Here is a 57,671-nt window from a genome sequence, read left to right as displayed (position 1 = left end):
TGTACTGGCATTGCTGCTGCCACGCGATGGCAAAGTTCGCCAACGCCGTTGCTCGTCCATGTTGCTGCTAGCCAATTGTATTCCGAGGCGATCTCGGTAACTTCTGCCAGTGGTTTAAATCAATCACGTTTTTACATTCCTTCCTGCGCAATATTGATGGTGTCGCATTCCCCACAGCTAAACATAAAACCTTTCCGAGCCGCTTTGCCAGCCTGCATGAGATCCGCTTGGGGTGCCGGTGGGGTGTTGAACGCCCATCGTTCGAAGGAAGTTCTACCAACCAGGAATCATCCTAACTAAGCATACGTTTCTCAACACAAGCCTAAGCTAATGTCCGATTATGAAAACGTGTTCCCCCACGAAATATTCTTTTTCATTTATCATTGCCATCACTGGACTTTACAATTCATTGCATAGGGCAAGTATGTCGGCAGCGACAGCTATGACCGTTTTTGCAGTGTGGACTGCATCCGTGACTGCCCAAGGGGATCCAGCTCCCCGAGTCTATTCGATTGAAATATCAAGTGAACCAAACGCTCTTCCCGTCTTCACTGATCTGCTGCAGTCATACGCACAGGCAAAAGACGTAAAATCAAAAGGGAATGCGGCTGCATTCATTGCGGCTACCATAGACCTAAACGGTGCAATTGAACTAAGCAATCAGACTGAGCACCCAGCGCTTGCCTTGGTGTTTCACTGGCGGATGATGGTGCAACAGAATGTCATTACGTTCGACCGGGATAAACACTCGTTCACAATAAATCCTGATGCGATCGAGGCAATTGCCGAGCCATTTCTTGTCAACGTCGAAAAACGTACGCACTCGGATATCCCTCGCCTCTGGAGAGATTTACTCAGCCATTCACAAATTATTTCCAATAGTAGCGTCACTGCTGAGCGGTGGTACTTTAAGTCAATCGGAGGCGAGCTCGAAGATTCGGACTTCTATATTGATAAAACCCAGAAAACGATCGCATCAAACAAGGGAATGGAAGTGCACAGGTTCGGCTTTAATAACGATCGAACCATAGAAGTCCGCGATGACCGTATTTCTGCGTTAATTGATTCTGCTCCTTATTTGCTAAGATTGGTCGAAACAGAGGGTAACACGATTCTAGCAGTACCTTCAAACAAATCTGATGATTGTCACGCAACGATTATTCGGCTGTCTAGTGACGGTCAGCTAGACTGGCAAACGGATCTATTACTGTGGGATCCAGATTCGGGTCATGGGGTTCTAAACTACTGCGATGTTGTCCTCAGCCACGACAAACAGGATGTATTGGTATACTGGGCAGTATCTAAAGGATTGGGTGTTGATTGCATTGATCTTGTCTCTGGCCGCTTGAAGTGGACTTTTCAGACGGCGCTCCCGCCGATTACGCGTCCAACTCCGGGCGAAGGCTGATTCCACCTCTGGGACAACTAGAGAGTTACGAGAGCAGGAAAGTAGGACAGGCAATGCGAACTGACGGCGATTTGATTTCTGGTAGCTTTGACGACTGTTCAGGTTGTTGCGGCTTGTTCTGGAGAGATGATCGATGACGATTGCGCGGTCGAAGTTGGTGGATGTATCGCTTTCGCTTTGGTATCACTGTATTTCTCGCTGTGTGCGAAGAGCGTTTCTGCTAGACGAAAGCGATGCCTCATGCGGGTTTGATCTTAAAGCTTGGATCGAGCTTCGACTCAACGTCCGACGTCCCGATCAAGAACTCCTGTTACCACAGTTTTAACTGGTCATTATTTTGCTCAATCAACAAATCAAAGATCTACGGGCGCTCAAAGAAAAAAAGCACCGACTCCTGCAACGCAGATACATTGCCGAAGGAGAAAAGATCGTCGCAGAGATCGTTGACCTAATGCCGAGGGAATTGCAACAAGTCATCTGCTCGGTGACTCAATTTCAAAACTTGCCCGACCATTACATCGAAACGCTTGGCAGCAAACTAGTTCAGTGCGAGCAGCGGACGCTCGATGCAATCAGCGCTCTCAAGACGCCTTCGCCGATCCTGGCCGTGTTGGAAATGCCCGCCGAACCGCCACAACCAGTTATTCAGGCTGGTCTTAATCTTTTCCTTGACGGTATTCGCGACCCTGGCAACTTGGGAACAATCTTGAGAATCGCGGATTGGTTTGGCGTCAGCTCGGTATTTCTCTCCGATGATTGTGTTGATGTTTTCAACCCAAAGACGATTCAGGCAAGCATGGGCGCTTTCTTACGTGTTCAGTGGCAACGAGCAGAACTGAAGGACTTGGCTCGAACCGCTCCGAACGTCGCGTGTGTTGGGACCCGTGTCGAAGGTAGTGACGATGCACTCGATTTTGTATGGCCTGAAACTTCGCTGCTGGTCATCGGCAGCGAAAGCCACGGAATTCGACCGTCGACCGCAGCCCAAATCGATCAATGGGTAACGATTCCAAACGGTAAAGAAAACTGTGGAACGGAATCGCTGAACGCGGCTGTGGCGACTGGAATTCTGTGCGCGGCGTACCTGCGTTCCAAGCGATCCTAGCTTTTACGCCAGAATGCAAAAAGCGATCGTGCTTCGTGAGAAACGCAATCGCTCTTCTGAGTTCAAATCGCTTGCGACTTGCAATTAGTCGTGCGAATAGGTCGCTTCCAGTTGGATCGACGGCATCGATTCCAAGTCAGTCTTGACTAGGATCTTGCCATCAACGCGAGCATCCGGTTTCTTCGGAGTTAGCGTTAGTGGCAGCGTATGTAGCTCTTTCGATTCGTCCGATGGGCTAGACTCAATCTCGAATTCATCGCTCTCGACGTTCATGATCTTGAAAGGCTGTTTGCCTTTGAGCACGAAAACTTGCTGGAACGATTCTTGGTCCGGCGTGCGAACCATAGCAATCGACTTGGGCGAAACCGAAATACCCGCTTCGATATTTCCACCGATCAGCAGATTGACCGTCTTGAGATTGCGGTCGTTGGTCTGAATGATCAGCTCGGACATCATTGGCCCGACCGGTGCATTAGCAAGCAGTTCGATTTGCAGCGTATAGGCCACGCGTCCACCAGCTCGCTTGGTTTCTTCAGCTTTTGCTTTTATGTAGCTGTCGGTGGTTTGCAAGCCAACAATCGCCCAGTCACTTCGACCTGCGTAGTCAACGGCAACGGTGATCGTCTTATTCTCGCCCTCGGACAAGTTGCCAAAGTTCGCTTCGCCTGGACTCAACACAACGTCGCTGCGGATATAGCCTTTGACGTGCAGTTGAACTTCGGTATAAGCTGGCTTGTCAAACGAAACTGTCAACGTGGCCGACTTCGCTCCCTTGAACGATCCTGTATTGAATCGAGCAAGGATTGAACCGGTCTGGCCCGGCAAAATAGTTTCGGTTTCCACGATTGGTGTCGTGCATCCACAGCTAGCTCGGACGCCGCGGATATGGATTGGTTGGTCAAACGGGTTCGTCAGCTCAAACCGAAATTCAGTTTTTGCTGCCGCCGCCACGGTACCGAAATCGTGGCTGGTGGTTTTGAAAATTGCCGCACTTGGAACTGCCGCCGAGCAAACCGAAGCGGAAGCGACAATCGCTACAATTGCTGCTGCGTGATGAAATAATCTCATTGTTGTTACCTACGGACGTCGACTGGAAGTCACGACCCTGGATGAATGACGAATTGAATCGTACTGCCGAGCAGAACGATTCGCGTTTGGTGAGTCGGCTGTTGGCAAAACAACAACTCGATTACCGCTGATTTCGCCTGAGGACCGTGACGCGTGCATTAGACACACGCTGTCCGAAGTATCAATCCTCAATTACCAGGCGTGATAAAATACTGCGCGATTTTTTCGCACATTTAAACCTGGTGCAAAACCATTTGGAAAAACTAGTCTGTCTTAGCCAATAGCTACATTTTACGCGACCAGACCAAAGGTCGGCAAATCACTTTTGCTGCCATTACAAACTACCCTTCAGGAGCAAAGTGTACTCCGACGCAACTTGGTAGATGCTCGCAACCAGTTGCCGCAGGTCAATGACAAAGAGGGGGGAGTTTCAAAATCGCGTCAGCTCCGGAACAGCTCTTTCCAGTCATCATGCAAAACCGCTTGCACTTCTGGACGCGGGAAGCCCAACTCCTTGTCGACCAGATTCAGCAACGGCTCGCCATCCAAGTAAGCTCGCAGATTCCGACAAGCCAACCGCGTCGAATCGTCCACCCGACTTGCTGCCTGAGCGCCGACGTGAGGGGTGATGATGACGTTTGGCAGCGTCCACAGGGGCGACGCTTCCGGTAAAGGCTCGATGGCGGTGACGTCGACGCCCGCCCCCGCCAAGTGCCCGTCCTGGAGTGAAGCGATCAAGTGTTCTTCGTTTACGACGCCGCCACGCGCGACGTTTATCAGGTAACTTCCTGCAGGCATCGCAGCGAAAACATCACGATCGATCAGCTTTGCCGTGCCAGAGTTCAGCGGCAAAGTAAGGATTAGGATGTCAGATTGCTCGGCTAAATCGATCAAACGCTCTGGCCCCCACAATGCTTCGACCCCCTCAGGTTTCGAGGTCGGGTAAAAATCTACGGCCTTGATGCTAACGTCAAAAGGCTGCAAAATCGGAATCATGCAGCGACCATTGCCGCCCAAGCCGACTATTCCGATCCGCTTGCCATGCAGATCGTCGGTCGGCCGTCGGATGAATTCTCGAGTCTGCGTCTGCCGAAAAAAGATCGGCAAACCGCGAAGCAACCCCAGCAGCAACGCCATCATTTGCTCGGCGACCTGGCGGGCGAATAGTCCCGATGCGCTGCAGACGGTAATGTCCGATGCGACGACCGACGGCACCAAACAGTGGTCAAGCCCCGCGGCGGATGACTGAATGAATCGCAACCGACCAGCAGCGACGGCTCCGTCCCAATCAACTGGTACTTTGGCGTGTCCTACGAAAATATCAGCGTCGAAAAATCGCTCGCCAATGCCTTCTTGGCCCGCATTAATTATTTCCGCTTCTGGGACACTTGTGCGAATCCATTCCAAGTGGCGATCTAGAACAGGATAACAGAGGACGATTTGTGGCTTCATGTGAGTCGGACAGCAACGGGATTAAGAATCAAGTTAACTTGATAGTTTGCCGTCGGAACCCGTTTGAAGCTAGCGGGTGACGGTGAATGTCGAGAAGGACTTTAGAATTGCATACTCGTCTGGGAACGTATGGAACGCCTGAACGGTAAGCTGCTTGGCGCGTTGATCGACGTGAATAAAGCTGATCGCTCCCATCGCCACGCGACCGCTAGCATTGAAAACTTGAAGCAGTTCATGCTCGGCACTGCTTTGTCCAAACTGCTGCTGAATTTGCCAGAAGAGCTCCCGCGAGGCATGCTCTACCGAGGATTCGGTCTCATAACGAATGAGGTTCTTGCCATCTGTTTGGAAATGATTGCTTTCGCGAATCCGCTGGCTGGTAATCCGACGCTTTACCGGCATATCTTGATTCTGCGACGCGATGACCTCGCACATTGTCATCTGACCGCTGGCAAAGGTCACGATGTGGCCGTCGCTGGTTATATCGATCCGAACGCGATACGCATTCCGCTTGATATGTTGTGTCCTATAGATCTGAAATAATTCGGGATGAACCGAACGTGAGAGAACGACAAGAGAATGTTCTGCCACATTTGGACGAATCGACAGCACTATTGCAGATCCTTACGTAAATCACGACCACGTCAGGCGATGTTTTTGCAAAGCAATAACCGCGTAACGTGGGATGAATGAGTTGATTCGATAAGCAAATTTTACAGTCTGCACCGCTTCGTGGCCGACGTGGCAACCAAGTGAGTTGAGGACCGGGACGCGATTATAACCATGCTTTGTCGGTCTAACCAATATCAACCGCGTAACTAGTCCCATGATTTATCTATTTTGAAAAAATTGGCAATCGCCCCAGCAAACTATATTGACATTCGCCGAGCGGTTTTATCCAAGCTTGCAACGCAATCGCGAAACCGACCTGACACACGGATGCCCCGGAGCGATGATCGATCGCAGTTGTTTGTAGTGTTTCCTTCGTAGCTGGCTTCGCCTAGAAGCCGGTGGCGTTTCAGAAAGCTCACCTAACTTCATCCGCGTTCTAGGCGAACGCAGCTACGAAAGATTAGCCGCAACGCGACAGCGTGCGGGCGCGGTACATCGCCAGTTGGAATCCCAACGTCTGAACCAACCGAGAAGAGCCCGCAGGCTGCGCCAAGCGGCTGTTTGAAATCAACATGTTGGAAAGCTTTGCCGTTACGCCACGAGCACTGCTGGACAAAGCCAGCAGTGGCACCCGTTTTCAGAAAGTCAGCATCGTCCAAGCGCATCGTAGCTGGCTTCGCCTAGAAGCCGGGGGCGTATTAGAAATCGCACCCAGATGCAACCGCGTTAGGCGAACGCAGCTACGAAAGATTAGCCGCAACGCGATAGCGTGCGGGCGCGGTACATCGCCAGTTGGAATCCCAACGTCTGAACCAACCGAGATGGATCCCGCAGGCTGCGCCAAGCGGCTGATTGAAATCAACATGTTGGAAAGCTGTATCGTTACGCCACGAGCACTGCTGGACAAAGCCAGCAGTGGCACCCGTTTTCAGAAAGTCAGCATCGTCCAAGCGCATCGTAGCTGGCTTCGCCTAGAAGCCGGTTGCGTTTCAGAAAGCTCACCCAACTTCAACCGCGTTCTAGGCGAACGCAGCTACGGAAGAATGGCTACGGAAGAATGGCTACGGTAGTTGGCTTCAAAATGACGCCATCAAAACGCATTACATCCGGCACAAACCTTATATCAGTAAGGGGCTACGGGACGCGTTCAAGCATTTACTTTGCGTCGTGTAAGGTTTACGCAAAGATTATCGATGCCTGCTGTCGAAAGCTCTAAAAGCGATCCTTGGACCTTGATTCATCGCAAGGCGCTACTTTAAGACCTTCGCCCCGTTTCTCTCGCCGAAATAGCGACGGCCGTCTGGCAGTTGCTTGTTTTCAGTAGCTCGCCAACTAGCATTCAGCCTAAGTGCAACGCAAAATAGTCAGGACAAACTGACTCGCATCGTCGTAGGGTATTCATGGATAAATTCAATATTGCAATGGTCAGCAGCGAAATCGCGCCACTTGCAAAGACTGGTGGCTTGGCAGATGTGCTAGCCGCGTTACCGATGCAACTGGTTGAGCGGGGACATCAATGTGCCGTTTTCCTGCCAGCATACAAAGCTGCTTTGGCGACGGCCGATAAGGTCGAAGACCTGCAAATCGGATTTCCCGTCAACTTGGGCGACCATCAAATCGCGGCCCGCGTTTTAAAGACAACTCTCAACGACGGTAAGCTTCCTGTCTATTTAATTGACCAGCCACACTTCTTTGCGCGAGACCACTTATATGGCGATCGCAACGGTGACTACCAGGACAACTGCGCGCGGTTTACGTTCTTCAACCGTGCGGTTTTGGAAGCAATTCGTCGACTGCGACTGCCGATTGACGTTCTTCATTGCCACGATTGGCAGGCTGGCCTGATCCCAGCTTACCTAAAAACAAATGTCGAGCGACTTGAGAGCAGCCCGTTGCTAGTGTCGATTATGACGATCCATAACCTGGCTTATCAAGGCCGGTATTGGTCGGCGGACTTTTCGATGACTGGTTTGCCTTGGGAGATCTTCAACGCCAATGGCATCGAGTTTTACAACGACCTTTGTTTTTTGAAATCAGGCCTGGTTTTTGCTGATGAAATTACAACTGTCAGCAAACATTACGCAAAAGAAATTCAGAGTCCCGAGTTTGGTTGCGGCTTGGAGGGAGTGCTACAACAGAGGACAGATCGGCTGCACGGAATCGTGAACGGCGTAGACTATGCGATGTGGAATCCATCAACCGATCAACACATCGCAATGAACTTTGATTTAAGCAACTGGAAAGAGGGCAAGGCTGTTTGCAAAGCGGCCCTGCAGCGAGAATTCCATTTACCGGAATCTCCGTCACAACCACTTGTTGGACTCGTCGGACGACTAGCGACTCAGAAGGGTTGGGATATCACCATTCCAGTGATTGAACGGTGGTTAAACACGAGCAACACTCAGTGGGTGATCCTTGGCAGCGGAGATGTTCGATTTCAAGAACGGCTTGCAGACCTTCAAATTCGATACCCGCAAAAGCTTGCGATTCGAATGGAGTTCTCCGAGGCGCTTGCACACCGCATCGAGGCCGGTAGCGACATGTTCCTCATGCCAAGCCAGTACGAACCGTGCGGTTTGAATCAGTTATATTCATTGCGTTACGGAACCGTGCCGGTTGTGCATGCAGTAGGGGGTTTGGTAGATACGGTTCGCCCGTTCCAATGGGAAAGTTGGCCAGATGCGGCTACTGGTTTCGCTTTCCAAGCGTACAATGCAGATGCTTTAGACGGTTGCTTGAACTTTGCGGTGCGAGTGTACCAAGAATCGCCTGAAGTCTGGGCTCAACTTGTTGAAAACGGAATGGCACAGGACTGGTCCTGGGACAAAAGTGCAGAGGATTATGAGAGAGTGTATCAATCGGCTTTGAATCGTCGGCGGTTTCAAGCATAACATGTGATAGAAAGTAAAAACCAATGAGCGAGACGCGCTACGATTGGTTAGCGGACCGATGGGTAATATTCGCCCCGCGACGCAATAAGCGTCCCGACGAATATGCTGGCTCGTTCGCTGTTGAACCGACCAATTCTGACAACTGTCCATTCTGCGCGGGCAGGGAATCGCTTACACCAGCACCAGTTCTATCACTTCCACCTCGTGGTCGCAGTAAAAAATCGTGGCTAGTCCGCGTTGTCCCGAATAAATACCCCGCGTTGCAGCGTCTTCGCAATGTCCAAGGTTTACCGCTCGCACTAAATGCGATCACTGTTGACGACGAATCCCAGCCCGATCCGTCGGGCACCGACGGCAGCGCTGAGGACTGTATCTTGTTCTGCCGCAAGCAGATCAGCGGTGCTCACGAAGTGATCATTGAAACGCCCGAACATAAAGAGTCCCTCGCGCAGCTCAACGATTCGCACACAAATCTGGTCTTCGACGCGTTTCGGCAGCGTTTGAATTACTGGCGAGCGCACAATGCTCTCCATTACGCGGTGATCTTCAAGAACGTAGGGTACGACGCCGGAGCATCGCTGGTACACACGCACAGCCAGTTGATTGCCGCTAACTTCGTTCCACCAGATGTCCTTCGAAGCTGCCAACGTATGCAGCAGTATCGCGAGACTTACAATCGAGGCTACTTCCGTGACATGATCGATCATGAAATGGAAGCCGGTGATCGCGTTATTACAACGACCAAGAATTTTATTGTACTGTCACCGTTTGCTTCCCATCTCCCTTACACCATTCTGATCCTTCCTCGAGTGGCAGCGGCTCGCTTTGAAGAGATCAACGACAAGATGCTTAGCGAGTTCGGCCTGCTAACGCGGCAAGTATTGCGATCGCTGGAAACGATACTGCCGGGAGCTGCTTACAATTTTGTATTGCATACCAGCCCGTTTCATGACTACTGGGACAATGTATTCCACTGGCGGATGGAACTGTTCCCTCGCCTGACGCGGGTCGCAGGCTTTGAATGGGGATCAGACTGCTTTATCAACCCGATCTTGCCAGAGGACGCGGCAAAGCGTCTGCGACAAGAAATCGAACGACATTCGGTCGCCGTCTAAGCAGCCGTAGGCTTTGCGAATCTATCGATTGGCACCGCGCCCGTCGACTCGTTTTGCTGTTCTCGCCTTCTGCCTTGCAAGTTATCTGGTTCTTCTTTCAGTCAGGGCCGTGACGTAACAAGTAGCACGACCAGAATATTCGGTAAAGCTTCTGAATATGTTAAGTCCTACGCAACAGGTTTGTTTTGCGGACGGGCTTTCTTCGAGTTATATGCCCAAGGCGTAGTTTTTCCTGGCCTGCTTCCTGTGCCGACCGATTGGAATCACGCGTGCGTTCAATTCGCAAGAGATGTATGTAGAACCATGATCGTAATTGTTGGACTATTAGTTGTTACTGGCTCCGTGCTCGGTGGATTCATCTGGGCGGGCGGTCACGTCGGTGCGCTGATCCATCCGTCTGAAGTTTTGACGATCGGCGGTGCATCGCTTGGGGCACTGATCATCATGAGTCCCGTTCCAACCATGATCAACTTGGTTAAGGGCTTGATCCAAACAATTAAAGGCTCGCCCTATAACCGCGTCGCCTATGAGCAGACGTTCCAGGCGCTGTATGAGCTGTTCCGCATTGCGCGCCGCGAAGGCATGCTGGCGCTTGAGTCGCATATATCCAATCCGCACGAGAGCGAAGTTTTCAAGAAGTATCCTAAACTCGCGGCGGACCATCACGCGACCGATTTTATCCAAGGTGCCTTTGGCCCGCTGATCGACGGTTCGGTCAAGCCGGAAGAACTCGGAGGACTGCTGGAGCTGGAGTTGCATGCGATGGAAGAAGAACATCATGCGCCAATCGCCGCCCTCAGTTCGACCGCCGATGCTTTGCCTGGCTTCGGGATCGTCGCGGCAGTTTTGGGGATCGTTATCACGATGGAACACATCGATGGTCCTGTGACCGAAATTGGTCACAAAGTAGGTGCGGCGTTGGTTGGTACGTTCCTTGGAATTCTTGCATCGTACGGATTCCTTGGACCGCTTGCCGCCAAAATGAACACGCTGGGTGCTTCCGAGAGCGTGTACTTTCACACGCTGTCGTCGATCATGCAGGGTTACTTTAACGGCATGCAACCCAAGATGGCTGTCGAGACGGGCCGCCGCGGACTTCCACGCGACTTGCGACCGACCAGCGAAGAAATGGAAGCGCTCTTCAAAGCAGTAGATGCTAGCGGCGCTTAATCTGAGCTCAGCCGCGTTGCAGACGAGCGGCGTTTAACAATGCAATAGATAATCATAAGATCAGAAAGCAAAAATCATGGCTAAAGGTGGAGGTGGTGCGTGGAAGGTTGCCTACGCTGACTTCGTGACGGCGATGATGGCTTTCTTTATGGTTATGTGGTTGGTCGGACAAAAGCCTGAAGTGAAGGCCGCAATCGCAGAACACTTTCGCAATCCAAGTGGTCGCCGGATGACCGGCACCCCTAACAGTTCGATTCTCCGGCCAAAGGAAAGCGGCAGCGGTGGCCGTAAAAATCGACTGCGTTCCGACGACAGCGAGTCGACTCAGACAAAAATGACCGACGACGGCAATCGCAGTAACGTTGGTACAGTGATCGACTTCCAAGCCAACAAAACGGTTCTGGACGATAAAGCGCGTGAACAACTCGATGCTCTTCTTCCAGAACTGCTCGGCAAGCCGCATCGCGTCGAAGTTCGAGGGCATGCGATCGAAGACGCAATCGGTGGCATGCAAGCGCACTTGGATGCGTGGCAGATTTCGTACCAGAGATCACTCGAAGCCATGCGCTATTTGGTCGAGCACGGTGTTGCTCCCGAGCGAATCCGTTTGTCGCAATCGGGCGGTTCGGAGCCTGTCTTCGTTGGTTCGAAGCCTGATTCGAAAAAAGATGCGCGTGTGGAAGTCTTTTTGTTGAACGAGGTATTTGAAGATACGAAGACGAAGGCACAGCGACTTGTTTCGCTGCAAGAAGCGACGACGGCCGAGCCTCCGCCGCCAACCGCCGAAGAACTTGCCGCAGCCGAAGCCGCCAAAGCACACGGCGGCGGCCACTAAGCTTTCACTCATCTGAAATCCAGCTGACGCATTTTATTGGCAAAAGAATGAAGGCAAGAGAATATTGCGAATCGCTCGCGGGATAGGCGATCCGCTCAACAAATTTCTCAATCAACGTTCTTTCTAGGTTGTGGCTCTAGTACTGCGTCAGAGTTTAATCGTAGGGTCGGCCCGCGAACGTCTCGCTCGCAGAGCTCCGAACATGCGGGCGGGATGCCGTTCTATACCCCACAAGTCATCAAGTATTGCTCCCCTGCCAGCTCGTCTGGCAGGTAGCCGAGTTTGGCAAGCTAGATACAATCCGCGATTTGCGCAACCATCTGAGTTTAACGTTGGCGCACCACTAGTACTGCGTGGTCGAGGCTTCGGGTAAGATAAGGCCCCGTCCCGGCTTGAGCATACGTAAAGAATTCAGCGACATGACGAAGCATACAGTTAAGCAAGAATTGCAGATTATCCTCGGCTTCATCGCGGTGCTATGGGCAATCTACTTCGTGGATATCCTACCTGTAGTCGAACTAAAGGCTTTTGGTCTTGTACCGCGAACGCTGACAGGTTTGGTTGGGATCGTCACAATGCCATTCCTGCACCTTACGTTCCCACATTTGCTAAGCAACACGGTTCCTCTCTTCGTACTTCTTGCACTGCTAGCCGGTTCACGTGCGAACTCGCTGGCGGTCATCATCGCCATTGTGGTGCTCAACGGACTACTGCTCTGGCTCTTTGGAAGAAACGCGATGCATGTCGGCGCTAGTGGGCTAATCTACGGCCTCATTACGTTCTTGATGTTCGCCGGCTATTTCGAACGCCGGCCCGTAGCGATTGGTGTCGCCCTCATCGTCTTCTTTTTATACGGCACAACACTGATCTTCGGTGTCCTTCCAACAGTCGGAAGCAGCGTCTCCTGGGACGGCCACCTAACTGGAGCCATCGCCGGAGCCATCATCGCATTTACACAATCGTCTCCCCTCACCGCCTCTGGCGCCTTGCAAACCAATCAGGAGTAGTTTCTTGAAATGTATGCCCAAAGCAACACACTAGGCTGATACGCTCTCCGACAGGCGGACCAAAAAACTTTCTGCATGGTCAAGCCTATACTACGTTTCTCCCGTTTCTATGGTTTTTTTGAGCGGCTGCACTCGATAAGCATGAACCCAGATTTAAAACGCAGAGGCGCAGAGGGCGCGGAGAGTTTAGACCTGCAAGTCCACTGCGCCTCTGCATTTCAATCCTTAACGTACAGCAATTCTTGGTAGCAATCCTCTTAAGCAGCTTTTCGGATCCGATATCACTCTCCCCTGAACTTGACTTGCCGAACCTTTTCGCCAAATCAATTGCAGCTTTAGTTAGGATGAAGGCAAAAGAATAGATTAAGAATTCATTCTTCTGCATACCGATCTCGGATAGCCGTTGCCGGAAAAAGCACGCCGCTCTTGCTCATCGATTTGCACATCCGGTCTAAAGGTATTTTGCAATGGGACCGCCGCGAGTTGCTAGGGCGTCTACCTTGGCAGTAACCTCTGGCGATTCAATTAGTGGTGGAGCGTGATGCGGTTTCGTCCGAGCGTCGATTACTAGCGGGCCGCGACACCCCCAATGCTTGTCATGCGTCCAAGCGTCGATGCCGTATATGTCACTAGCCGGATTCGAACGCGTGAAAGTTGTCCACAAGAAATTATTCCACGTCCGCGCACTAAATTCGGCGTCGTCAACCACCACCATCAACGCGATCTGATCCCAGCTTTCGCGATCCTCCGCTGTACAGTTACGATAAAAGGATGTCGTCGCATCAATGAAAACTTCAATGGCTGACGCACCACTGGCAGAATCGAAATCGACCGTACCGCTATGCGGTAGCTCAAGCACTAGAACTCCAGGCGCTGCCATCCGGTAGTTGGGTGTAAATCCTGGCAAGCGAACAGGCGCGGGCAAATCGGCCGCTAATTTTCGACGGATCTCGCCTCGCGCTGCAATGATCACTTTTGAACCTTCGTTTAACCCAGACCCGCTATAGTCAAGCGTGTCAATAGTTGTGTTTGTAATAAAATGCAGGTCACGCTTCCAATCGACTCGAGCTAGAACATCCTCAAAGTACCGACGAGTATCATGGATATCCAAGCCATCGACGTCGAATCCATTCAAAACAAAGAGGTACTTCGCAAGCGACAATTGTCCTTGTCCGAGAATTCCGCAGGCTTGTGTTAGCAGCTCAGCCGGTCGGTCGCTTCGTCGATAAGGCAAATACCGTTCGCTGCCAATTGCAAGCAACAACGGATGAACGCCTGCTGCATCGACGGCATGAATTTGTTGAACTCCTGCAATAACCGTCGGAAGCACCGGACCAGTTAGCTCATGAATCAGTTCGCCAAAGGACGTATCTTCTTGCGGCGGTCGTCCAACAACAGTAAAAGGCCAGATTGCGTTTTTGCGATGGTAGACTTTATCGACGCTCATCACGGGGAAATCGTGTTGTTTAGCATAGTACCCCAAATGGTCGCCGAACGGACCTTCCGGTAAAGTTCGCTCTGGGTTTATCTTGCCAACGATCGCAAAATCAGCATCCCCGTATATGGGAGCATGATTGCGACTAACAAGCATCGGGATACGATGACCGCTCAGTGCTCCCGCAAACGTAAGTTCGCTAAGCCCTTCGGGAAGCGGCATGACCGCGGCCAGTGTCATCGCGGGAGAACCACCGACGGTTATCGTTACCGGCAAATCGGTCTTTTGTGCCGCTGCTGCTTGATGATGAACTCCGATGCCACGATGCAATTGGTAGTGCAACCCAACTTCGCGATTCGGCGCATATTGGTTACCATCCAACTGGATGCGATACATGCCCAAGTTCACTCCAGCTAAACCGCTTGCACCTGGCGACTGACTAAGGACTTGCGGGAGCGTAATAAACGCACCGCCATCATCTGGCCACGAACGGAGCATCGGCAGCACGGATACAGTTGACTCGTGAGCTGTAACCGATGCGCGGCTGACCTGCTTGGGACGCATTCGCAGTGCAACCAATGGAGCCGAACGATACTTCCATGGATTTTTTGCCATAGCCGCAGGATTGATCTTCAGCTCGATCGCGCGCTTCACTTGTTCGATGGTGTCTCGAAAAATAAACCGAGCTTGTTCAAGGGATCCGAACAAGTTCGACACCATTGGGAAAGACGTGCCGGTCGGACTGCTAAAGAGTATGGCTGGTCCACCAGACTGATAAACGCGTCTTTGGATTTCTGCCATTTCGAAATTCGGGGAAATCGGATCGTCTATGACGATGCATTTTCCGTGTCGAATCAGATCCTCAACGACTTCTCTGGTGCTGCGAAAACCCATATGGTCTAACTCATGGTGATAATGTCGGGGTTACAAAACGCATCAGCTTGGTATCCTATGAGCTCCGCAGCGTTTAGGAAATAACAATCGACAGACTCGAACGATTCTTCCTTTTGGTTGTATAAACTATCGAGATATGGACCGGCAATACTGCGGTTTTGCAACTGTAGTGTTGGTAGATTTGTGACGAAGCGACTATGAAACTTGATATTGGACTGAGTGTTTCTAACGAAAATCCTTTTGATACGGCTTTCGATGTGCTGGTAGTTGGACTGCCGTGCGATATTGGTAGTTCGAGCGTCGCGTCGGAGCTAAACAATCGCCTGGGAGGTCAGCTTGCCAAGCTTATTGAGCTGGGCGAAGTTTCCACGGACCTTTACAAAACAACAACGCTTTATGCGACTGACCGAATTAAAACTACGGTCATTGTCACTGTAGGCTTGGGCGACAAGGAAGATCAGACGGCTTGCAGCCTTTACCGCGCTTCCGCCGCGGCGGTGAAAAGAGTTTCGGCCAAGCAACATAACCGAGTTGCTGTTGCAGGGTTTCCGTTTGGCGATGCGTCAAAAAACAACGACGCCATGATCGTAGGTTGGCTGGTCGGATCGATCGGGCAAGACTTATATCGTGAAAAGAAAGCTCTGAATCCACCCAAGCAGATTGTATTCTTGACCGATGTCAAATTGGACCTGAAACGCGCCGACGCAATCGCTACCGGAATTGCGATGACTCGCAGCCTAGTAAACCAGCCGCCCAATCATATTTACCCGGCCTCGTTCGTCGATCAGACGCTTGAGATGCTCGCCGGAATGAATCTGCAGTCGGAAGTTTGGGATGAAACACGCCTTAAAACAGAACGTTGCGAATCGCTATTGGCCGTTGGCCGAGCATCTGACAAGCCTGCGCGTTTGCTGATGTTACGATACACCGGTACAGATGCTGGCAAGCATTTGCCACCGATCGCTTTAGTCGGTAAGGGTGTAACATTTGATTCAGGTGGGCTTTCTATCAAGCCGACCGACGGCATGTTGACGATGAAGTGCGATATGGCTGGCGGAGCGACCGTTGTTGGTATTATGTTCGCGCTCGCTAAAATGCAAGTAGCGCGTCCCGTCATCGGGCTGATCGGCTTGGTCGAGAACATGATTGCCGGCAACGCCTTCAAGCTTGGCGATGTGCTGCAAAGCCGAGCGGGTAAGTCAATCGAAATTCATAACACCGATGCGGAAGGGAGACTTGTACTCGCCGACGTTTTGGATGTTGCATGCGATCAGTCACCAAGCCACATTATTGACTTCGCAACCCTAACAGGAGCATGCGTCGTCGCGTTGGGAAATGACATCGGTGGGGTGATGAGCAACGATGACTGGCTTCAAGACCAGATTCGTAAGACTGCCGAACAGACAGGCGAGTATGTATGGCCGCTTCCGATGTATTCGTTTTTTGATGAACAAGTACAAAGCAAAGTCGCTGATTTGAAAAACGTCGGAGATGGCCGGTGGGGCGGAGCGATCACCGCAGCCAAATTCCTGGAACAGTTTGTACGCGATGTCCCATGGGCGCACATCGATCTAGCTGGACCAGCTTTTGCCGACAAACCGAAAGCTTGGTGCGATGCTGGAGCCACCGGGTACTTCGTGCAAACGATTACGCAAATGCTGGAAGATTTGGGTAGCGAAAAGATCTGATTTCGCTGAAGAATTCAACAATCCCGTATGCCATCTTCGTGGTTCCATAATCGGTCACTTGACGCGCTTGACCAAAGAAGAGCGACTGGATTGCTACGTTCGCCGCGTATCTTTGTGGCTACCGAGCCGACAATCGTTATTCTTGAAGGGCGACGACTTATCAATTTCGGGGCCAACGATTACTTGGGACTCGCCTGGCATCCCGAAGTCCAGAAAGCTGCGAGCTTAACGCAGCGTTGGGGAAGTGGAGCGAGTCCGCTGGTGACGGGCCGCAGCGAGATTCATGCAGAATTGGAAGCGACCCTTGCAGTTTGGAAAGGAATGGACGCTGCACTCACGTTCTCAAGCGGTTACGCTACCAACGTCTCTGTAATTCCGGCGCTTGCTATCAAAGGCGATACGATTTTTAGCGACCAGATGAATCACGCAAGCTTGATTGATGGCTGCAAGCTTGCCAAAGCTAACACGATTATCTGCCCGCACGTTGATCTAGCCGAACTAGAACGAATGTTACATAAGGCATCGCTTGATCGTGTCCCAGGTCAGGGCTTTTGGCTCGTGCTCGACAGCGTGTTTAGCATGGAGGGTGACGTCTCTCCGATTGCTGCAATTGCGGACTTGGCACGACGCTACGACGCTGGAGTTATCATCGATGAAGCCCACGCCGTCGGTGTTTACGGCGAGAAAGGTGTCGGGCTTGCCGTCCCCTCGGACTTCGCAGGTTGCGAACTCGTAACGATCGGCACTTGCAGCAAAGCACTAGGTTCTATTGGTGGTTATGTTGCAGCATCGCAAACAACCATCGAATACCTTCGCCAATTCTCTCGAGGCTACATTTATTCGACAGCCATGCCCGCAGCGGCGGCGGCGGCGACAGCGAAGGCGATTGAGTTATGCCAGAGCATGGAAGAGGAACGAGTAAAACTGCGAGCGATGTCGACACGTTTGCGCAAATGTTTGATCGAGTCAGGATTTGAGACTAGCGGCGTCGATAGCCCAATCGTACCGGTTTACACACAAGAACCTAACTTAGCAATCAACCTGAGTGCCAAACTGGCGGCGGCCGGATTTTTTGTCCCTGCCATTCGTCCTCCAACTGTCCCTGCGGGGCGAAGTTTGCTGCGAGTCAGCTTGTCAGCCTTGCACACTGATGAACAACTAGACGGATTGATCAACGCGTTGCGTCAAGGTCTTTAGAGTCGAGTCCGCTTTCGCTAAAGGGGTCACTTTCGTTAAAGGGGTCAGGAGTCAATTGTGCAAAGCACCCGAAGGGCAGTTCCGGCAATTGACTCCTGACCCCTTTAACGAACCATATTTAGTGGTGGGCTTGTCGGAGTTCGCCGGGCAAACAAAACTATGGCGGAAAAGTTCCGGGCGCGGTAATTGATGGTGGGAATCAGCTAAAATGACTGGTTCGATCGCAGATTTTCTAAGTATTACGAGTTTTGCATGAGTTTTTTGGCGGGATTTGAACATATTGTTCGCGAAAACGAGCCTTTGGCGCCTTACACGACACTTGGCATCGGCGGCCCGGCTCGGTACTGGATTGAACCGTCCAGCGAAAAAGAGCTGATTGGTGTGGTCACCGCGTGCTCCAAAGCAGGTGTTCCCATGCGAATCATCGGCGGCGGCTCGAATCTTCTGGTCCGTGAAAGCGGCTATGAGGGGGCGGTCCTGTCGTTGGCATCGCCGGTTTTCACGTCGATGAGCACCGATGGCGAGACGGTCCGCTGCGGCGGCGGAGCCAGATTAAGCCATCTAATTAGTTTCTGCATCGGCGCAAAACTTGGCGGCATCGAACATCTGGTGGGCATTCCCGGCTCGATCGGCGGAGCGCTCCACAATAATGCTGGCACATTGAACGGCGACATTGGTTCGCTGGTCCAAAGTGCACGGCTACTTGCCAGCGACGGATCAGTCGTCCACGTCGATCGCAGTCACATGCACTTCGGAACCCGCCAAAGCTCGCTTGATGAACTTGTGATTTTAGATGTCGAGCTCAAACTGAAGTTTGGCGACCCAGCGGCGCTTACAAAACGCATGCAAACGCTGTGGATAGTCAAACGAGCGAATCAACCGAACCAGCAGACTCGAACGGCGCTCGCATTCATCGACCCAGATCCGTATACCGCAGCGAACTTAATCCAAGAGTGTTCGCTAGCCGGATATCGCCGCGGAAACGCTCAACTTTGCCCCGCACATCCAAATTACGTCATCGTCGACGGAAATGCTAGCAGTGCGGACATCATCGGCCTGCTAGATTCCGTACGAGAAACGATCGAAGAGAAGACCGGAGTGCAATTGCAGTTACATCTGCGAATTTGGTAGCATCCTTGGCTGTCAATGCTTTCGCAAGAAGGCAGCATAATTAAACATGGAAGTAAAGTTTAGGACCGGAGTGACAAAGGAATGTCCCGAGCGGAAGCAGAATCGCCTGAAAACCGCTCCTTCGTTTCGCGTAGCTTCGAAACCTGGACTCGTGTTGCGACGAACATCCCGCGAGCAGCCGCGCTCAGCATGGTCGGTCCCGCGCTTCTGATCATTCTCGGATATGTTTTCTGGATCAAGTTCGGTGCTAATGTCCTTGATCAAAGCTACTTTGGCCTCAAAGCTGAAAACATCACACTAACGCCCGTTCCCGCTCACATAAAAACAGACATCAACCGCGAAGTCTACGAGGGCAGCCATTTGCAACGCATTTCGTTGCGAGACCGCGAAGCTTGCTCGTCGATTGCCGAAGCGTACACGAATCATCCTTGGATTGAGCGCGTATTGCGGGTGCAAAAGATGGCAGGCTCTCAAGTTAAAGTCGATGTTGAGTTTCGCCGACCTTTGGCCTTCATCTATCGCGACGAAATTGTGCGCACCGATCCCAACCCAAACTCGACGTCAGGATCGGCTCAAGTCAACGGGCTTTATTATCCTGTGGATGTACACGGAGTAAATCTGCCGCACAAGGATTTTACCGCCGATGATATTTTGCGATATTTCCAAATTTTCTGCCCCGATGTAGATGCACCGACGGGTCCAGTGGGGTCAACCTACAACGATCCTCGCATCCTCAAGGCACTTGAAGTCTGTGCAGCCCTCGAAGCCGCCCGAGTAGAACTGGGCATTGAAGGAGTCAACGTCCGCCCGGAATCTACGTCCCAGTACGCAAACTGGACATTCGAACTGCAGTTGAAAGATGGGCGTCGCGTCGAATGGGGGCATGCACCTGGTGAGGAAGTGCCCGGCGAAGGTGCTCCGGCGCAAAAGCTTGCTAACCTACGTAAGCAACTCCTAACACAATTGGTCAGCGAACCGGTCGGTGAAAGTCAGCCTACGGACTAGCGCCGGTGAATCTCCCGACCAAGAACTCAAGCCCGAAGGGCTGACACATCCTGTGCCGTGCTCGAAGGCCCCGGTTCCAAGCCAATAAATTTGTAGCTGGCTTCGCCTAGAAGCCGGGGGCACAATGGATAGCGCACCGAACTTCATCCGCGTTCTAGGCGAACGCAGCTACGAGAAAACAATGCAAGCGCATCGTAGCTGGCTTCGCCTAGAAGCCGGTCGAGCATTGGGTAGCTTTGCTGTTACGCCACAAGCACTGCTGGACAAGCCAGCAGTGGCACCCAACAAATTGTAGCTGGCTTCGCCTAGAAGCCGGGGGCACAATGGAAAGCGTACCGAACTTCAACCGCGTTCTAGGCGAACGCAGCTACGGGAAGACAGTGCAAGCGCATCGTAGCTGGCTTCGCCTAGAAGCCGGTCGAGCATTGGGTAGCTTTGCTGTTACACCACAAGCACTGCTGGACAAGCCAGCAGTCGCACCCAACAAATTGTAGCTGGCTTCGCCTAGAAGCCGGTTGCGTCTCAGAAACCGCATCGAACTTCAACCGCGTTCTTGGCGAACGCAGCTACGGGAAGACAGTGCAAGCGCATCGTAGCTGGCTTCGCCTAGAAGCCGGGGGCACAATGGAAACCGCACCGAACTTCATCCGCGTTCTTGGCGAACGCAGCTACGGGGAAGGGGCAAGGGCATCGGTTTAAGCTCAATATGCTGACACATCAATCGCAGTTGGGAAGTATCGGCCTTTCCAATTGACCGCGCATCGCTCGCTAGACATTTAGTGGTAGCAACGGCAGCCCGTGTTAAACTGCGAGGGTTGATTGGTTTAGCATAATTGTGTGACCTCGAGTTGGCAGTCTAGGCAAACTTAGCGGCGAGAGTTTATCGGCCCGTCGCTGATTTCTTCGTTCATCATCACTTGAACGCTAAAATGACACTGGCACGGGAAGATGTCCAATGTCGGCAATCCACTTGTTCGGATCGCCACTTCCTATATCCATGACGGATTCACGGCACAGCTAGATTCCAGGCTCGCACTTACTTTGTTTTGCTTGTTGCAATGCTTAAGTGCGATTTACGGAGATAGCCAACGCCTTGCTGCAGGGAATTCCACACAGCAACCAGTGGCATGACATTCGCTAAACCATCTTGTAACAGGGATGACGGCGAAAGCTCGAGCGACTCGCTCGGGAGCACATGCTGCTCATGGAGGGGGATAGTCATGGAATTCATCACAACGTTTGGCCTTGCGCTTTTAACAGCTACGACTTCAGTTTCATTCGACGTACCAGCACTTGCACCGGCACATAGCGCCGCCCACGGCCACTTGTCACCACAGTTGCCCAACAGTCGGTTTGTGGATGTCGCACTCGACATCTCAACGATCGTCTCGCCCGAATTCCGCGGCAGTTTGAACGAAACGTTGATAGAAGTCCGCGCCCAGCATGAAGACGTTCAAGTCGCTGATTTCACGCCGCGTACTTCGATGTACAGCAATGTTTCGGGCGACGTTCGAGTGACTCAGTCTTACAATGTCGACCGAGAAGCATCGTTGAATGCCAAAGGTTTCTACCCCGTCTTTGCTAGTGCCGACGGCCATGCGTCGTACCGAGACAACGAAGCGAGGACGGTGGCGATGGAGCAGATCGCTCCGATGCACATGCTAACTTCAGCGGGCACCTTAGATCGCCGCACCGGAGTTTACTTCAAAATGCGCCGGGGCCCCCAATCAGTACTCGAAGGAGCCAAACGCTTTCATATTACCCTGGAAGTCCCCTACAGTTGGAGGGGGGACCTGTTAGAAGTTCGCGTTTCCGCGTTTGGTGCTACATCTGACCCACGATTCGGCAAGTCAGATCAACAACTCTCAGCGGCTCGATATTTTGTAGCGATCTACCAAAATGAGGACGCAGTCGCTTCTCAAACTGCGATGCATTTTGCAAAACAACATATTCGCCTGCAAACCGAAGCTGCGAACCATGCCAAGGAAATCAGTCGGCGAGCCGTACCGACTCCGGTGCATATGCTTGGAAAGGCATTGGACCTTTACGAGCCAAGCATTCCGAGCAATTGGTTGGAGGAGTGGGTCTTCGGAACAAAGTATCAGAAACCCGCCGCTGGAATGCCCGTCAACTTGAAAATCGTGATGCTCGACTTTCAAGACGCGCGAAGCAACATTCTGCAACTTGCTCACGACGCGCCTGTGACGGCAAGCTATTCCAAGTACGCTTCCCAATCGAACCGGCGCGTAAATTGATCTGATTCGCGTGATTTTGCTGGCGTCAAGGCTTCTAAATTAAAGCGGCACGGCGCAAGCCGTCCGGTGGCTTCTAATTAACCACATCGACGGTCGCAGACGCTTGAACACCCTGTGTGTCCAAATTGCTCGTCAGCAGTGCTTGGATTGTCGCGGTTCCTGGAATCGGGTGCACTAGATCAACTGTGTATTTGAGCGTTTCATTGGGACCAACGAAGCTAACGCGTTCGAACGAAATCTCCGTTCCATCAGCAGATACGTTGAAAGACACTTGCCGACCATCCGGGGTCGAGATCGCTTGCAGACGCGTCCCTACCGGAATTCGAATCCGTAATGCAGCGCCTTGATCTGGCGACGTCCGGTTGTTTCGAAATGCTACGGAGTAACGTGCAACGGCGCCTGTGCGAACTTGGCTGCGAACAGGTTCAATGATCAATTGCCACGGCGCCAAGTTAGCACCATTCCCGGGCAACACTTGTTGCGGCGGCAAAACGCTGCCTTGAGACGAACCAGGAGGCAGGACTTGGGTTGGCGGTTGAACATCAGAAGGCGGCATTACTTCGCTACCACCACCGGCTGCATTCCGTAAGTTCAACACGGCCGAGGCGCGAACTTGGGGTGATGTCTGAGCCGATGCGGTTACGAGCGGCGTCGCTTCCGATCCGTTGTAGTCGAATTGCGTTACGAGCCCCAACGTTTGGCCAATATCTAACGAAGGTATCGTCCAAACCAATCGACGCTGCTGAGCAAGATCTTGAGCACCTTCGGAGGCCATCTTGGGCAACAGCGATGCGGAGTAAGTTACCTCGACTTGCACATTCTGCAGCAGGACTTGGCCTGAATTTGTAACGACAGCGCGCGTACTGAATACTTGACCGACCGTAACAAGGTCGGTTGCGTCAGACTTTTGCAAATCGAGCGAAATCCGCGGCTCGCGACGCGTCGCTTCAACGACTTGCACCGCTGTTGTCTGCCTCGCTAGTTCCACGGAGTTTGAACTGGCAATTGCGGTCGCTTGTAAGTTACCGACTTGACGAGCAATGTAAGTTGGGTTCAACGTTCTTGATTCGCCAGGACGAAGGTTCGTGACGGTTTGCCGTACCACGCTTGCATTCTCGCGTGCGTGTTGGAGTGCAGGGGAGCTTTCAATGGTAATCTCAATGTTTCCCATGGAAGTACGACCGTCGTTGGTCACTACTAGTTCCATCGGCACTTGCTGCCCAACTTCGACTTGCTCAAAACCGCGAGCAGGCTGAAACAGCAGACTTAACTTCGGACTGGTAACGAGTGTCGAAACTTCTTTACCATTAGGCAGACCTGACGCATCGAATCGCACGCGATAGTCACTATCCGCCTGCGCCCGCAGTTGAACGGCGACGTCGAATCGCCGCGCCGCTGGTAATTGCCCGATGTCCCAAGCAAGAGCGGTCGGTGATGACTGAGTCGGCGTCTGCGTCGTGCCAACCAACTGCATGCCTGACGGGATCACCATCGTTATTCGAGCGTTGTCGGCTGGTAGTGAACCGATATTGGACAAAGTCGCATTGTAAGTCAGCGTTTCTCCGACGCCGCCGAGTGCTGGTCCGGCAGCGTCTAAAACGAGCTCGGGCATACTCCACGATACGATTGCTTGTCCACGTCCCAGCGGAAGCTCGGGGATGTTTTCCGAATTCTGAGCCGGGCGGATGACTTCCATCGCGATCAGTGCCGTGCCCGAGCGACCGGATATATTGTTCAGCGTGACAGCCGCTTTACCGTCGGAGTCAACCCGTACGTCGGCAACATCCGAATTGGTCGGAGCGAACAACGCTACTTCGGGATTTAAGCTGCGGTAGCGAACGATCCAGCCATCGGCTGGCGCAAAGCCTTCGGATCTGGTTACTCGAGTCACCAATTCGGCTGGGCTGGTACCGGGAATTGTGACTGGGTTCGGAAATTGCCAACGAGCGTCGACCCAATAAATAGTTGCCGTTTGCCGACGTTTGTCCCAAACTTCAGCATCGGGCGCTAGAGCTGTGATGCGTGTGATGCCTTCCGTTGGACTCGAGAGAGAAATCCACGTTTGCCCTTTCCGAACCGGCAATTCATCGGCCAGCTTGCCTGAACCACGTGTGACAACTTGATCATCAAACGCAGTGATCCCGTGAGCATAGTCAACTCCCAGTTTCTTAACCTTCGTTTCAGTGCGATGAAAAAGTCCATTGCTGGCGGAAGAACCATCGTCTCCGACTTCGATGATTTGACCAACGCTATCGGGCGAGATCATCCATTCGATCGTTTCGCCAGCAACCAGCAATCCGTCTTGGCCGCAGATACCGCTCAGCAACACTACATCGCCATTGACCGGAGCAACAATTCGCGTCGGCGTCAACAGTAACTCGCCGCACCGACCTCGGTCGCTCGCCGCACTCTGTGAGCGTAATCCTGCAGGCTTGACGGTGGGAGCGATCGATGGCCCTTCTAAACATGCCGGTGGAGGCGGAGGCTCACGATACGCGGGCGATGGAAATATGCCGGCTGTTTCATCGTTGCCGTGCAGCCTTGGAAGGGTTAACTGAGTCGAGTTACCTTTGGGCAGGAAGAGTCGATTTCCAGTTGGATCGATCGCTGGCAAGCGCAGTGCTGTGCAGCCGCTGCTGATCACAACCAACAGTGCGAGGACTGCAAAGGCAAGACGGTTAAGTTCCGAGCGTTGGGCGCAGACGTAGCCACGACTGGTAGACCGGGAGAGTTGGACCGGTCCATGTCCTGTGGCTTTCGAATTGACGTCTTGTCGCCGAGCCATCGTACGCGTTGGCTCCTCCAACTAATTAGCTGTTTCGTTCCGTAATCAGCGCAGCTTGAATTGTCAGCGATAGAACTTCTGCCGACACTTCTTGGCTGACAAGCGTAACTCGCAAAGCAAGTCACGGCGCGATTTTTCGTCGCTAAAAGGTTGCAGCCAAAAGCTTGCTGTAACGATTGTTCGTACAAATCGCGTTGTGAGTCCACTATGTCAAACTTCTTAAGCTCAAGCCGCGGCCAATTTATTGAATAGCATGCCACTGGTCGAACTGAAAGTATGCACGTTTCTTTACATGGACGAAATGAATCGATGATGCGTATCCTCTCGTTTAGGCCGATTATGCAGATGAAACCCTCCATGTTACTCAACCTCGTCGCAGCACTGGCCGCCGCATGTTCGGTCGGTTGCCGAGTCACCTTGCCGGCTCAGACATGCAGCAACCTTTGGTTACGAACTGTCGAAGATCGGGCCGACTGGCACCTTTGCCGGCGAGGTTTCGCACCGAATCCCACTCACGTCGGTCGCCAGATGACTGACTGGGAAAAGGGATTTCGCCGCGGTTACAACGACGGCTCACTGGGTAGCAACCACTTACCACAGGGCAATTACCGGCCGGTTTGGGGGGAGAAATGGACCGATATGCTGGCCGACGAGCCTGCTTTGCAAGCGGGCTACGGTAGTGGCTACCGGCAAGCGATCCAAGATGGCGCCATCAACGTTGCGCAAGCAAAGAAGTAGCTGCCTCTCAAAAACCTCCGAAGCAATGCTGTTGTGCTGCGGCAATGACGGAACGCACAATTGGAATTGAGAGTGAGTTTCCGAGCAATCGCCAGGCGGTGCGATGGCTGAGATGTACGGGTAATTCAAATTGATCGCTAAAGCCTAAACACCGTGCGACTTCCCGTGGCGAAAACCGTCTTAAGCCATGTTCATCCTGTATGTACGAGCCCGCTTGCAACAGTGACTTACCATACGATGCACCGAAACATGCCGAGCACGCCGCCTCTTGCCGGATGTCAATACGATCCATCGCGCTTTGATATCGAGCGACATCGTCCGCAGCAAGATACAACGACGGATCACTTTGCAGTGTGATCTTATCGTCAATAAGATCGCTTAACTTAGTGGGCGGTACTCTAATTTTAACTTTGAGACGTTCCGACTCAGCCTGGCAGCGCCATAACGCAAGGTAAACTCTTCGTCGACGATTCGGCCAACCATAGTCGCTTGGGCATAGTTGCAAACATTCCGTTTGATAGCCAGCGGCCTTAAAGCGGTTCTCGATGAACGCTCGGGTTTGCGACTCGTCGAATCCGACAACGTTTTCGATGATCATGCAAGCGGGACGAACATGAAGTGCCACCTCAACCAATCGCAGCAGCGCGCGATTCCGAGGATCGGCCAAATCTTTACGGTGACCGCGAATCGTAAATGGCAGGCAGGGCGGGCTGAGCCACCAGAGATCCGCCTCGAAGCCTGCTAACTTTGCTGCATCGTACGACTCTAGTTCAGCTATTTGATAGGAAGACGCAAAATTTGCAGCATAAACCGAACGTGCAGTCGCATCTATGTCAATTGCAGCCACGATGCTTACTGGCATCTCGTAACCGCGATGAACTGCTTCAGAGACACCGCCGATGCCCGCGAACAATTCAAGAATGCGCACTTTGTTGATTCTTGAGCAATAGTTGATCGACTTCGTTGGAAACGATTACGCCATAGTTAATCGCACCAAGCCAACCGGACATGATGATCCCGACGCTTCCAGCATGATAAAGCCCAGGAATTTGCTGCGGCAGAGCTCGAGAAACAGCTAAGCCTTCAAACTTCGTACCAAAGCTTGCGCCATAGCGATGCTGGGTGTAATGATGAAACGTCTTCGGCGTAGCGGCTTCAACGTGATCGATCTTTTCCCGACAGTTGGGCACATATTTTTCCAGCGCTGCAAGTGTCGTTTCAATTAAATCTGCTTTGCTGGCCGCATAATCTTCTTCCGATAGATTGGCCCAATCGTCCCAGTTTGCATTTGTGCTGCTTACCACCGCATAACGTTTGCGAGCATGCGGACGTGTACGTGGATAGTAAAAACTGAAGGTGCGCGACGTGATATCGCGACTTAACAAAAGATCGGTCCGAAACGCATGAGCAGTGGAACAGAAAAGCAGATCGCCAGTATCCTCGTCGATCGTTTCGCCTTCCTTGATCGCCATATACACTTGAGTGCTAGAATTGTTGAGCCGAACGGCGCGGGCGTCGGCCACAAATTGCGGATCAAAATTCTCAGGTCCCACCAATTGTTCGATGGTAACGCGCAAGTTTGAATTGCTGACCACAGAGCGGCATGCGATTCGTTTTCCATTGACAATGACCGCTTTTACTCCGCTTGAGTCTGCTTCAATTTTACTAACTTGAGAGTTGATACAGACGTCGACACCGTTCGTCTTGAGTTCCTGCCCCATTCGCGAAACTAAATCGTCGGTGCCACCTTCGTAAATGAAGACACCTTTGGCCATAAAATTAGAAAACACGATGCCGTAGGTTATCGCCGGATCTTCTAGCGTAGATCCATTCGCGTACGTGATTGGCTCCATCAGCAGTCGCACAATGTCTTCGCGTCCCGGAAAAAATTTCTCGAACAGCTCGCCCGTCGTCATTGATTGATCATCGTAGAAATTCATCCCACGCGCAGTGTCGAAGAAGGCTTGGACAGTCGCAGCCTCCACTCCAAACTGGGTCGTCAGCAGTCTCGTAAAGTCTTCGCGGTTAAACGTTGTCGTCAGCGAGAACATCGGATTGTCAAAGCGAATGTTTTTTAGCTGAACAATCCGACTCGAAATATCTTCGCCCCAGTATCGACGACAACTTTTGATCATGCCGTAAGGAAAACCGTGCAGCGAGATGTCGAAGATGTGGCCACGAGGTCGCTTGAACCAGGTTGCCAGGCCACCCAATTTGTAGTGCTGCTCCAGCAGCAGGACGCGATGTCCGGCTCGCCCTAGAATGTTTGCCGCCGTCATCCCGGCCAACCCCGAACCAATCACGATGCAGTCGTAAAAATCTTTAGTACCAGCGAGGAAATCTTTGGGCATTGGGGTTGTTAAAGGCAAGGCGTGTTAAAGTCAGAAAAGTCGCGGTGCTCTGTGGGCATTAACAAGCGAATAATCTGTAGGTTTTTGAGCGGGCGTAATTGTTTCACAAGCAGCCGGTTAGGACAATGGTCACCGGCCGATTACCTTGACGTGCAGATCACGGCTTTTGACGATTCCGCGATGCAATTTGTACGAGGCGAGCTCGCAAACAGGATTTCGGTCCTCGACACATAGGCCCGATGGTACCGTAACCTGACAAAACGCCCCTGACATCCACTTGTCTGCTGGTATCAAGGCTATAATAGCGGCAAGTCGAATCCTTTCTCGATCCCTTCGAAACGTGTGGTTCAAACAATGAAATCTCGATTCAGTACAAGATCTTTCGCGACTTTTGGGCTGGCCAGCGCGATTGGTTGGAGTTCCTTCTCGCTTGTTAGTTGGAATCCGGCACTGTATGCGGAAGAAAAGCCTGCCGATTCTCAAGACACACAGGCCTCGCTCGAAAAGTCCTTCCAAGAACTATTGAATGATTCGCAGCTAGTTGGACGGTTTACGATGGACGGCGGCTCGGAAGCTAAAGAAGAGCGATATGAACTACGCAGCGTCAGCAAATTGGACGACGAGGGGCTGTGGGGCATGCAGACGCGGATCAAGTATGGCGATCATGACGTCACTGTTCCTATCGCGGTAATGGTGGAGTGGGCAGACAAGACACCGGTAATCACGCTCGACGAGTTATTCATTCCGGGCCTTGGTACGTTTTCCGCACGCGTTCTATTTCATGGCGATCGCTACGCAGGCACATGGCAACACGGAGAACGGGGCGGACATCTTTTCGGTCGCGTTGAACGATTGACAGCGGACGAAACACCGGCGGCTGAAAACACTCCAACATCAGAGCCCGAGAAAACCGAATAGCCTCACTTCAGTCCGGCAATAACATCGCAATCGAGTTGTTTTTAGCTGAGCCCACTTTCACGTGGTTTCAGAAGATAAATCCTTTCGTCGCCTCGGTTTGGAAATTGACAATAAAAACAATACTTCTAAATGTTTCAGTGATTTCTCTTGGTCTAGCAAGCGTCTTGACGTTGAACCGCATATTGGTATCTGTGCTTTCTATGGTCATCGCTTTACAACTCATGTATGCCGTGCTTTTGATCTTCGTCACGAGCAACGCCACTCGGGCGTACTGGGTAGGATTCTCTGTATTCGGAATCGGATTTTACTACTTCGTTTGCGGACTCTCGCTTCGGGAGTTCTATTCTATGCCTGGAACGATCACAGAACTTTACTTTGCGCCGAATGGCGCATACAGCAACTGGCATCCTAACGATAATTTGCACCGCGGTACGAATTACGATTACTTCCAAGCAGACAACAGGTTTCAGGATGCGGCGAGAAATCGAGTGAGATACATCGGAAATTGTGTATTTAACTCCATTCTTGCTGTGCTGGGTGGCATGATTGGCAGGTTCACGCACAATCATACATATGCTAAAGCACAGAGCGCCGGACAGAATCGGGACTCAGTTTGTTTCTGAACTGAAAAACCTTCTCGTTATAGCTTGCTGAATGCGGTTGTCCCTTGCAAAGAGTTCCAAAATGAATCGCTTAAGAAAAATTGTATTTTTAGTTCTTTTCATTGCATGCATGCAATTCGTTGCTGTCGCGTCTGATGAATATGTTAAGAACCTCGCTATCTCTTTGGACAGACTCGTGCGGATAACTGAAAAGCCACACAAAATGGATGATTCGACAGCAAGTTTGTGTACTGTCTATAACTCACAGCCACATAGGGTACATGACGGATTTGCTAAACCCTCTTACTGCGACGTATATGTTTCCAGCGATGCGGAGAAAGCAATCCGGACGGGAAACGCAGAGTACCCCGCTGGTGCGTTAATAGTGAAGACAAAGTTCCATGAGGGCAAAGAGCGATCGCCTGAACTGTTCACCGTTATGAGGAAAATGGCATTTGGTTACGATGATGAAAATGGAAACTGGGAATACACTGTAATCGATGGCAAATCGAGGCGAGTCCAAGCCCGCGGTCGCATCGATTCTTGCATCCAATGCCATGCTGAATACAAAAGCACAGGCTACGTTACACGCGATTACCTCCGAGAGGAATCCCAGTGACAAATATGAGCGCAGTCAATGTAAATCAGTCTGTCAAACAGTTTACAGTTAATTGCATTGACTTCAGCTTGAGGTGTATTTCGAGCCCCAAGCAGTCCCAGTATTAGCCAAGTCGGCTTGCTGGGTTTGAGCTTATCAAGGCGTTCCCTCCCCCTAAATAATTCTTACCTAATCTTTTCTTGGGCCCAAACCTGAAGTTGCTCACGGAAAATTTTTGAGTTGTGGCGGATGTCTGTTGGCAGTTTGCTTGGATAGATTAAAAACTTCTCGAGTCGATTCGTATACTCGCTGCCTTTCGCCGTCCGCACAAGCTCCGCTAGCAACTTTGCGACTCCAGACTTGGAACGGTAAAGCGACTGATCCATCGGTTCGACGACTACCACGGGAACTGTGCCTTGAGTCGTCGACACACCGACGAGAGCACTTCGAAAGACCTGCGGGTGTCGATTGATGATCGCCTCACATGGTTCAGTAAAGATCGTTTCGCCATTGTTCAGTACGACGCGGTGCGACTTGCGCCCACAATACCAGAAGCGTTCATTCTCATCAAAGTACCCGACGTCACCTGTTCGATGCCAGACTTTACCATCGTCGTCGATCTTGTGCATAGCATTATGATTAGCTCGAGTAATGTACTGCTTTGACACGACGGGCCCAGAGACGATTAGTTCGCCAATCAAATCGGGGCCCAGAAACTTTGCACTGGAGATCTGCGAAATGGGTTCATCTGATATTTCGATGAGCTTCCATTCAATACCGCTGAATTTTCGCCCCACGCACGTGCCTCGTCCAGCTTCCGTCAGACTCGCGGTCTCGCCGAGCACTTCTCGAGATTCGATCGAGGCGATGGGGAGGGCTTCTGTCATACCATAGGGTGTAAACATTTTGCCTTCGGGATGCATCATTTGCTGCATCGACATGAGCGTCTGCGGAGTCACGGGTGCACCTGCCGATAAAACGAATCGCAGGGAAGGACATTGACGTCCAGTCGTATCGCAATATCGTCCGACCGCACGCCAAAGTGCAGGCGATCCGAACGCTTGATTGATCTGCCATTGATCGATTGCATCCAACAGTCGCGGGGGATCAACTTCGGCAGGTCTGATTGGATTCATGTCGGGAATTACAGTCGTAGTTCCCATCACCGCATCGAACAAACCGAACAACGGAAAGCACGCGAGATCGATACCGCCTGGCTCGATACCATAATGCCCAATCAGCTGGTCAACTTGGGAATTGAATGTTTGCTGGGTGTACAAAACGCCTTTCGGTGGTCCTGTACTACCGGTTGTAAAAATGATCGCTGCCGGATCGCTCGCCGAAATGCTCGGCGCGATGAAGGTATTGGCGTGGCTATGTGTAAGCTGCGCAAATGTGGGTTTGGGCAGCAGTCCGAACGTCGGGCCAACTGTCACATTTTTGACGGCTGCCCGAAATCGACTAGCGAAAATTTTCACGACAAAGTGAACTTGTGGGATGGCCACAAAACCGTTCGGATTGACCGACTCAAGTGACGCGAGCAGGTGCTTTCGCGGCATCCCTGGATCGATCAGCACAAGCGTCACGCCAACTTTCAGCAATGCGAAAACGAGCGTGATAAAATCTTCGCCGAACCTTACGAGCAGTACGATTCGGTCACCCGGTTTCATCCCCAGTCGTTGTAGCCCCGCTGCAATTCGGTTGACCTTTTGGCTTAATTCGTCGAAAGAAATCGTCCGATAGGGCCTATCGCGGAGCGGTTTGTATCGGCCAGCAGCGTACTTGCCGAGCGGCGTGGCGACAGCAATTGCGTCTGGCCTCGCAGATGCTTGTTGGCATAATCGATCGGCAATGTTACAGTTTGCCACCACATTCGAATGATTCATGTCCAAAAGTCTAACCTACAGTCACGTCATCTTGACAGTCCGTCTAACAAGCTTCACCTTAATAGCAGCATAACTGACCTTAGGAGTTAGCCTGGACGGAGCGTCGAGGTACAAGTCGTTGGCTTGGCAGGGCGTCTAATTCGGATGGAATCCTGCGAAGAGCGGCAAATTTACTGGATCAAGGAAAACAGCGTGCAATATTCTCCAAATAATTCTACGTTTTACGAGCCTACGGAAGATATTCTTTCGCCTGGTTCGTCCGTTGGCGGCGCGTGCGTACAGGATTGGTTTGAGGAAGCACTCGCAACGCAGGAACCAATGCGTGGTCCCCGTAACTCGTGGGGAGACGACGACGAAGAAGAATCGGTTCCCGAAGAAGTCGACGACGTCGAAATCGATGTAGACGAAGATATTCAGGCAGATCCGTTTGACGACTTTGACCCTGATGATTTCGATGACGAGTTCGATGACGATTTCGAAGAAGAACTGCAAGACGAGTATGAAATCGAACCTGACGATGACGAAGTTATGGACGACATCGGTTCGCCATCGATTACCATTGATGATGGAAGTCGTGAACCCGGCTTAGAGGACGACGACGATGACGACTTGACGCTTCCGGTTGACGTCGATGAAGAACTGGATGACTAGGCGTTGGTCGGTGCTCCCGTAACAGGCAAAATTGTCAAGCACGGTGCTGTATGCTCTTTCAGCTCATTGGGGGGAATCGTTAGACCGATTTCCTCAATGAGTCCACAAGCAGTGCACTAGCCGATCGACTGTTTTTTGCTGCCTTGTAGGAATACAAACAGAGCGGTCCCGCCGAAAAAACCTGCCACCAAGAACAATAGAAATGGCACTGTCGACTGGGCCCAAGACCAGTTTTCGGTCAGCGTCGTGCCAAAGATTGCACCTAGGGTCGCAAAGGGAAAGAAAATGGCGGCCAGAATGTTCAAGCGGTGCGCCGCAACCGCCATTTGATGCGAAGTGATCGCTTGCTGTTCAGCTCGTCGAATGACTGCGACATCCATGGCGTTCTTTGCATCGGAATACAAAAGCTCTGAACGTCGTGCCATTTCATAAGCGCGGTCCCGTTGCTCGATCAGCATTCGTTCTTTGGGTTTAGCCTTCCGCGCCTCTTCAAGCACTTCGAGCAGATTTCTTGCCGAACGAGTCAGCGGCGTAAGGCCATCAAGTACTTTCAGATAGTCATCGGCCTTGGCTGCACTATTTTCCATCTGATCGTACTCATCCAAACGTTTGCTATAACGGGTCAGCAAGTTTTCGATCCCGACCTTGCCGGGATCTCCGTTGCTCGCTCGCCAATTTCCATCCGCATCCAACCATAGCAAAAGTCCGCGTCGACTGTCTTCGTCGGGGTGAGGAACTTCATGCACGACTAACAGCAACGCATCTTCTTCAACCATCAGACGTTGTCGACCGGCGGTGCTCCCGAGCCGGTTGCGAAAAAAATCTGGCAACTGCCAGTTTGAGGGAATCAGAGGAGCTTGTGGCATTTTGGGTCTTCCGGAAGGACGGATTTCTGCACTACCTAGTTGTGCTTTGATCAGTATAGTCGAACAATCAGCAGTTGCCTGCGCGCGGCCGTACCCCGTTGATTTGGCCTAACTTCTCAAGATGACTTCGTGCGCCGACCCGCGCGAGTGTAGTTGCTTAGCGTTTGCAGCTCACGTCACAATAGGCCGATATTGCAGCCCATATGCGTCGCGCGGCTGCTTTTTTCGACCCGACGACATGTTCGATTAACATCCCATCGGCGTTGAGGATTTCAATGTCGGTCTCTGTGGCATTGATCGCATCTGCGGAATTCGAGACCATCAAATTACAACGCTTACGTTGCATTTTAGCGATCGCTCGATGCCGATGATCTTCGGTTTCCAATGCAAAACCAACGACCCACTGGTTTTCGTTTTTGGCCGCGGCTACCGTGGCCACGATATCCGGCGTTTCGATCAGTTCCAACTTCAAATTGTCGCCCGTCTTGGGAATCTTTTGCGATTCGATAACGCGCGGCATATAATCACACGGGGCGGCCACTCCGATCAAACCTGTTGCATTTCGAAAGTGCTCTTGGGTCGCTTCCAGCATCTCTTGCGTCGTAACAACATGTACGACACGAGCATCTGCGGGATATATAATATTCACAGGGCCGCTCACGATTGTAACGTCGTGTCCGTTTTTCAATCCGATCTCGGCTAGTGCACAACCCATTTGGCCACTGGAGGCATTAGTCAGATATCGGACAGGATCCAAGTATTGACGGGTCGGACCAGACGTTATTACAACTTTCGCCATCAGTGCAAATTGCCGCGAGTGTGAAGTCTTACAAAATAGATTGCGATGCAGGTCCTGCATTTTAACAAGCCACGATCGCTTGAAGAGTCCACCCCGCATGCTTTTAGACTTTGCGACGCTTTGGTGGGCGAGTATAACCGACAAGCAACGCTTCGCATTTTCGGCGGCGCAAGTACCCCGACTGCCAAAATATCTGCCCTTGTTCGGTAAATGCCCAAATCGAGTATGCAACCCAATTCGAAGTTTGGTTTAATGTAGCTACCACTTCGGCATTATGTAATTCGAGAATCCATTGGACGCCAACTCCATCGATCAAGTCTCGCGATCTTCAATTTCGATCCGCCAAGCAACTTGGGTCTGGTGCCGGGTAGCTCTTTTGAGCTTCGGAGGCCCAGCCGGACAAATCGCAGTTATGCATCGCATCCTGGTCGAGGAGAGGCGCTGGATTAGTGAAGAACGATTTTTGCACGCGTTGAATTTTTGCATGCTACTTCCGGGGCCAGAAGCCCAGCAGCTTGCGACTTACATAGGCTGGATTTTGCATCGAACCCGCGGAGGGTTGATTGCAGGCATACTGTTCATCGTCCCTGGCTTCTTATCCATCCTTGCGTTAAGCATCATGTATGCAACATACCAGGAGTCGTTTTGGATTGAAGCTTTCTTTTATGGGCTTAAGCCTGCTGTAATTGCCATTGTGCTTGAGGCCGTTGTACGAATTGGTCGCCGCGTACTTCGACAACGAGCAGCTTACGCGATTGCTGCCGCTTCCTTCATTGCAATCTTCTTATTTCAAGTTCCATTTCCGGTGCTGATCGTACTGGCCGCCGCGATCGGAATAGTGCAAGTCTTCATCTCACAACACAACTTCCAGAACGCTCCGGCGACACGCGATTCGCAGACTTCGTCGTTTCGCTATTCTATTTTAAGCAGTCTGCGAGTTATCATAGCATGCCTGCTAATTTGGTTTGTGCCACTTGCTGTGTTAGCACGTTCGCTCGGTCCACTCCACACGCTTGTTATTGAAGGCACGTTCTTTAGCAAAGTTGCTGTCGTCACTTTCGGAGGTGCGTATTCGGTGTTGGCCTACGTTACCCAACAAGCCGTCGATGTCTATGGCTGGCTACAACCCGGCGAAATGTTGGACGGTTTGAGCATGGCAGAGACAACACCAGGCCCGTTAATAATGGTCGTGCAGCATGTTGGATTTATGGGTGCATACCGAAATCCAGGCTCGCTCGAACCGCTGTGGGCAGGGATTTTGGGCGCAGTCGTCACGACATGGGTGACCTTCGTCCCGTGCTTTCTGTGGATTTTTCTTGGAGCGCCGTACGTGGAAAGGTTGCAGCACAACCGCTGGATCGCTGTCGCGCTGCAGTCGATATCAGCCTGCGTCGTCGGAGTCATCTTGAATCTAGCAGTTTGGTTCGCCGTGCACACCTGGTTTGCCGAAGTGACGCCTCGCGAATTTTTGGGCGGATCTGTTTCGCTGCCAGTCCTTGCATCGATCGATCCTGCCTCCGTCGCAATTTCAGTGGCAGCATGTTTTATAACATTCTATTGGCGTCGAGGCATTGCATTAACGCTCGCGATATGTTGTGTGCTCGGAATAGGGGTCACTCTAGCAAGGTCTCAGTACTAGAGAGGGTAGGTTACGTAGAAGCTTAGACGGCTCTCGTTGGGGGTGTATGTCATCTTTGTCGCAGAAAGTTGGTGAAGTGCAAAGGTCTGCAAAACCTGCAAGTCGCTGAAAAATCAAACTTTCGCGAAGCAGACGATTTGAACCAACCTAGAAAGAAACCTATGAGTTAAGGATGTATCGGTCTAGAAAGTCCAATACGCTGACAATGATTCCCTAAACGGTAGTCCTTGCAACTGGTCAGCGAAAAATTCAATGAACCACGGAGCTGATTGTGTTACGCGATCCGCAGCAATTGCTGCAAGAACTGCAGGCCAAGACGGCATTTTTTGAAGCTGTGGCAGACTCACCGCTCGATGGAATCCTCGTCGTCGACAACCTGGGTCACATCATTCACCAAAACGCCAGGATTCGAGAACTCTGGCAACTTTCGTCTGTAACTTCTCAAAATAACATCGATTCCAACGACGGGTCTGACATTCGCTCTTCGAGTGATAATGTAAATCATTTCGTGGAAGGCGTTAGGCATTTGACCGGCAATCCTAGTCATATTGGTCGTGATGAGATCGAACTGATCGATGGTACGATTTTAGAACGCTACACTGCACCAGTGAAGAACTCGGAAGGCATCTATTACGGGCGAGTGTGGACTTTTCGCGATATCACACAACGAAAGTTAGCGGAACGCGTGCAGTCCGAGTCGCTACAGCGGCTCGAAAAGATTGCGAGTCGACTGCCAGGTTTCGTTTATCAGTTCCGTCTCCGTCCTGACGGAACATCTTGTTTTCCGTATTGCAGCGATGGACTTTACAATTTGTTCGGCGTCCGTCCGGCGGAGGTCATTGAAGATTCGACGAAGGCATTTGCCTATGTGCATCCCGAGGATTTCCCACTCTTGCAGGCGGCCATCGCAGCTTCCGCTGTCGATCTCAGCCCGTGGCAGCTTGAGTTTCGCGTACGCTTTGAGAATGGCGAAGAGAAATGGATGTCAGGGAATTCTGTACCGGAACGCGAGCCGGACGGGTCTACTTTGTGGCACGGGTATATTCACGACGTTACTGCAACAAAACGTAGCGCCAATGAATTGAAAGCAGCCAAAGATTTGCTGGAAGAGGCCCAGGCGGTCGCTCGCTTGGGAAACTGGACATACGAGTTGGCGACTGGCAGAATTCGTTGGTCCAAAGAGCAGTTCAAAATATTTGGCTACGCTCCAACCGAAGGCGAACCAGACTATCGCGGCTTCCTAGAATGCTTTGCTCCCGAAGATGCCAGGATTATCGATAATGCTGTTAAAACAGCTGTCTCAAATGGCACTCCATATTCCTTGGTTGTCAAGATTCGCAATCCCGACTCGGTCGTAAAGCATGTGCGTTGTGAAGGCCGAACTCGCCGTGACTCCACTGGCGAAATCGTCGAGTTGTACGGCACCGCGATGGATGTTACGGCGGAAGTCGAACGCGAAATTGCTCTCGAGATAGCTCGGCGTCAGGCTGATACGGCAAACCGAGCGAAGAGTGAATTCTTGGCGAATATGAGCCACGAGATAAGAACACCTTTGACCGCAATCCTCGGTTTCACGGAAGTGTTGCGTGAAGATGGAAATATTGCGTTTGCACCTCCCCGTCGGTTGGAAACGATGGATACAATTACCAATGCAGGGCGACATTTGCTGAGCATCATAAACGACGTGCTAGATCTTTCCAAAATTGAAGCAGATAAAACAAGCATCGAACGCATCGAGACTTCGCTGCCTGTAATTATGCGCGAAGTCGAAAATCTATTGCAGCCAAAAGCTGCAGGGAAAGGTGTAACCCTGGAAGCTCGACTTGCAACTCCGGTTCCGAGTATTGTTCTGAGCGATCCTACGCGACTTCGTCAGATACTAATGAATTTGGTCGGGAATTCAGTCAAATTTACCGAGGCGGGACACGTTACGCTGACAGGAAGATTCGAAGATTTTGGTGAGACAGCGGCACTGATCGTTGACGTCGAAGATACTGGCCCCGGCTTGACTCCGGAGCAAGCGAGCTTCCTTTTTCAGCCATTTGAACAAGCCGACAGCACGGTGACGCGAAAACACGGCGGAACTGGACTTGGTCTCACGATCAGTCGGCGTCTGGCAAATCTCATGGGTGGAGACGTCACTTTGCTACGATCGGATATCGGAAGGGGCTCTTGCTTCCGGCTTGAATTTCCGGCCGTACTACCACATGGTGCGCTAGCGCGAGAGAGGGTTAGCCTGCTTCCTACCGTGGCGTTCAAAAGTGATGAAACATCGACGCGACTTCACGGGCGCATTCTCTTGGCCGAAGATGGCTTGGATAATCAGAAACTAATCGCGTTCATATTGCGAAAGGCGGGCGCAATCGTCGAAGTTGCCGATGATGGACAAACCGCATTGCTCATGTTTGATAGTGCTGAGTCCGAAGGCAATCCGTTTAACATGTTGCTAACCGACATTCAAATGCCCATAATGGACGGCTATGCGCTTGCACGCGCTTTGCGTTTACGTGGCAGTGAATTGCCGATTGTTGCATTAACTGCTCATGCATTGTCGTATGATCGCCAGAAGTGCTTAGATGCCGGCTGCAGCGACTATATCACCAAACCGATTGACCGACGCACACTGCTGGACGTTTGTGCAAAATGGATCGGTCTTGCAGTTCACTGCGCTGTTTGACGCGTAAAGCATGCGAATATACGCAACAGAATGCAACGCGAGCGGTTCGTTTCTTTTTTTGACATTGCAAAAGGCTGCAATCGTCGGGTTCCGAAAGAAATTTGGGCTCTAAAGCGAAACCAAGTGCAAGGTTTATGATGTAAGCCGGGATTTAAACTCTCCATCCGCTACCATTTAAACGTTGCCTAAGCCATGCTTGTGCCGAAACCCGTCATACTCGTCATCGACGACTCGCCTGACACTCACAAACTGGTTCGGTTTCTCCTGCGCAAATGCCCTGCGGATATACACCATGCGATGCGGGGCCGCGATGGATTGGAGATGGCCGTCAGTCTAGACCCTGACCTAATCCTGTTAGATTACGACATGCCGGGATTAAACGGCATGGAAGTGCTACGACGCCTGCGTTCCAACCGTTCCTTTGCGTCGACTCCGGTTATCTTTATCACGGGATCCACGGAAGAGTCTCTGATTGCTGAGGTATTTGCAAGCGGCGCTAATGACTATATTCGCAAACCACTGCTCTCGACTGAACTGGTAGCGAGAGTCAATGCGTGCCTCAAAACACATTCGTTGCTGCAAGAGTTAAACCACCGCGCACGTTTCGACGATTTGACGAACTTGCCCAACCGTTGGTCAATGCTGCAGAACATTGCACAAGCACTCGAGAAGCAGAAGCTGGATCATCGCGAGTCCTTTGCGGTCTTTCACATTAATTTTGATCGCTTTCGTTTGGTCAATGAAAGTTTAGGACGAGCCATTGGCGACAGCCTGCTAAAGGAAGCGGCTATCAGAATTCAACGAGTTATCGCTTCCGACGATATTTCTCAGAATGGTTGTCGTCCGCAGATGGCGGCCCGCTTGGACGGCGATGAATTTGTTGTACTGGTGCGCGAGGTTACAACCGTTCACGACCTGAATGCCATTGCCGAAAAGATGATTGAAGCACTATCTGATCGCTTCTCAATTAGTCTCAACAACCTCTACATCGACTGCAGTATCGGGATTGCTGTCAGCAACATTAAGTATGTATCAGCCGAAGAACTGTTGTGCGATGCGGATACAGCGATGCATGCAGCCCGAGAATTGGGGCGTCATCGCTACTGCTTGTTTGTGGAAGAGATGCGTGGCAAAGCTCAATCGCGTCTTGCGCTAAACACGAACTTACGCAATGCAATCGAAAAGAACGAATTTGAACTGTTGTACCAACCTGTCATCCAACTCAAAACCGACGCGGTCGCGTCAGTCGAGGCGCTTATTCGTTGGAACCACGCACCGTATGGAATGATTAACCCGGAGAAATTCATTCCGTTCGCCGAGGAAACTGGGCTTATCTTAGAAATCGGCGAGTGGTGCTTACAAGCCGCTTGCCGACAGTTAGCGAAATGGAACCGGGATCTGCCTGAGTCGTCGCCTAAGACATTAAACATCAACATCGCCCGTCAACAACTGGTACACCCAGCCTTTCTGGACGATCTCAAGAGAATCTTACAAGACACCGGCGTCGATGCCACCGCGATTCATCTAGAGATTACCGAGAGTGAAATGATGAAGGACACTTCACTGGCCATTCGGGTGTTGAACGAGCTCCGGGAATTCGGTGTTAAGATCGACATCGACGACTTCGGTACTGGACATTCGTCACTTGCTTGCCTCAATCAGTTCCCCGTCGATCACCTAAAGCTGGACCGGAGCCTGATCGGCGGAATTCCCGAGCTTGGATTTACCACCAAACTCGTGGAACTGGTCCTGGAACTGGCGCAAGCTACTTCGGTAGCGGTCGTCGCGGAAGGAATTGAGAACCTGTCACAGCAAAAGTCGCTGATCAAATGGGGCTGTGAATTCGGTCAGGGCTTCTTCCTTTCGAAACCATTAGCTGCTGCAGAAGTCCCTCGTTTCGTGTCCGAACGTGGCCGGGTGAATGGAAATTCAAAACAAACAAAATCAATTAATGTTCCTAATTTGCCGCGGGTTGTCGCTGGATATCGAGGAGGTGTTTCATCGGCATTTGATGTCCTCAGCGGGATTTTTGGCAGTTGCGTGCATCGTTAGCACGACTGTGCTATTATGGGATACCTCGAGTATGCAAAACTCTCGCCTCCGCTACATGGCTATCGCCTGATTGGAGCAAACGTCGAATGTCACAGAAAACCTCGGATGCAACCGTTGGACAAATCATATTTCTAGTTGAAGATGACGATGCGATGCGCTCATCGCTTTCCTATCTTTTGACGCAAGCGGGATATGTTGTCCAATCGTTTTCTACTCCACATTCGTTTCTGGCCAGTTATTCAGGTGAGCCTTGTAGCTGCATGATCGTTGACTTGGAAATGCCTGGCATGTCAGGACTGCAGCTAGCAAAGGAATTGAGCGAGCGAAGACTTGCTTTTCCTTTTATTGTGCTAACAGGTTACGGTACGATCGCGACCGCCGTCGAGGCGATGCGGTTAGGTGCGTGTGACTTTCTGGAAAAACCTGTCGAGCACAGTCGCTTGCTGGATGTAGTCGAAAAGGCAGTCGCGAAGGGTCGTGCTTCGGCGAAATCGGGAGACACTAAGTTGCGGATTGACTTGCCCGACGGACTGCTGACCGTTCGCGAACACGAAATCATGATGCTCGTCATCGACGGTAAACTTACCAAGCAAATCGCAGGGAAGCTCAACATTAGCCCCAAGACTGTCGACGTCCACCGCAGTCACATTATGAAGAAGCTCGAGGTAACTTCAGTCGCTCAATTGGTCCGCAAAGTCTTGTCGCTGAAGGACTAGCTGGCTAGCAGGGCAGACTCTAGTTCGACTGCAATCTCAGTTTAGACGTTGGTAAACTGACTATTAACATCATGCCTCCCTCATCCATACGAGCGGCTCGGATTTGGCCAAAGTACTGTTCAACGATCGTCTTGCTAATGCTTAACCCCAAACCGAGGCCGTCCGATTTGCTTGTGAAGTATGGTTCAAACATTTTCACGAACTGAGAATCAGAAATCTTGGGACCGTTGTCTGTAATCTGGATAGTAACATTTGAATCTGTCGAAGAGGTGCTGATCCTAACGAACCTTGCGCCGTCAACGCGCCCGTTCATCGCTTCCACTGCATTGCGTAAAAGATTTACGAGTACCTGCTGAAGCTGCACCGAATCGCCGATCGTCATCGGTAGATTTTCTTCTAGCTGTAGCTCGGTACCAATCGAGTGCACACGGAAGTCGCTCTGCAAGAGTTTTAACGTTTCGAGGATCAATGCGTTCAAGTTCACCTGTTTCGGTTCTTGAGAGTTGTCCGAAACAAACCATCTCAGTTTCTTGACGATGTTACTTGCACGCATCGCTTCCTGCTGAATGTCGCCGAGCGTTTCTACAAGGTCCGGCAAACGGCCTTTTTCTAGACCTAGCAATAGGCCTCCCACAAAATTGGAGATGGCCCCTAACGGTTGATTTATCTCGTGAGCCAATATTGCTGATGTCTGAAGAATTACAGCACTGCGCTGTGATTTGGCTAAGACGGCAAGATCTTGATGCACTTTTTCTTCTAATCGCCGTTCCTCGGTAATATCTCGAAAGTCGATCATGTGCAGACCGGGAAATACGTTCAGCACAACCACGTACTTTGTTTCGCGTACCATTTCAAACTTGGTTACCAACCGCATTTCACCCGAGTATGTGTGCTGGTTCTGAATTCCATTCCAGATCGCATTAAATGCGTCTAACTCGCGCTCGCAAATGATATCGGCAACTTGCAAGCCTTGGATCTCGACTCGCGAATACTGGAGCAATTCACCGGCAGCATCATTGGCGTCAACGAAAATCCCGCGCTCGTCGATAAGCATCACCGCATTCAACGAATTCTCAAATAGCGATTTCCAGCGACTAGATGCCGCAAAACGTTCCATCGTATTTGCGACAAGTTCCGCGACAGATTTGAGAAAAACTCTGTCGGATGCCGTAAAGTTTTTCGGCGTTCTCGATCCTAGAACCATCGTACATACCAACCGAGCAGAGTTCGAACTTCGGATTGGGACATAGTGGCTGTGCTTGAGACTTTTTTGGGCAAGCGATTGGTGAATTCGTAGATCCTCTTGATGAGCCGTCGGCGCACTAACTGTCTGCTCAGCGAAAAACGCACAGTCATCGACTCGCATGATCTCCTTGATGCAGGGTGCAACAGCATTTAGAAAGGAGATGATATCTTCAGCCGAAAATGCCAGGGCACCGATTTGCGCCAGAGCAGTCTGTTGCTCGGCAATTTCCTTTAAAACTCGCTGCGCTTTACGCTCACGCGTGATGTCGGAAAACGAAAACACGTAGCCCACCATACAGTTCGCTCCATTCAGAATCGGCGACGCCGTAAACCGCACGGGGACACGTGTAAGTTGCTTGCTACCCTTAGCCGGGTCGTTGACGTACCGTCGCAATCTGGCGTGGCCCGTCGCGTTCAATCCAGACTGTATCTGGTTGAGCAACTGCGTTACACCGCGGCAGGTCTTCCGAATGCACAAAAAGTCCATCGCACTTGTACCAGCCACGAACATCTCGTCCTTGCCAATTAAATTCACCGCATATCGGTTCCAGTAAATTAACTCGCAGTTCAAATTGGTTGCGATGACGCCATCCTCGATCACATCCAGAACTCGCAAGTGAAATCGAATTTCTCCCTCGGCTCGCGTCAATTCCTCATGCAAATACTCGGTTGCAGCATGATGCACTCGAGCAATCAATACCCGGAAGTCTTCTGATTTTTCAACGTAGCCAGCGACGCCAAGATTAAGGCTTTCCTTGGCGAGCGTAAAACTACTATCGGCCGTGCAGATTATAAGTTTGGTTGACTTCGATTGTGCGTTCAGTTCGCGTACGAGATCTAGTCCTTTGGAATCTGGTAGACCTAAATCGACAATCGCGATGGCAAAATCGTGCTGGCTGATCTTAGCAAGAGCATCAACGGCGTTGGAAACCGCCGTGACTAAGAAAGACTCGCGTTCGAGCCGTCTCTGAATGATCTTTTGTTGCAACGCGTCATCTTCAACAAGCAGAATACTCAGTTGCGAAGGAACGTTGCCTTGACCAAACATACATGAATTCTCGCGGCTACAGTGCTCTGAAGCGGCGAATCAGCCCCATCTACAGACTCGCGTTTAATTCATAAACGATACGCAGCAGACTGGCCTCTGGCAGCGTACCTCGTCAAACTGCGATTCGCCTACGCTAATTTGTGTACGCAGCGGCAAAGTATAACCTTTGCATGGCAGGCTTGCATTACCCTCTATCGGGGCAATTCCACGATTGCTATTTACTCACGAGCATTTCTTCCGCAGCCGCTTGCTCCATCCACTCGTGCAGAGCCAGCCACCAACGGTCGATCTTCGCAAACGCTCGATCGACCGAATCAGTGATCTTCTTCGTGTCCTTGAACGGTTTAAAGACGCAACCTTCTGCCCCGAGGGAAATCGCTTGCATCATTGTGCCAATGGACACCAGTCCCGTGCACATAATCACTTGTATGCCGGCGTCGTGGCTCTTAATCTCGGACAATAGAGTCAAGCCGTCTTTAGTGGGCATATCAATGTCCAACAAAACAACTCTCGCCCCGCACGAAAAGAGCTTTGCAATAGCTCGATCAGGCTCGGCCACCGATACTACATTTACCCCGTGCCGCGTCAATGTCTTTGACACTAGTCGTAAAATTGACGGATCGTCATCAACATGAAGGACTGTCTTTGAGTATTCCATATAATCTAACTTGGCGCTGAGTTGCTCGAATCTGAAACGATAAATGATCCACGAACAAACGTAACATCTGCTTAGACAGAAAAAGCCGAAAAGGGCCTTTCCGCATTAGTTTTGCATGCTTTGCACACTTCGCACTCAATTCGAGCACAATTTTACGCTCGTACAACAAGACTTCGGATGTTGCGGTTGGATAGTGTCGCAGAGTGCGACAGAGAGAAAGCCTGGCTTCTTTTTCCGTTGCCCGACTTATGCACGGCAACGAATGTTCGCCCTTGAGTTTTTTGCTGGTCGCCAGCCAACGTGCTGGCAGCGTCGAATGATGGCAGCTGCGAAACTGATGGATCCGCCATTTGCCGTGTCTGGTTAAGCGACGGCAGAAGGGTTTTTTCGCATGCAGCGAACGAGTTCTATCGCTTCGGAACGATCTTTAACGCCGATTTTTTCCAATAGAGCTTTCTTCCGATAGTGAACCGTACGAACACTGATGTCGAGCTCTGAAGCGACTTGCTTGGTTGTACGCCCACGTACTATCGCAGCAAAAATTCGCGAGTCTTCAGCCGAAAGTCGCTCCAAAATTGCATCGGGGATGGACTCGGCCTTGCTGCGTCGAATTTCCCGGTCAGCATTCACCGCGGACTCAATGGACGCTCGAAACGATTCTTTGGAAGCGTCCGATGGGACAATGTCACTCGCACCCAACTTCATCGCATGGACAACTTGATTCGTCTCCCAGTCGTTCGCAATCATCAGGACTTGTGTATCAGAACAGAGCGACCTGACGCGAGCCAAACAATCGATCGACGACGCAAAATGCCCGGACAGTCCAAGCACTGTACAACCCGCAACGGATTCGTCAAATGACCGCAAAAAAGTATCAGCGCTGTCGAACGGGATGGCCAAATAGCCGCAATCTATCGCTATGGCGGCGGCTCGCTCGAGATGTGAAATGCTAAGATCGACTAGATTGATTATTGGGCGCATGGTTGGTTTACTTGTGTAGACTAATTTCGTTTGCAGTGGACCGACGAAGTGAATGGCTGATTAACTCACGTTGGGAATGCGTCGAGGCCAAACTTCTCCAGCAAATCGAATTCGCAGTAGAAGCTAATTCTGATATCGGTCTCAAGTAATTTATAACGCGACCCTTGGATATGTATTATTCGATAAGGAAATCCCTTATAGCTCGTTTTCGCACACTTCGCCCCAAAATCGGTACGCTGCAGCAACCGCTCCCGGCGTTCAACTTAGCCAGTTGGGCATATCTCACAGCAGTGTCTGCAACTGCTGGACAGACAAGTATTGCGCTGACTTGAAGATTGTTCGCACAAAACGGACACACCACAGCATCGGAAAACCGAAGCGTGCCAGTTGTGGGGCGTTGTAATCGTGGCATCCTGTGCAAATGTGTGCACTGGAGTTCAGTCCGTTAGGCGAAACGTTATCCTCGTGGTAGTTGAGTTAAGTATGAAATTGCCTCGCAGACTTGCACTGAGCGAGACGGTAGCGAGCCGAGTGAGTTTCACGCCCTAACCCCTGAAATAAGTGTTCAGTCACATTGGGGATTAAGGTTTCCATAGCAGGCATGCATGTTCGCTTGAATAGGTGGATCGCTTGACACGGTCCAATCGCCTTCAGAACCAGGAACAAATGTTTACAACTGATCGATTGCAAAACCGTTATTCACTCGGCTTTGCGGTCCCAGCAATTTGCTGCATCTCGCTTGCGTTCGGCCTCTTGGGCACGTTTTCGCTTGAAACGACGCAAGGATTCTCAATAGCGTCAATTCAATTATTATTGGTCGTCAGCAGCCTGCTATCCCTTCTTCTAATTCTGCAGAACAACCGCCTGAGACGTAATCGCCAACTTGCAGAGAGCAAATTTCCCTCAACCAGTTGCCATCAGGTTTTGCGAGTGATGATCAACTCAATCAACGCGAACATTGCTGTCCTCGATCGCCACGGAACAATCGTTGAAATCAACTCGCATTGGTTGCAGTTCGTTGAACAGAACCATTTCGATGTAAGAACTTGTGGACTTGGTACAAACTATTTTGACATCTTGCGAGAATCGGAAAGTCCCAACGCAAACGACATTGTCTTTGGTATGCAACAAGTACTGGACGAAGCAATCGCGCTGTATGAACTTGAATACGATTTTCCGCGCCAAAGCGGATCGCTCTGGTTTAAGATTAGTGTGACTAGGATCGATCTTGGCAACGCTCCCTTTCTAATTGTCGCACTTGAGAATATCTCCAACCAAAAATCGGCGGAGAGTCGACTTGCCAACGAACGATCAAAGTTTCGCACGATCTATGACAGCGCCAGTGACGCGATCATGCTTTTGGACCGCAATGGATTCTTCGATTGCAATCCGCGAACGCTGCAATTGTTTGGCATAGAACGGCATGAAGACTTTTTGAAATATCACCCCAATGATCTTTCGCCCGAGTTTCAAGAAGATGGCTGCAAGTCCCTTGAAAAAGCGAACCATCAAATCGAAATCGCGTATAAGCTAGGTGAGAACCGGTTCGAGTGGCTGCACCGTCGCGTTGACGGTACTGTCTTTCCGACTGAGGTCCTTTTATGCTCTTTTGAGTTGAACGGACGCCAAGTTCTTCAGGCGACCGTTCGTGATATAACGATTCGCAAACAGCAAGAGCATCAGCTTATCGAACTGAACGCTCGACTGCAGATCGATTTGCAAGCTCGCGAAGAAGCAGAGGCTTCGCTGCGGGAGATGACCAGCTACCTGGACGTGTACCGGCAAATTGTCGACAAACATGCGATTGTAGCCGAGACCGATGTTAAAGGAACGATTGTCTATGTCAATCAAGCTTTCTGCGAAATCAGTGGCTATACCTTTGCCGAACTGGTTGGACAAAATCACCGTATTCTAAACTCAGGTGTGCACTCGGATACACTCTGGCGCGACATGTATAAATATGTCGCTCAAGGGGGCATCTGGCACGGCGAAATCTGTAACCGCGCGAAAAGCGGACGGCTTTACTGGGTTGCAACAACCATCTCGCCACTCTTTGCTGAAGATGGAAAACTTCGAGGTTACTTTGCGATTCGATCCGACATCACAGAACTGAAAAATGCTCAAGTGCAAGCGGAATCCTCGAACCGCGCAAAAACCGAATTCTTGGCCAATATGAGCCATGAAATCCGAACTCCGATGACCGCCATTCTGGGTTTTGCGGATCTGTTGGCAGAAGAGATTGATCAAACCCTTTCGCCCGATCAAATCGAATACATCAATACGATTAAACGTAACGGCCAACACTTGCTTTCGATTATCAATGACATCCTTGATATCTCGAAAATCGAAGCCGAGAAGATGGAAGTCGAGAAGATCGAGACTGATCCATTTAAGATCGTTGATGATGTCTTATCATCGATGCATGTCAAAGCGAGTGCTAAAGGGTTAGTGCTAGACGCTAGGTTGTTAACGCCTATTCCCAAAGTAATTCGCAGCGATCCAACACGTGTCCGTCAAATTTTAGAGAACTTGGTTGGTAACGCGATCAAGTTCACAGACGTGGGTGGGATTTCGATCCACGTAGGAGTCGATGACAATGCGCCCAACCAGCTCGCTTTTTCAGTGATCGACACAGGCATCGGGATTGAACCGGAGCAAGCTGGGAAACTCTTCGAGCCATTCGAACAAGGCGATAGTTCTACGACAAGACGCTTCGGCGGAAGTGGACTCGGCCTACGCATCAGTAAACGTCTAGCAGAACTCCTGGGCGGAAGCCTGACTCTTACGTCAGAATATGGGAAAGGAAGCGTCTTTACGGCTCGAATCCAAACGCACGTTGGCGATGATGTTCCGATTGTCAGCGTTTATGAGGGGGCTTCGCATACTTCGTCGATCCTTACACCCATCGCCGCGCCAGGACGTCAGCGGTTGAAGGGATTCCGGATCTTGCTCGCAGAAGACGGCGCCGACAATCAACGACTCATCCGCTTTCACCTTGAAAAGGCCGGCGCAACTGTTCAAATCGCTGACAACGGTAAAAAAGCCGTACAATTTATGACTTCCGACGGCACTATTGATGGACCACTCGACATAGCATCAAAATATGACCTATTAATCTCCGATGTACAAATGCCAGTGATGGACGGATTTTCAGCAGTCAAACTACTGCGGAAGAAAGGTTGCACATTGCCAATTCTCGCTTTGACCGCTCACGCTATGATTGGTGACCGTGAAAAGTGCCTCGAAGCGGGCTGTGATGCACATTTAACGAAGCCAATTGATCCCAATTTGCTTGTAGACGCTTGTGAAAACTGGATCCTTACGAATATGAATCAAAATTCAGCAAAGCATTACATCTGCACGAGCCAGTATTCAGACGATCCAGAAATGGCCGAATTGATCAGTGAGTATGTAGCGACCTTTTCAGAAAAAGCTACGCTGATTAAGGAAAAACTCGAGCAGCGTTGCTTTGAAGACTTGGGGCGTTTGGCGCACCAGCTTAAGGGGTCCGGAGGTGGCTTTGGATTTCCATTAATCAGCCAAGCGGCGGCGAAAGTCGAATCCAACGTCAAATCTAAAACGCCTACCAGCGATGTTCAATTGGCAACGATTGAAGACGCCGTAACTGAGCTCGTAGAGCTGCTTGACAAAGTTCGACAATACTCTGAGTCCGATCACCAGTGCAAGTGATTGACAGTTTTTGAGCTGTAATGTCTCTTATAATTGTTGATAAGCATGACAGCAAACAATGAACACATCCCAGAGTATGCCTTGAAGAAACATGTGCTTTGCCTCGACGACGACATTCAAGTCTTGAAGTCTATCAAAATGTTGCTCGAGCAATTGGGTTATCGTGCAAGTCCATTCTCAGAACCAAGGATTGCACTTTCTGCGATTTCCGAGACGCCCGACGACTTTGATTTGTTGATTCTTGACTACAATATGCCTGAAGTAAGTGGCCTGGAAGTTGCAAGAAAAGTTCGCGCAATGGGATTGACTGTGCCGATCGCACTTACGTCTGGGCTCGTCAACGCTCAGCTTCAAGAGCATCAAGAGGATGGCTTGGTCCAAGCACTTATCGACAAACCCTTCACTGTTAAAACAATTTCTCACGTGATCCTACAGTTGATCGGCCAGTAAGTGCTTTTTCTTGTTAAGTGTTTGACGCCTTCAACTGCTAACGAGAGTCAAGCACTTCTCGAATTTTTCGTACCAACCCACTGGAAGTAAACGGTTTTTGCACAAAGGCATCGCCAGCATCAATCAAGCCCAGTTCAACGACCGTTTCGTCCGTGTGTCCGCTCATAAAGACGGCGTGTAGTCCAGGCCGACGGTTTCGAATCACTTTCGCCAATTCGCAGCCGTTCATCTCCGGCATGACGACATCAGTAAGCATTACATGGACTGGTTCAGCATACCGGTCGATTATGTCCAAGGCTTGTCGCCCACTGTCAGCGACTAAAACATGAAAACCATGGCCTTCGAGAATCGAACGGGCAACGTCACGCACGGCAATTTCGTCTTCTACAAGTAGAACGGTCGCCGCTCCACGCACAAGAGACATCGCCTTCTTGGAAACGGAAATCGCGTCTCGTGCCTCAGTCGCAGGAAAAAACAACTGGAAGGTACTTCCCGCACCCAAAGTGCTGGAAACCTTTACATGCCCGCCGCATTGATCCATGAGCCCATGTACTGCGGCGAGTCCTAAGCCCGTGCCCTTGCCAATCTCCTTCGTTGTAAAGAAGGGCTCGAAGATTTTGCCGAGGTTGTCTGAAGCAATACCATGCCCGGTGTCAACTACTTCAAGACACACATACCTTCCCGGCATTACATTCGGTTCGCTCTTGAGAATTGAATCATCAAGGGTCAAGTTGCGAGTAACTAGCTTGAGTCTGCCACCGGAAGGCATGGCATCTTTTGCATTGACCACCAAATTCATAATGATTTGCTCGACCTGCCCTGGGTCAGCCCGGACTTTATGCAGATCGCTATCGCAATCGAACTCAAGCGTAATATCGTCGCGGATCAATCTCCGGAACAGCTTTCGAATCGATTCAACCAGTTCGTTCAGATCGATGATCTTGGGCTCTATAAATGATTTACGACTGAACGCAAGCAACTGGGCCGTTAGTTCGGCGGCACGATTTCCGGCATGTTGAATCGCAAGAAAGTGCTCACGTTCGCTTGATTGTTCTGTATGCCGCATCAACAACAATTCACAATGACAGTTGATGACCGTAAGCAAATTGTTGAAGTCATGCGCGACTCCTCCTGCCAAACGACCGATCGCCTCCATCTTCTGCGTTTGTCGTAAGTTTTCCTCTAGTAATATTCTCTCCGTAATATCACGCGCGATGATGCAGTTGATTTCTTGATCTTCATACTTAACGTAATTGCAGTTGATCTCCATGCTCAGCAAACGCCCGTCCTTGGTCTGGTGTTTCGATTCGATCGTAAACGTTCCCTGGCGTTTTAAGTTGTTCCACGTCAAATTCCAGAGCGAGAAATCGACTTTGTAAGCTGGGTCGATCTCCGCCACCGTTCTGCCCACTAATTCTTCACATTCATAGCCAAGCTTTAGACACGCAGCTTTGTTCGCATTTACGATAACCCCCATGGCATTGACCCAAAAGATTGAGTCCGAAGCATGGTCAACGCTGAATTGCGTGAGCTTGAGAGCGCGTTCAGCGGCCTTCCTCGCAGTGATGTCCTCTGCAAAGGTGCAGATGAGTTCGCTTCCATCAAAACTCAAATGGTGAGACGTCAACTCAACTTCGTAGGTGCTCCCATCTTTTCGCCGATGAGTCCGTATAAGTTTGAGCCATTTTTGCTGACGAAGCTTTTCACAGTTTAAGTCCCATTCCTCGGCTGTCAGCGCACTATCGATTGCATTCACTTCGAGACTTAAAAGCTCCTCTTTGGAATACCCCAAATTTTTATAGGCGGCGATATTCGCTTCAGCGATCGAGCCGTCTGGCCGCAACCAAAAAATACCAACGGTAGCGTTGTCGATGGTAAATTGAGCCAAACGCAATGCCTCATTGGCGCGATTCCGTTCGGTAACGTCTAACGAAGCCGATAGAAAGAATATCTCGCCCCCAATATCTAACGGTGCGGCGTGCGTCTCGACAGAAAGTCGCCGACCGCTCAACCCGATGATATCGTACGCTAGCGTTGCACACGCCCCTGCGCAAACGCTACTGTGGAATTCTTCGAAAGCAGCTTGCCATTCCGGCGCGATGTTCCGCACGGCTTGCTCACCAATAATGATGCCGCTGGTTGCGACCTGAAACATTTCCATCCCCGTTGGATTCATCTCGCGCACTATTCCTCGTTGATCGACCAACTGGATACACGCTGGTGTCGCCTGAATAATCGTTTGGAGATGCTTTTGGCTCTCCTTTAGCCTTTGCTCGATCGTTTTGCGAGTTGTAATATCCTGATCGGTACCTTCAATCTTTTCGATATTGCCCAAAGCATCGCGTGTGACCTTAGCTTTGCTGTGCAACCATATTAGATCGCCGCTAGGTTTGATGAACCGCAAGTCACCTGAAAACTCGTTTGCTCCTGCAAACAAAGCGTCCACACGTGCAACTGCTAAATGACGATCATCAGGATGAACCAGTTGGAGAAACGATTGAAAACTTCGATCTGCATCTTCGCGCGCGACTCCGAGCAATTCGCAAACCATATCCGACCAGTGCACACGCCCCTTGGTCGGCTCCCAATCCCAGCTTCCCAAACGCGCTATCCGTTGCGCGTCAGCAAGATGCTTCTCGCTTTCAATCAGCTTGTCTTCCGCATTCTTATACGCGGTAATGTCGACGTACGAAACAAACACTTCGCAAGGGCCTCCTCCGCCCTCGCTAAAGATTGGCTGCGACGTTGCCTTAAGCCAAAGCACTGCTTCATCCGCTTGCCGACACAGTCCCAAAACGCGGTCCGAATTTGGCGTTCCAGTACGAACTGCGGTCGACGAAGGCAAATCTTCATTTGACATCGGCGTCCCATCTTTATGAATGGCTCGCCAGTAAGGTTCGAAGGACACCTTCCCACGGACGTTATCGATTGTAATACCAAGCATACGTTCTAAACTCGCACTACAATCCAGTATCTCCCCATTGGAACCATACCGCACGACCGCTTCAAAAAGAGAAGTTGTTAACGGTGCAACGCTTGGCATTCTCTCTTGGTTAACCGTTAGTTCTGCCGCGCGCTGCATTGTCACATCACGACCAACCATAATCACTGCGGACGGCTGTGGTTCTGTCGAATCGTACTTTGAGTAGGTGAACGAAAACGTGCGATGACAACCGTCGATAGCGAGCACATGATCGTGACTCTCCGACGTATTAAATCGCAAAACGCGAAGGCAGTTGTCACGCACCGTTTCGGCAAAAGCACTACCGAACAACAGCTCCAAGCTGTTAAACACATTGTCGCCAATTTTTAGCTTTGCTGCTTTTGCCGCCACATCATTGCACAGCAAACAGACACCCTCGCGGTCTGCCACCCAAATGAGATCATCAATGCTGTCGAGCACCGACTGCAGGAGGCAATCGTTCTTAGGCCTGCCTACCTGAGTGCCTTGTTCATGTGAGTTGACATCCTGCATACCGCTCGACCTCGTCGATCTGCTACAAACTTCTTTCCGACTTTGCAAGCGGGAATTTCAATCCGTTGTATCCACCGCCAGGCATAACGCCGTTGTTGACAGCGAACGAATGAGCATTAACTCATATCATTTTCTAGAATTCGCTTTCCGCTAGACCGGTAGTGTAGCAGTTGTCTCGGCATCCGCCAGAACTTACCTCGATTGATCTAAAGATGACTTCGTGAGCCAACGCGACCGCAGCCGGATCGCAGTGCCAACCATGCCACTCTGAATGCCTGAATTAGAAGAACGTAAGATAGCACACGCTTAAACTATGAACGAAGTCGCGTGCGTAAAGATTTCCGAAGTCTCCAAATTTCCTTCTATTTCCGGCAGGGACAGACCGTTCTCAACGAACGCAAATGTGTGCAAAACCGCGAAGTGTTAGCTATATCGTCCTAGAATTATCATAACGTTCCGTTTTCAACATTTGGTCGCTCGCGGTCAATGATAGAGCTCGATTTTGCGAGCGAATTCCAAGAGTCACATGCACATTCCAAAAACAAACCATCAGTTGGTCTCAGAAAGCGACCACGCTACGTATGACGGTGAAGCTCGCCCCGAGGGATTTGCCGAGCGCGGGGCCCGAATGAAGCACATCCGTCATGATCGGAAAGGCAAAGCGACATTTAGGCGAAGTATATGGCTCTTCGCTGGATTGTTCGTGGTTGCCTACTGCTGCCTTGTCCTGGTCAATTATCGAGCGATCGCTTCTTTACAAACGATTGAACAAAAGCAAGGCATTGAAGCTCACAACTCCGGTGTAGGTACTAGCTCTTTGCCCATAACCAGCAAATGCTTTCCTAGGTTTATTGCGCTTTCAATGACCGTCTTCGGCATTGCTGGGACATTTGTCCTGGCCAGCTTTTACTTTGCACAAAAGCGTGCCGAGTCCATAGCGAGTCGCATGACAGAGCAACTCGAGGCGAAAGTGCACGAGCTGCGACTTATTGAGCGAAAGTCGCGCGCAATCTTCGACCAAACGTATCAACTTACCGGCCTGCTCGATTCTGCGGGGACGGTCATTGAAGTGAATAAATCGGCCCTTGACTTTGCAAATGCTTCAGCTCAAGAAATTCTGGGCAAGCCGTTCTGGGAAACGCCTTGGTTCCAGCATTCATCGAAACTGGTAGATCGTATTCGAGAAGCCGTCGCCAAGGCCCAAAGCGGTTCCTTCGAACGGTTTGAGACACAGCATCCCGGAAGCGACGGCCAAATCCTAACGCTTGACTTCTCGCTCAAGCCAGTCTTTGATGAAAACGGCAGTGTGATCTGGCTGGTACCAGAGGGTCGAGACATCAGCGATCGCAAACGCTTCGAAGACGAGTTAAAGCAAGCGAAACTAATTGCGGAATCAGCCAATCGATCCAAGAGCGAATTTCTCGCCAACATGAGCCACGAAATCCGAACTCCTATGACGGCCATCCTCGGGTTCACTGAATTGTTGCTCGATGAACGAAATTTCAATGATGATCCTGCGCGTAGAATCCACGCGATCCAAACCATCCAAAGAAATGGTGATCACTTGCTGGGTATAATTAACGATATCCTTGATCTTTCAAAAATTGAATCTGGAAAACTTCAGATCGAACTGATTGACTATTCACCTGTCGCAATTGTCGAGGAAGTGCTTTCGCTCATGCGAGTCCCGTCGATTTCCAAAGGCATCGGACTGGAATTCGTGTTTGAAACAATGATTCCGGCAAAGATCAAGACTGACCCAACTCGGTTACGGCAAGTGCTTCTTAATCTGGTCAGCAATTCAATAAAATTTACCGACCGAGGCAACGTGAAAATCATCGCGCGCTACAGTCTGGAAAACAGTCCGCAAATGGAATTTGAAGTTGTCGACACTGGCTTAGGAATGACCGCCGAACAGCAAGATCGACTCTTCCGCCCATTCACGCAAGCAGACACGTCAACAACCCGACAGTTTGGCGGCACTGGTCTGGGACTTACTATCAGCAAACGCCTAGCACAAATGATGGGTGGCGATGTCTCTATCGCTTACTCCTATCCAGGAGTTGGTTCTTGTTTTCGAGCTACGATCTCAGTCGGAGAGGTTGCTGGCGTAGACGTGATCAACGCATCGACGAACAGCAACCTGGCTCGGGCGCAAGTTGACTCACCAGGCTTTGAGCAAGAGCTAACCGGCTGCCGGATTTTGCTGGCAGAAGATGGCGTGGACAACCAAAGGCTTATATCGTTCGTGCTAGAAAAAGCTGGCGCGACTGTCCACATCGCCGAGAACGGCCAACTCGCCGTCGATGAAGCGATGAGGGCATGGGAATCAAACGCTCCGTATCATGCGATTTTGATGGACATGCAAATGCCAGTTCTCGATGGCTATGGGGCTGCAGCGCTGTTACGAGCGAGCAACTATCGGGGTGTCATTATAGCGTTGACCGCTCATGCCATGGAAAGTGACCGTGCCAAATGCCTGAGTGCAGGGTGCGACGATTACTCAACAAAACCAATCGACCGCAGCAAGCTAACTCGACAGATCGCAATGGCGTATCACACCTGCCCGATCATGCCCCCGCTTCAGCTAGCAGAACATAGTGCAGGATACAATCAAGCTCTACTTTCGGACTGAAGAGTCAAACACGACGAAGACGCCTGATCGATTACGATTCTTATTCGTGCTCGCTACTTCGAATCGAAACGCTCTACTAAGTTAGACATTCGAGGATCGCAAGCGGAGTGATAACTGCCCAGTCAACCTTTGCAAGCGCCCAGCGTTTTCTCAATTCGGCATACCGGCGGTCGCCACGTGAGACGCGAGAAAATTGAAAGCCACTTCTAGACCCGAAATCGCAACAAAAAACCCCTGGAAAGCATATTCTCCAGGGGTTTTCGATGTTTTTGGCAGATATTAACGGATGGGGAGGGATTCGAACCCCCGGTAGCCTTACGACTACTCCGGTTTTCAAGACCGGTGCATTAAACCGCTCTGCCACCCATCCTTATTAAGGGCTGCCACGACGGATCGGCAGCTTTCGGCTCAAGCGATCCCAATTCTAGCGACCTTTCTAAAACTTGGCGAGATGGTTTTTGGCAACGTTTTGACCCTCGCTCTCAAAAAGAACCATCCCATCCTGCAGTGCTCAAATAAGCAATGCAGTGTGCCCTTCGCATTTCTCCGTCGCGTTTCTAACTCAAATTGCTTCAACCCAATTACCGTCGACCCTTGGTCGCAGACGCACATGTTCCACGAGCTGCCACATAGTCGGCCATCCTGGCTTTCGTTAAACCGGAATCTCTTGGCAAGGGCAAATCACTCCCAGATTTCTGCTGACCGAAACTCGGCCACATCAATTTGCGTTATCATAGGTGAAACTTTTCTAGGCCAGTGACACGAACTCGGCCGCAGTTGCACGTTACAGTAGAAAATTGAGGAATTATGAGCTCGGATACGTCAGCAATGCAAAAAGATGGCGAGGAGTTCCAAAGCCGATATGCGCAGGTTCGCGAACAGATCGGCCGCGTTATCGTTGGACATGACGAAATTGTCCACGGCGTGCTAACGGCCATCTTCGTCGGTGGTCATTGCCTGCTCGAAGGCGTTCCAGGCCTAGGCAAAACGATGTTGGTACGTACTTTAGCCGACACCTTGCAGCTAGACTTCAACCGTATCCAATTCACGCCTGACTTGATGCCATCTGATATTCTCGGCACCAACATGATCGTCGAAGATGAGCACGGGCGTCGAAAATTCGAGTTTCAACGCGGCCCGATCTTTACACAGATTTGTCTAGCAGACGAAATCAACCGCGCTACCCCCAAAACTCAGTCAGCTCTCCTCGAAACAATGCAGGAAGGCACCGTGACCGCTGGTGGTCAACGCCATATCCTTGAAAAGCCGTTCTTCGTTCTAGCAACTCAAAACCCCATCGAGCAAGAAGGCACGTACCCACTGCCAGAAGCCCAATTGGACCGCTTTTTGTTCAAACTAGTAGTTGGATATTCAACGCGCGATGAACTCAATACGATTATCGAACGCACAACTACCGGAACGATCATCACGCCCGAAAAAATCATGGACGGGAACGAAATTCGGAAATGGCAATCTTTAGTTAGGCAAGTCATCCTAGCGCCCCACGTCCGCGACTATATCTCCCGACTCGTCTTGGCAACGCATCCTGAAGGACCATTTGCCAACGAAACCACTAACAAACATATCCGCTGGGGGAGCAGCCCGCGCGCTGGGCAGTCGATTGCGCTGGCTGCGAAGGTTCGAGCATTGCTTGACGGACGATTCAACGTCGCTTTTGAAGATATCCGACGCGTTTACTTGCCAGCAATGCGTCACCGCGTCGTCTTAAACTTCGAAGCTCAAGCTGAGGGCATCCAGACCGACCAAGTACTCTTAGAACTACTCGAAAAAGTCAACGAGAAGGCGGACTAGGCCAGATCAACCGCCCAAGCTCCGCGAATCCATTTCTTTCTTAACCCGGCGCGAGCAATGGCAAATTAATCGCGTCTTGTCGATCGTGACAGTCTGTAAAACCTTCTGGCTTGCGGACTTTGTGCTTCGTG

Annotated in this window: 42 protein-coding genes and 1 tRNA gene; 27 read left to right on the top strand and 16 right to left on the bottom strand. The window is 51.0% G+C overall.

What is annotated here, in order from left to right; all coding sequences use genetic code 11:
* Nucleotides 1–340 precede the first annotated feature (340 nt).
* The 3 genes from SH451x_RS07215 to SH451x_RS07205 all read left to right on the top strand — a co-directional run bounded on the left by SH451x_RS07215 (nt 341) and on the right by SH451x_RS07205 (nt 2,513).
* Nucleotides 341–1,408, top strand: a complete 1,068-nt coding sequence (locus SH451x_RS07215; RefSeq protein ID WP_479361771.1) for a hypothetical protein — start codon at nt 341–343, stop codon at nt 1,406–1,408.
* Between the two features lie 133 nt (nt 1,409–1,541).
* Nucleotides 1,542–1,733 (top strand): hypothetical protein, encoded by a 192-nt coding sequence (locus tag SH451x_RS07210; RefSeq protein WP_479361770.1) that lies wholly within the window; start codon nt 1,542–1,544, stop codon nt 1,731–1,733.
* Between the two features lie 12 nt (nt 1,734–1,745).
* A complete protein-coding gene (locus SH451x_RS07205; RefSeq protein WP_479361769.1) occupies nt 1,746–2,513 on the top strand; it encodes a TrmH family RNA methyltransferase in 768 nt (255 codons plus the stop codon).
* 84 nt (nt 2,514–2,597) lie between these two features.
* On the opposite strand, the gene SH451x_RS07200 is transcribed toward SH451x_RS07205, so the two are convergent.
* From SH451x_RS07200 to SH451x_RS07190, 3 genes are all read right to left on the bottom strand, one after another.
* The gene (locus tag SH451x_RS07200) at nt 2,598–3,581 is read right to left on the bottom strand and encodes a DUF1573 domain-containing protein (protein WP_479361768.1); all 984 of its coding nucleotides are present in this window, start codon (nt 3,579–3,581) and stop codon (nt 2,598–2,600) included.
* Nucleotides 3,582–4,022: 441 nt separating this feature from the next.
* Nucleotides 4,023–5,033 (bottom strand): D-2-hydroxyacid dehydrogenase, encoded by a 1,011-nt coding sequence (locus SH451x_RS07195; RefSeq protein WP_479361767.1) that lies wholly within the window; start codon nt 5,031–5,033, stop codon nt 4,023–4,025.
* 69 nt (nt 5,034–5,102) lie between these two features.
* Nucleotides 5,103–5,645, bottom strand: a complete 543-nt coding sequence (locus SH451x_RS07190) for a DUF2617 family protein (RefSeq protein ID WP_479361766.1) — start codon at nt 5,643–5,645, stop codon at nt 5,103–5,105.
* A 572-nt stretch (nt 5,646–6,217) separates the two neighbouring features.
* On the opposite strand from SH451x_RS07190, the gene SH451x_RS07185 reads away from it, so the two are divergent.
* The 6 genes from SH451x_RS07185 (at nt 6,218) to SH451x_RS07160 (ending at nt 12,663) form a co-directional block, all read left to right on the top strand.
* The gene (locus tag SH451x_RS07185) at nt 6,218–6,715 is read left to right on the top strand and encodes a hypothetical protein (protein ID WP_479361765.1); all 498 of its coding nucleotides are present in this window, start codon (nt 6,218–6,220) and stop codon (nt 6,713–6,715) included.
* Nucleotides 6,716–7,045: 330 nt separating this feature from the next.
* Nucleotides 7,046–8,536, top strand: a complete 1,491-nt coding sequence (glgA, locus tag SH451x_RS07180; RefSeq protein WP_479361764.1) for a glycogen synthase GlgA — start codon at nt 7,046–7,048, stop codon at nt 8,534–8,536.
* 23 nt (nt 8,537–8,559) lie between these two features.
* Nucleotides 8,560–9,651, top strand: coding sequence for a galactose-1-phosphate uridylyltransferase (locus SH451x_RS07175; protein WP_479361763.1), 1,092 nt, complete (start codon nt 8,560–8,562; stop codon nt 9,649–9,651).
* A gap of 303 nt (nt 9,652–9,954) precedes the next feature.
* On the top strand, nt 9,955–10,821 hold the full coding sequence (motA, locus tag SH451x_RS07170) for a flagellar motor stator protein MotA (RefSeq protein ID WP_479361762.1): 867 nt from the start codon (nt 9,955–9,957) through the stop codon (nt 10,819–10,821).
* 76 nt (nt 10,822–10,897) lie between these two features.
* Nucleotides 10,898–11,656 (top strand): OmpA/MotB family protein, encoded by a 759-nt coding sequence (locus tag SH451x_RS07165; RefSeq protein ID WP_479361761.1) that lies wholly within the window; start codon nt 10,898–10,900, stop codon nt 11,654–11,656.
* 419 nt (nt 11,657–12,075) lie between these two features.
* On the top strand, nt 12,076–12,663 hold the full coding sequence (locus SH451x_RS07160; protein ID WP_479361760.1) for a rhomboid family intramembrane serine protease: 588 nt from the start codon (nt 12,076–12,078) through the stop codon (nt 12,661–12,663).
* A 451-nt stretch (nt 12,664–13,114) separates the two neighbouring features.
* Here the strand turns inward: SH451x_RS07160 and SH451x_RS07155 are convergent, their stop codons facing one another.
* On the bottom strand, nt 13,115–14,992 hold the full coding sequence (locus SH451x_RS07155; RefSeq protein ID WP_479361759.1) for a UbiD family decarboxylase: 1,878 nt from the start codon (nt 14,990–14,992) through the stop codon (nt 13,115–13,117).
* A 197-nt stretch (nt 14,993–15,189) separates the two neighbouring features.
* On the opposite strand from SH451x_RS07155, the gene SH451x_RS07150 reads away from it, so the two are divergent.
* From SH451x_RS07150 to SH451x_RS07135, 4 genes are all read left to right on the top strand, one after another.
* Nucleotides 15,190–16,680, top strand: a complete 1,491-nt coding sequence (locus SH451x_RS07150) for a leucyl aminopeptidase (RefSeq protein WP_479361758.1) — start codon at nt 15,190–15,192, stop codon at nt 16,678–16,680.
* 27 nt (nt 16,681–16,707) lie between these two features.
* Nucleotides 16,708–17,877, top strand: coding sequence for an aminotransferase class I/II-fold pyridoxal phosphate-dependent enzyme (locus SH451x_RS07145; protein ID WP_479361757.1), 1,170 nt, complete (start codon nt 16,708–16,710; stop codon nt 17,875–17,877).
* Between the two features lie 252 nt (nt 17,878–18,129).
* Complete coding sequence (gene murB / locus SH451x_RS07140) at nt 18,130–19,008, top strand: UDP-N-acetylmuramate dehydrogenase (RefSeq protein WP_479361756.1); 879 nt, start codon at nt 18,130–18,132, stop codon at nt 19,006–19,008.
* A gap of 81 nt (nt 19,009–19,089) precedes the next feature.
* Nucleotides 19,090–20,013, top strand: a complete 924-nt coding sequence (locus SH451x_RS07135; protein ID WP_479361755.1) for a cell division protein FtsQ/DivIB — start codon at nt 19,090–19,092, stop codon at nt 20,011–20,013.
* 1,036 nt (nt 20,014–21,049) lie between these two features.
* On the opposite strand, the gene SH451x_RS07130 is transcribed toward SH451x_RS07135, so the two are convergent.
* Entirely contained in the window at nt 21,050–21,235 is a 186-nt protein-coding gene (locus SH451x_RS07130) for a hypothetical protein (protein ID WP_479361754.1), read from the bottom strand.
* Here SH451x_RS07130 and SH451x_RS07125 point away from each other — a divergent pair.
* Nucleotides 21,234–22,268 carry a hypothetical protein gene (locus SH451x_RS07125; protein WP_479361753.1) on the top strand — a complete coding sequence of 345 codons (1,035 nt, stop codon included), beginning with the start codon at nt 21,234–21,236 and terminating at the stop codon, nt 22,266–22,268. The genes SH451x_RS07130 and SH451x_RS07125 overlap by 2 nt on opposite strands.
* A 73-nt stretch (nt 22,269–22,341) precedes the next feature.
* On the opposite strand, the gene SH451x_RS07120 is transcribed toward SH451x_RS07125, so the two are convergent.
* Nucleotides 22,342–25,053: a COG1361 family protein gene (locus SH451x_RS07120; RefSeq protein WP_479361752.1), complete on the bottom strand. Its 2,712-nt coding sequence runs from the start codon at nt 25,051–25,053 to the stop codon at nt 22,342–22,344.
* Nucleotides 25,054–25,410: 357 nt separating this feature from the next.
* Here SH451x_RS07120 and SH451x_RS07115 point away from each other — a divergent pair, with 357 nt between their 5' ends.
* On the top strand, nt 25,411–25,791 hold the full coding sequence (locus SH451x_RS07115) for a hypothetical protein (protein ID WP_479361751.1): 381 nt from the start codon (nt 25,411–25,413) through the stop codon (nt 25,789–25,791).
* 7 nt (nt 25,792–25,798) lie between these two features.
* Here SH451x_RS07115 and SH451x_RS07110 read toward each other — a convergent pair whose 3' ends face one another.
* Together SH451x_RS07110 and SH451x_RS07105 are read right to left on the bottom strand one after the other, a co-directional pair.
* Nucleotides 25,799–26,719 (bottom strand): DNA cytosine methyltransferase, encoded by a 921-nt coding sequence (locus SH451x_RS07110; protein ID WP_479361750.1) that lies wholly within the window; start codon nt 26,717–26,719, stop codon nt 25,799–25,801.
* Complete coding sequence (locus SH451x_RS07105) at nt 26,706–28,142, bottom strand: phytoene desaturase family protein (protein WP_479361749.1); 1,437 nt, start codon at nt 28,140–28,142, stop codon at nt 26,706–26,708. The genes SH451x_RS07110 and SH451x_RS07105 overlap by 14 nt, the downstream gene beginning before the upstream one ends.
* 354 nt (nt 28,143–28,496) lie before the next feature.
* On the opposite strand from SH451x_RS07105, the gene SH451x_RS07100 reads away from it, so the two are divergent.
* The 3 genes from SH451x_RS07100 (at nt 28,497) to SH451x_RS07090 (ending at nt 30,281) form a co-directional block, all read left to right on the top strand.
* Complete coding sequence (locus tag SH451x_RS07100; protein WP_479361748.1) at nt 28,497–29,060, top strand: hypothetical protein; 564 nt, start codon at nt 28,497–28,499, stop codon at nt 29,058–29,060.
* Between the two features lie 137 nt (nt 29,061–29,197).
* A complete protein-coding gene (locus SH451x_RS07095; protein ID WP_479361747.1) occupies nt 29,198–29,683 on the top strand; it encodes a hypothetical protein in 486 nt (161 codons plus the stop codon).
* 61 nt (nt 29,684–29,744) lie between these two features.
* Nucleotides 29,745–30,281, top strand: a complete 537-nt coding sequence (locus SH451x_RS07090; protein WP_479361746.1) for a cytochrome P460 family protein — start codon at nt 29,745–29,747, stop codon at nt 30,279–30,281.
* A gap of 164 nt (nt 30,282–30,445) precedes the next feature.
* On the opposite strand, the gene SH451x_RS07085 is transcribed toward SH451x_RS07090, so the two are convergent.
* On the bottom strand, nt 30,446–32,146 hold the full coding sequence (locus SH451x_RS07085; RefSeq protein ID WP_479361745.1) for a fatty acid CoA ligase family protein: 1,701 nt from the start codon (nt 32,144–32,146) through the stop codon (nt 30,446–30,448).
* Between the two features lie 192 nt (nt 32,147–32,338).
* Here SH451x_RS07085 and SH451x_RS07080 point away from each other — a divergent pair, with 192 nt between their 5' ends.
* On the top strand, nt 32,339–32,797 hold the full coding sequence (locus SH451x_RS07080) for a hypothetical protein (RefSeq protein WP_479361744.1): 459 nt from the start codon (nt 32,339–32,341) through the stop codon (nt 32,795–32,797).
* A 116-nt stretch (nt 32,798–32,913) separates the two neighbouring features.
* On the opposite strand, the gene SH451x_RS07075 is transcribed toward SH451x_RS07080, so the two are convergent.
* Entirely contained in the window at nt 32,914–33,663 is a 750-nt protein-coding gene (locus SH451x_RS07075; protein WP_479361743.1) for a hypothetical protein, read from the bottom strand.
* A 157-nt stretch (nt 33,664–33,820) separates the two neighbouring features.
* Entirely contained in the window at nt 33,821–34,462 is a 642-nt protein-coding gene (locus tag SH451x_RS07070) for a phosphopantothenoylcysteine decarboxylase domain-containing protein (RefSeq protein ID WP_479361742.1), read from the bottom strand.
* A gap of 292 nt (nt 34,463–34,754) precedes the next feature.
* Here SH451x_RS07070 and chrA point away from each other — a divergent pair, with 292 nt between their 5' ends.
* The 4 genes from chrA to SH451x_RS07050 all read left to right on the top strand — a co-directional run bounded on the left by chrA (nt 34,755) and on the right by SH451x_RS07050 (nt 41,546).
* Nucleotides 34,755–36,101, top strand: coding sequence for a chromate efflux transporter (gene chrA / locus SH451x_RS07065; protein WP_479361741.1), 1,347 nt, complete (start codon nt 34,755–34,757; stop codon nt 36,099–36,101).
* A gap of 271 nt (nt 36,102–36,372) precedes the next feature.
* Nucleotides 36,373–38,778: a hybrid sensor histidine kinase/response regulator gene (locus SH451x_RS07060; protein ID WP_479361740.1), complete on the top strand. Its 2,406-nt coding sequence runs from the start codon at nt 36,373–36,375 to the stop codon at nt 38,776–38,778.
* Nucleotides 38,779–38,970: 192 nt separating this feature from the next.
* A complete protein-coding gene (locus SH451x_RS07055) occupies nt 38,971–40,830 on the top strand; it encodes an EAL domain-containing response regulator (protein ID WP_479361739.1) in 1,860 nt (619 codons plus the stop codon).
* Nucleotides 40,831–40,916: 86 nt separating this feature from the next.
* Nucleotides 40,917–41,546 (top strand): response regulator transcription factor, encoded by a 630-nt coding sequence (locus SH451x_RS07050; protein WP_479361738.1) that lies wholly within the window; start codon nt 40,917–40,919, stop codon nt 41,544–41,546.
* A gap of 19 nt (nt 41,547–41,565) precedes the next feature.
* Here SH451x_RS07050 and SH451x_RS07045 read toward each other — a convergent pair whose 3' ends face one another.
* The 3 genes from SH451x_RS07045 to SH451x_RS07035 form a co-directional block, all read right to left on the bottom strand.
* The gene (locus SH451x_RS07045; RefSeq protein WP_479361737.1) at nt 41,566–43,839 is read right to left on the bottom strand and encodes a response regulator; all 2,274 of its coding nucleotides are present in this window, start codon (nt 43,837–43,839) and stop codon (nt 41,566–41,568) included.
* Between the two features lie 214 nt (nt 43,840–44,053).
* The gene (locus SH451x_RS07040; RefSeq protein ID WP_479361736.1) at nt 44,054–44,497 is read right to left on the bottom strand and encodes a response regulator; all 444 of its coding nucleotides are present in this window, start codon (nt 44,495–44,497) and stop codon (nt 44,054–44,056) included.
* A 363-nt stretch (nt 44,498–44,860) separates the two neighbouring features.
* Nucleotides 44,861–45,478: a response regulator transcription factor gene (locus SH451x_RS07035; RefSeq protein WP_479361735.1), complete on the bottom strand. Its 618-nt coding sequence runs from the start codon at nt 45,476–45,478 to the stop codon at nt 44,861–44,863.
* Nucleotides 45,479–46,411: 933 nt separating this feature from the next.
* Between SH451x_RS07035 and SH451x_RS07030 the strand changes: the two genes are divergently transcribed.
* Nucleotides 46,412–49,168, top strand: a complete 2,757-nt coding sequence (locus tag SH451x_RS07030) for a PAS domain S-box protein (RefSeq protein ID WP_479361734.1) — start codon at nt 46,412–46,414, stop codon at nt 49,166–49,168.
* 45 nt (nt 49,169–49,213) lie between these two features.
* Entirely contained in the window at nt 49,214–49,618 is a 405-nt protein-coding gene (locus SH451x_RS07025) for a response regulator (protein WP_479361733.1), read from the top strand.
* A 37-nt stretch (nt 49,619–49,655) separates the two neighbouring features.
* Here SH451x_RS07025 and SH451x_RS07020 read toward each other — a convergent pair whose 3' ends face one another.
* Nucleotides 49,656–53,093, bottom strand: coding sequence for a PAS domain S-box protein (locus SH451x_RS07020; RefSeq protein ID WP_479361732.1), 3,438 nt, complete (start codon nt 53,091–53,093; stop codon nt 49,656–49,658).
* Between the two features lie 526 nt (nt 53,094–53,619).
* Here SH451x_RS07020 and SH451x_RS07015 point away from each other — a divergent pair.
* On the top strand, nt 53,620–55,728 hold the full coding sequence (locus tag SH451x_RS07015) for a PAS domain-containing hybrid sensor histidine kinase/response regulator (RefSeq protein WP_479361731.1): 2,109 nt from the start codon (nt 53,620–53,622) through the stop codon (nt 55,726–55,728).
* A 283-nt stretch (nt 55,729–56,011) separates the two neighbouring features.
* Here SH451x_RS07015 and SH451x_RS07010 read toward each other — a convergent pair.
* Nucleotides 56,012–56,098, bottom strand: a tRNA-Ser gene (locus SH451x_RS07010).
* A gap of 437 nt (nt 56,099–56,535) precedes the next feature.
* On the opposite strand from SH451x_RS07010, the gene SH451x_RS07005 reads away from it, so the two are divergent.
* Entirely contained in the window at nt 56,536–57,540 is a 1,005-nt protein-coding gene (locus SH451x_RS07005) for an AAA family ATPase (RefSeq protein WP_479361730.1), read from the top strand.
* The last annotated feature ends 131 nt before the right edge of the window (nt 57,541–57,671 follow it).

It is taken from the genome of Njordella aestuarii (assembly GCF_056494165.1).
Note: the sequence above shows the minus strand (reverse complement) of the source record. Positions and strands in the feature narration are given on the sequence as shown.

What these genes read in the sequence shown, in the direction of transcription:
- SH451x_RS07215 (WP_479361771.1), top strand. Translation starts at nt 341, where the DNA reads ATGAAAACGTGTTCCCCCACGAAATATTCTTTTTCATTTATCATTGCC.
- SH451x_RS07210 (WP_479361770.1), top strand. Translation starts at nt 1,542, where the DNA reads ATGACGATTGCGCGGTCGAAGTTGGTGGATGTATCGCTTTCGCTTTGG.
- SH451x_RS07200 (WP_479361768.1), bottom strand. Translation starts at nt 3,581, where the DNA reads ATGAGATTATTTCATCACGCAGCAGCAATTGTAGCGATTGTCGCTTCC.
- SH451x_RS07195 (WP_479361767.1), bottom strand. Translation starts at nt 5,033, where the DNA reads ATGAAGCCACAAATCGTCCTCTGTTATCCTGTTCTAGATCGCCACTTG.
- SH451x_RS07185 (WP_479361765.1), top strand. Translation starts at nt 6,218, where the DNA reads ATGTTGGAAAGCTTTGCCGTTACGCCACGAGCACTGCTGGACAAAGCC.
- glgA (WP_479361764.1), top strand. Translation starts at nt 7,046, where the DNA reads ATGGATAAATTCAATATTGCAATGGTCAGCAGCGAAATCGCGCCACTT.
- SH451x_RS07175 (WP_479361763.1), top strand. Translation starts at nt 8,560, where the DNA reads ATGAGCGAGACGCGCTACGATTGGTTAGCGGACCGATGGGTAATATTC.
- motA (WP_479361762.1), top strand. Translation starts at nt 9,955, where the DNA reads ATGATCGTAATTGTTGGACTATTAGTTGTTACTGGCTCCGTGCTCGGT.
- SH451x_RS07165 (WP_479361761.1), top strand. Translation starts at nt 10,898, where the DNA reads ATGGCTAAAGGTGGAGGTGGTGCGTGGAAGGTTGCCTACGCTGACTTC.
- SH451x_RS07160 (WP_479361760.1), top strand. Translation starts at nt 12,076, where the DNA reads ATGACGAAGCATACAGTTAAGCAAGAATTGCAGATTATCCTCGGCTTC.
- SH451x_RS07155 (WP_479361759.1), bottom strand. Translation starts at nt 14,992, where the DNA reads ATGGGTTTTCGCAGCACCAGAGAAGTCGTTGAGGATCTGATTCGACAC.
- SH451x_RS07150 (WP_479361758.1), top strand. Translation starts at nt 15,190, where the DNA reads ATGAAACTTGATATTGGACTGAGTGTTTCTAACGAAAATCCTTTTGAT.
- SH451x_RS07145 (WP_479361757.1), top strand. Translation starts at nt 16,708, where the DNA reads ATGCCATCTTCGTGGTTCCATAATCGGTCACTTGACGCGCTTGACCAA.
- murB (WP_479361756.1), top strand. Translation starts at nt 18,130, where the DNA reads ATGAGTTTTTTGGCGGGATTTGAACATATTGTTCGCGAAAACGAGCCT.
- SH451x_RS07135 (WP_479361755.1), top strand. Translation starts at nt 19,090, where the DNA reads ATGTCCCGAGCGGAAGCAGAATCGCCTGAAAACCGCTCCTTCGTTTCG.
- SH451x_RS07125 (WP_479361753.1), top strand. Translation starts at nt 21,234, where the DNA reads ATGGAATTCATCACAACGTTTGGCCTTGCGCTTTTAACAGCTACGACT.
- SH451x_RS07130 (WP_479361754.1), bottom strand. Translation starts at nt 21,235, where the DNA reads ATGACTATCCCCCTCCATGAGCAGCATGTGCTCCCGAGCGAGTCGCTC.
- SH451x_RS07120 (WP_479361752.1), bottom strand. Translation starts at nt 25,053, where the DNA reads ATGGCTCGGCGACAAGACGTCAATTCGAAAGCCACAGGACATGGACCG.
- SH451x_RS07115 (WP_479361751.1), top strand. Translation starts at nt 25,411, where the DNA reads ATGTTACTCAACCTCGTCGCAGCACTGGCCGCCGCATGTTCGGTCGGT.
- SH451x_RS07105 (WP_479361749.1), bottom strand. Translation starts at nt 28,142, where the DNA reads ATGCCCAAAGATTTCCTCGCTGGTACTAAAGATTTTTACGACTGCATC.
- SH451x_RS07100 (WP_479361748.1), top strand. Translation starts at nt 28,497, where the DNA reads ATGAAATCTCGATTCAGTACAAGATCTTTCGCGACTTTTGGGCTGGCC.
- SH451x_RS07090 (WP_479361746.1), top strand. Translation starts at nt 29,745, where the DNA reads ATGAATCGCTTAAGAAAAATTGTATTTTTAGTTCTTTTCATTGCATGC.
- SH451x_RS07085 (WP_479361745.1), bottom strand. Translation starts at nt 32,146, where the DNA reads ATGAATCATTCGAATGTGGTGGCAAACTGTAACATTGCCGATCGATTA.
- SH451x_RS07075 (WP_479361743.1), bottom strand. Translation starts at nt 33,663, where the DNA reads ATGCCACAAGCTCCTCTGATTCCCTCAAACTGGCAGTTGCCAGATTTT.
- SH451x_RS07070 (WP_479361742.1), bottom strand. Translation starts at nt 34,462, where the DNA reads ATGGCGAAAGTTGTAATAACGTCTGGTCCGACCCGTCAATACTTGGAT.
- SH451x_RS07055 (WP_479361739.1), top strand. Translation starts at nt 38,971, where the DNA reads ATGCTTGTGCCGAAACCCGTCATACTCGTCATCGACGACTCGCCTGAC.
- SH451x_RS07050 (WP_479361738.1), top strand. Translation starts at nt 40,917, where the DNA reads ATGTCACAGAAAACCTCGGATGCAACCGTTGGACAAATCATATTTCTA.
- SH451x_RS07045 (WP_479361737.1), bottom strand. Translation starts at nt 43,839, where the DNA reads ATGTTTGGTCAAGGCAACGTTCCTTCGCAACTGAGTATTCTGCTTGTT.
- SH451x_RS07040 (WP_479361736.1), bottom strand. Translation starts at nt 44,497, where the DNA reads ATGGAATACTCAAAGACAGTCCTTCATGTTGATGACGATCCGTCAATT.
- SH451x_RS07035 (WP_479361735.1), bottom strand. Translation starts at nt 45,478, where the DNA reads ATGCGCCCAATAATCAATCTAGTCGATCTTAGCATTTCACATCTCGAG.
- SH451x_RS07030 (WP_479361734.1), top strand. Translation starts at nt 46,412, where the DNA reads ATGATCAACTCAATCAACGCGAACATTGCTGTCCTCGATCGCCACGGA.
- SH451x_RS07025 (WP_479361733.1), top strand. Translation starts at nt 49,214, where the DNA reads ATGACAGCAAACAATGAACACATCCCAGAGTATGCCTTGAAGAAACAT.
- SH451x_RS07020 (WP_479361732.1), bottom strand. Translation starts at nt 53,093, where the DNA reads ATGCAGGATGTCAACTCACATGAACAAGGCACTCAGGTAGGCAGGCCT.
- SH451x_RS07015 (WP_479361731.1), top strand. Translation starts at nt 53,620, where the DNA reads ATGCACATTCCAAAAACAAACCATCAGTTGGTCTCAGAAAGCGACCAC.
- SH451x_RS07005 (WP_479361730.1), top strand. Translation starts at nt 56,536, where the DNA reads ATGAGCTCGGATACGTCAGCAATGCAAAAAGATGGCGAGGAGTTCCAA.